The 56592-nt window shown below is 67.8% G+C and carries 54 protein-coding genes and 1 tRNA gene (1 of these 55 cut by a window edge); 36 read left to right on the top strand and 19 right to left on the bottom strand.

Translation table 11 applies throughout. The features are described 5' to 3' along the window. The 19 genes from E4P24_RS00640 to E4P24_RS00550 form a co-directional block, all read left to right on the top strand. Positions 1-177, top strand: partial view of an ABC transporter ATP-binding protein gene (locus E4P24_RS00640; RefSeq protein ID WP_115801985.1) — the final stretch only. Its footprint begins 1158 nt before the window's first position; 177 of the gene's 1335 nt are visible here — the last part of the coding sequence; the start codon falls outside the window, past its left edge; it ends in the stop codon at positions 175-177. Positions 178-179: 2 nt separating this feature from the next. Next, on the top strand, positions 180-635 hold the full coding sequence (locus tag E4P24_RS00635) for a hypothetical protein (RefSeq protein WP_115801984.1): 456 nt from the start codon (positions 180-182) through the stop codon (positions 633-635). A 61-nt stretch (positions 636-696) separates the two neighbouring features. Further along, positions 697-1275, top strand: coding sequence for a hypothetical protein (locus E4P24_RS00630; protein WP_006600843.1), 579 nt, complete (start codon positions 697-699; stop codon positions 1273-1275). Between the two features lie 132 nt (positions 1276-1407). After that, entirely contained in the window at positions 1408-2262 is an 855-nt protein-coding gene (locus E4P24_RS00625; RefSeq protein ID WP_004065811.1) for a CBS domain-containing protein, read from the top strand. Next, positions 2255-4039 (top strand): glycine--tRNA ligase, encoded by a 1785-nt coding sequence (glyS, locus tag E4P24_RS00620; protein ID WP_115801983.1) that lies wholly within the window; start codon positions 2255-2257, stop codon positions 4037-4039. Before E4P24_RS00625 ends, glyS begins: the two co-directional genes overlap by 8 nt. A gap of 6 nt (positions 4040-4045) precedes the next feature. Then, positions 4046-4648 carry a dolichol kinase gene (locus E4P24_RS00615; RefSeq protein ID WP_115801982.1) on the top strand — a complete coding sequence of 201 codons (603 nt, stop codon included), beginning with the start codon at positions 4046-4048 and terminating at the stop codon, positions 4646-4648. Between the two features lie 43 nt (positions 4649-4691). Next, the gene (locus tag E4P24_RS00610; protein ID WP_006600845.1) at positions 4692-5177 is read left to right on the top strand and encodes a cation:proton antiporter regulatory subunit; all 486 of its coding nucleotides are present in this window, start codon (positions 4692-4694) and stop codon (positions 5175-5177) included. Beyond that, complete coding sequence (locus E4P24_RS00605; RefSeq protein ID WP_188147971.1) at positions 5177-6391, top strand: cation:proton antiporter; 1215 nt, start codon at positions 5177-5179, stop codon at positions 6389-6391. The genes E4P24_RS00610 and E4P24_RS00605 overlap by 1 nt, the downstream gene beginning before the upstream one ends. Positions 6392-6890: 499 nt before the next feature. Beyond that, a complete protein-coding gene (locus E4P24_RS00600; protein WP_004065822.1) occupies positions 6891-8108 on the top strand; it encodes an argininosuccinate synthase in 1218 nt (405 codons plus the stop codon). Position 8109: 1 nt separating this feature from the next. Further along, the gene (gene argH / locus E4P24_RS00595) at positions 8110-9576 is read left to right on the top strand and encodes an argininosuccinate lyase (protein WP_188147970.1); all 1467 of its coding nucleotides are present in this window, start codon (positions 8110-8112) and stop codon (positions 9574-9576) included. A gap of 293 nt (positions 9577-9869) precedes the next feature. Next, positions 9870-10049: a lysine biosynthesis protein LysW gene (gene lysW, locus E4P24_RS00590; protein ID WP_004045057.1), complete on the top strand. Its 180-nt coding sequence runs from the start codon at positions 9870-9872 to the stop codon at positions 10047-10049. 1 nt (position 10050) lies between these two features. After that, a complete protein-coding gene (gene lysX, locus E4P24_RS00585; protein WP_115801979.1) occupies positions 10051-10926 on the top strand; it encodes a lysine biosynthesis protein LysX in 876 nt (291 codons plus the stop codon). Next, on the top strand, positions 10923-11966 hold the full coding sequence (argC, locus tag E4P24_RS00580; protein WP_004045051.1) for an N-acetyl-gamma-glutamyl-phosphate reductase: 1044 nt from the start codon (positions 10923-10925) through the stop codon (positions 11964-11966). The genes lysX and argC overlap by 4 nt, the downstream gene beginning before the upstream one ends. 54 nt (positions 11967-12020) lie before the next feature. Next, positions 12021-13004: an acetylglutamate/acetylaminoadipate kinase gene (locus E4P24_RS00575; protein ID WP_006600849.1), complete on the top strand. Its 984-nt coding sequence runs from the start codon at positions 12021-12023 to the stop codon at positions 13002-13004. Continuing rightward, a complete protein-coding gene (locus E4P24_RS00570) occupies positions 13001-14137 on the top strand; it encodes an aspartate aminotransferase family protein (RefSeq protein ID WP_004065834.1) in 1137 nt (378 codons plus the stop codon). The genes E4P24_RS00575 and E4P24_RS00570 overlap by 4 nt, the downstream gene beginning before the upstream one ends. Then, complete coding sequence (locus E4P24_RS00565) at positions 14134-15279, top strand: [LysW]-lysine hydrolase (protein ID WP_004065836.1); 1146 nt, start codon at positions 14134-14136, stop codon at positions 15277-15279. The genes E4P24_RS00570 and E4P24_RS00565 overlap by 4 nt, the downstream gene beginning before the upstream one ends. 85 nt (positions 15280-15364) lie before the next feature. Next, complete coding sequence (argF, locus tag E4P24_RS00560; RefSeq protein WP_004065839.1) at positions 15365-16261, top strand: ornithine carbamoyltransferase; 897 nt, start codon at positions 15365-15367, stop codon at positions 16259-16261. A 142-nt stretch (positions 16262-16403) separates the two neighbouring features. After that, positions 16404-18608 carry an ATP-dependent DNA helicase gene (locus E4P24_RS00555; protein WP_188147969.1) on the top strand — a complete coding sequence of 735 codons (2205 nt, stop codon included), beginning with the start codon at positions 16404-16406 and terminating at the stop codon, positions 18606-18608. Between the two features lie 81 nt (positions 18609-18689). After that, positions 18690-20066 carry a cytochrome P450 gene (locus E4P24_RS00550; RefSeq protein ID WP_115801977.1) on the top strand — a complete coding sequence of 459 codons (1377 nt, stop codon included), beginning with the start codon at positions 18690-18692 and terminating at the stop codon, positions 20064-20066. A 53-nt stretch (positions 20067-20119) separates the two neighbouring features. On the opposite strand, the gene E4P24_RS00545 is transcribed toward E4P24_RS00550, so the two are convergent. Both E4P24_RS00545 and E4P24_RS00540 read right to left on the bottom strand, forming a co-directional pair. Continuing rightward, positions 20120-20617 (bottom strand): 2'-5' RNA ligase family protein, encoded by a 498-nt coding sequence (locus E4P24_RS00545; protein WP_188147968.1) that lies wholly within the window; start codon positions 20615-20617, stop codon positions 20120-20122. A 53-nt stretch (positions 20618-20670) separates the two neighbouring features. Then, positions 20671-20865 carry a hypothetical protein gene (locus tag E4P24_RS00540; protein WP_004045037.1) on the bottom strand — a complete coding sequence of 65 codons (195 nt, stop codon included), beginning with the start codon at positions 20863-20865 and terminating at the stop codon, positions 20671-20673. A 100-nt stretch (positions 20866-20965) separates the two neighbouring features. On the opposite strand from E4P24_RS00540, the gene E4P24_RS00535 reads away from it, so the two are divergent. Both E4P24_RS00535 and E4P24_RS00530 read left to right on the top strand, forming a co-directional pair. Next, complete coding sequence (locus E4P24_RS00535) at positions 20966-22171, top strand: SPFH domain-containing protein (protein WP_004065844.1); 1206 nt, start codon at positions 20966-20968, stop codon at positions 22169-22171. 450 nt (positions 22172-22621) lie between these two features. Then, complete coding sequence (locus E4P24_RS00530) at positions 22622-23116, top strand: acyl-CoA thioesterase (protein ID WP_004045032.1); 495 nt, start codon at positions 22622-22624, stop codon at positions 23114-23116. Positions 23117-23143: 27 nt separating this feature from the next. Here E4P24_RS00530 and E4P24_RS00525 read toward each other — a convergent pair whose 3' ends face one another. From E4P24_RS00525 to uvrB, 5 genes are all read right to left on the bottom strand, one after another. Further along, complete coding sequence (locus E4P24_RS00525; protein ID WP_004065845.1) at positions 23144-23584, bottom strand: universal stress protein; 441 nt, start codon at positions 23582-23584, stop codon at positions 23144-23146. Between the two features lie 69 nt (positions 23585-23653). After that, positions 23654-24736, bottom strand: a complete 1083-nt coding sequence (locus E4P24_RS00520) for a sulfite exporter TauE/SafE family protein (RefSeq protein WP_004065846.1) — start codon at positions 24734-24736, stop codon at positions 23654-23656. A gap of 14 nt (positions 24737-24750) precedes the next feature. Then, a complete protein-coding gene (locus E4P24_RS00515; protein ID WP_008605979.1) occupies positions 24751-24945 on the bottom strand; it encodes a hypothetical protein in 195 nt (64 codons plus the stop codon). Positions 24946-25144: 199 nt separating this feature from the next. Next, complete coding sequence (locus E4P24_RS00510) at positions 25145-25564, bottom strand: NUDIX hydrolase (RefSeq protein ID WP_006600856.1); 420 nt, start codon at positions 25562-25564, stop codon at positions 25145-25147. Between the two features lie 6 nt (positions 25565-25570). Then, positions 25571-27667 carry an excinuclease ABC subunit UvrB gene (gene uvrB / locus E4P24_RS00505; RefSeq protein WP_188147967.1) on the bottom strand — a complete coding sequence of 699 codons (2097 nt, stop codon included), beginning with the start codon at positions 27665-27667 and terminating at the stop codon, positions 25571-25573. Positions 27668-27755: 88 nt separating this feature from the next. On the opposite strand from uvrB, the gene E4P24_RS00500 reads away from it, so the two are divergent. Then, positions 27756-28025, top strand: a complete 270-nt coding sequence (locus E4P24_RS00500; protein ID WP_115801974.1) for a hypothetical protein — start codon at positions 27756-27758, stop codon at positions 28023-28025. Between the two features lie 145 nt (positions 28026-28170). Here E4P24_RS00500 and E4P24_RS00495 read toward each other — a convergent pair whose 3' ends face one another. After that, positions 28171-28770 (bottom strand): hypothetical protein, encoded by a 600-nt coding sequence (locus tag E4P24_RS00495; protein ID WP_049896172.1) that lies wholly within the window; start codon positions 28768-28770, stop codon positions 28171-28173. Positions 28771-28952: 182 nt separating this feature from the next. Between E4P24_RS00495 and E4P24_RS00490 the strand changes: the two genes are divergently transcribed. Beyond that, the gene (locus E4P24_RS00490; RefSeq protein WP_188147966.1) at positions 28953-30395 is read left to right on the top strand and encodes a short-chain fatty acid transporter; all 1443 of its coding nucleotides are present in this window, start codon (positions 28953-28955) and stop codon (positions 30393-30395) included. Positions 30396-30453: 58 nt separating this feature from the next. Here the strand turns inward: E4P24_RS00490 and E4P24_RS00485 are convergent, their stop codons facing one another. Then, positions 30454-31314: a sulfurtransferase gene (locus E4P24_RS00485; protein WP_004065861.1), complete on the bottom strand. Its 861-nt coding sequence runs from the start codon at positions 31312-31314 to the stop codon at positions 30454-30456. A 251-nt stretch (positions 31315-31565) separates the two neighbouring features. Here E4P24_RS00485 and E4P24_RS00480 point away from each other — a divergent pair, with 251 nt between their 5' ends. Continuing rightward, positions 31566-32342, top strand: a complete 777-nt coding sequence (locus E4P24_RS00480; protein WP_188147965.1) for a sulfurtransferase — start codon at positions 31566-31568, stop codon at positions 32340-32342. A gap of 9 nt (positions 32343-32351) precedes the next feature. Here E4P24_RS00480 and E4P24_RS00475 read toward each other — a convergent pair whose 3' ends face one another. Continuing rightward, complete coding sequence (locus E4P24_RS00475; protein WP_115801970.1) at positions 32352-33404, bottom strand: AI-2E family transporter; 1053 nt, start codon at positions 33402-33404, stop codon at positions 32352-32354. 130 nt (positions 33405-33534) lie between these two features. Between E4P24_RS00475 and E4P24_RS00470 the strand changes: the two genes are divergently transcribed. The 3 genes from E4P24_RS00470 (at position 33535) to E4P24_RS00460 (ending at position 37606) form a co-directional block, all read left to right on the top strand. Next, on the top strand, positions 33535-34671 hold the full coding sequence (locus E4P24_RS00470) for a thiamine ABC transporter substrate binding subunit (protein ID WP_115891802.1): 1137 nt from the start codon (positions 33535-33537) through the stop codon (positions 34669-34671). Positions 34672-34680: 9 nt separating this feature from the next. Continuing rightward, entirely contained in the window at positions 34681-36402 is a 1722-nt protein-coding gene (locus tag E4P24_RS00465; protein ID WP_163488359.1) for an iron ABC transporter permease, read from the top strand. A gap of 118 nt (positions 36403-36520) precedes the next feature. Continuing rightward, positions 36521-37606 (top strand): ABC transporter ATP-binding protein, encoded by a 1086-nt coding sequence (locus tag E4P24_RS00460; RefSeq protein ID WP_188147964.1) that lies wholly within the window; start codon positions 36521-36523, stop codon positions 37604-37606. Between the two features lie 27 nt (positions 37607-37633). Here E4P24_RS00460 and E4P24_RS00455 read toward each other — a convergent pair whose 3' ends face one another. Beyond that, a complete protein-coding gene (locus tag E4P24_RS00455) occupies positions 37634-38314 on the bottom strand; it encodes a class I SAM-dependent methyltransferase (protein ID WP_008605397.1) in 681 nt (226 codons plus the stop codon). A 125-nt stretch (positions 38315-38439) separates the two neighbouring features. Here E4P24_RS00455 and E4P24_RS00450 point away from each other — a divergent pair, with 125 nt between their 5' ends. Both E4P24_RS00450 and E4P24_RS00445 read left to right on the top strand, forming a co-directional pair. Next, complete coding sequence (locus tag E4P24_RS00450; RefSeq protein ID WP_004044988.1) at positions 38440-38898, top strand: DUF2391 family protein; 459 nt, start codon at positions 38440-38442, stop codon at positions 38896-38898. A 93-nt stretch (positions 38899-38991) separates the two neighbouring features. Continuing rightward, positions 38992-39570, top strand: coding sequence for a hypothetical protein (locus E4P24_RS00445; RefSeq protein ID WP_115801967.1), 579 nt, complete (start codon positions 38992-38994; stop codon positions 39568-39570). Between the two features lie 31 nt (positions 39571-39601). On the opposite strand, the gene E4P24_RS00440 is transcribed toward E4P24_RS00445, so the two are convergent. After that, entirely contained in the window at positions 39602-40459 is an 858-nt protein-coding gene (locus tag E4P24_RS00440; protein ID WP_188147963.1) for a hypothetical protein, read from the bottom strand. A 253-nt stretch (positions 40460-40712) separates the two neighbouring features. Beyond that, entirely contained in the window at positions 40713-40958 is a 246-nt protein-coding gene (locus E4P24_RS00435; protein WP_004065879.1) for a ferredoxin, read from the bottom strand. A 109-nt stretch (positions 40959-41067) separates the two neighbouring features. Here E4P24_RS00435 and E4P24_RS00430 point away from each other — a divergent pair, with 109 nt between their 5' ends. Both E4P24_RS00430 and cgi121 read left to right on the top strand, forming a co-directional pair. Then, on the top strand, positions 41068-43551 hold the full coding sequence (locus tag E4P24_RS00430) for an ATP-dependent DNA helicase (RefSeq protein WP_115801965.1): 2484 nt from the start codon (positions 41068-41070) through the stop codon (positions 43549-43551). Continuing rightward, complete coding sequence (gene cgi121, locus E4P24_RS00425) at positions 43548-44042, top strand: KEOPS complex subunit Cgi121 (protein WP_115860717.1); 495 nt, start codon at positions 43548-43550, stop codon at positions 44040-44042. Before E4P24_RS00430 ends, cgi121 begins: the two co-directional genes overlap by 4 nt. Before the next feature lie 161 nt (positions 44043-44203). On the opposite strand, the gene E4P24_RS00420 is transcribed toward cgi121, so the two are convergent. Then, positions 44204-44276: transfer RNA gene (locus tag E4P24_RS00420), tRNA-Gln, on the bottom strand. Between the two features lie 132 nt (positions 44277-44408). On the opposite strand from E4P24_RS00420, the gene E4P24_RS00415 reads away from it, so the two are divergent. Both E4P24_RS00415 and E4P24_RS00410 read left to right on the top strand, forming a co-directional pair. After that, complete coding sequence (locus tag E4P24_RS00415; protein ID WP_188147962.1) at positions 44409-44981, top strand: IMP cyclohydrolase; 573 nt, start codon at positions 44409-44411, stop codon at positions 44979-44981. 48 nt (positions 44982-45029) lie between these two features. Then, a complete protein-coding gene (locus E4P24_RS00410; protein ID WP_004065886.1) occupies positions 45030-45689 on the top strand; it encodes a metallophosphoesterase in 660 nt (219 codons plus the stop codon). A 28-nt stretch (positions 45690-45717) separates the two neighbouring features. On the opposite strand, the gene E4P24_RS00405 is transcribed toward E4P24_RS00410, so the two are convergent. Together E4P24_RS00405 and E4P24_RS00400 are read right to left on the bottom strand one after the other, a co-directional pair. Further along, on the bottom strand, positions 45718-47064 hold the full coding sequence (locus tag E4P24_RS00405; RefSeq protein WP_115860721.1) for a tryptophanase: 1347 nt from the start codon (positions 47062-47064) through the stop codon (positions 45718-45720). Positions 47065-47289: 225 nt separating this feature from the next. Continuing rightward, on the bottom strand, positions 47290-48468 hold the full coding sequence (locus E4P24_RS00400; protein WP_188147961.1) for an aspartate kinase: 1179 nt from the start codon (positions 48466-48468) through the stop codon (positions 47290-47292). 187 nt (positions 48469-48655) lie between these two features. Between E4P24_RS00400 and E4P24_RS00395 the strand changes: the two genes are divergently transcribed. Together E4P24_RS00395 and E4P24_RS00390 are read left to right on the top strand one after the other, a co-directional pair. Continuing rightward, positions 48656-49084 (top strand): hypothetical protein, encoded by a 429-nt coding sequence (locus E4P24_RS00395; RefSeq protein WP_004044961.1) that lies wholly within the window; start codon positions 48656-48658, stop codon positions 49082-49084. A 108-nt stretch (positions 49085-49192) separates the two neighbouring features. After that, complete coding sequence (locus E4P24_RS00390; protein ID WP_013035623.1) at positions 49193-50002, top strand: ZIP family metal transporter; 810 nt, start codon at positions 49193-49195, stop codon at positions 50000-50002. Between the two features lie 122 nt (positions 50003-50124). On the opposite strand, the gene E4P24_RS00385 is transcribed toward E4P24_RS00390, so the two are convergent. Next, positions 50125-51252 carry an NADH:flavin oxidoreductase gene (locus E4P24_RS00385; protein WP_188147960.1) on the bottom strand — a complete coding sequence of 376 codons (1128 nt, stop codon included), beginning with the start codon at positions 51250-51252 and terminating at the stop codon, positions 50125-50127. Positions 51253-51393: 141 nt separating this feature from the next. Beyond that, complete coding sequence (locus E4P24_RS00380) at positions 51394-52995, bottom strand: DNA-directed DNA polymerase II small subunit (protein ID WP_115860725.1); 1602 nt, start codon at positions 52993-52995, stop codon at positions 51394-51396. 144 nt (positions 52996-53139) lie between these two features. On the opposite strand from E4P24_RS00380, the gene E4P24_RS00375 reads away from it, so the two are divergent. After that, positions 53140-53937, top strand: coding sequence for a S26 family signal peptidase (locus tag E4P24_RS00375; RefSeq protein ID WP_115860813.1), 798 nt, complete (start codon positions 53140-53142; stop codon positions 53935-53937). Between the two features lie 47 nt (positions 53938-53984). Here the strand turns inward: E4P24_RS00375 and E4P24_RS00370 are convergent, their stop codons facing one another. After that, a complete protein-coding gene (locus E4P24_RS00370; protein ID WP_004044954.1) occupies positions 53985-55679 on the bottom strand; it encodes a Cdc6/Cdc18 family protein in 1695 nt (564 codons plus the stop codon). Between the last annotated feature and the right edge of the window lie 913 nt (positions 55680-56592).

The following is a 56592-nucleotide window of genomic DNA, read 5'->3' as shown; positions in this document are numbered from 1 at the left end:
GAAAACGACGACGAGGACGCCGCACGGACCTACCTCCGCGAGGAGTTCGGCAGCGTCTGTGACCACGAGCGACCCGAACAGCTCGCGGTCGGCAACCGGGGGCGACTGAGCCTCTGTCACCGCCACGAGGCCGAGTACGAGGAGCCGGCGACCGTCTTCGAGACGCTCGTCCAATAGCCATGGAGTTCGACCCACGCCGATTCGGCGTCAAGGCCATCGACGCCGTGGTCTACGCCGTCTCCCTCACCGGCGTGGTGTTCGTCGTGACCGCCGTCGTGAGCACGCTCGCCGGCAACGGACTGCCCGGCGCGAAGTGGCTCATGTTCTTTCTCGGGTTCGCCATGTTCGGCTACGCGTCGCTCAAAGTCCGCCCGAAGGCGGCGTGGAAACACGGGGACGGAAACGACGGTAACGGCGGCAGCGGCGGCAGCGACGGCGGCCTGTTCTCGGGGAGCGACGAACCGGTCGGCGTCGAAAAGCTCGTCGGGGACGCGCTCGACGCGATACTCCCGCCGCGACTGCGACCGGCGAACAGCGACGAGCGGCCGTCGAGCGGGGTGAAGCTCCTCCTCGCGTCGGTCTGTATCCTCGCGACTTCGTACGCGATGGAAGTCGTCTTCGAACTCAACTACTGACCGGCACGGGACCACCCGTGACCTTCGATGCCTTTTACCATATACGTCGTCCAGAACGGGTATGGCCGAGCTCGGAGACGACGAGACGCCCGAGGCCGAACGGATCGCGAGCGATGCGGACCGTCGCCGCGAGGCGTGGGGCGCGACGCTCGACGACATGACAGCGATGGCCGACGAGTTCGAGGACGAGGGGTGGGAGACGGTCCGAATCCCGGCGGGTGACAGCGGCCCGTTCGGCCCCTCCAGCGGCAAAGGCGGCGAGGGGGCGTTCGGCCTCGCGTACGTCATCCCCGGCGACAAGGCCGAGACCGTCGCCGACCTGTTCGAAGCGACCTCGTTCCCCGAGTACGAGGTGTACCGCGCGGAGAACGACGGCCGCGTCTACATCGTGACGGCGCTGTTCTCGCCGGAGACCGAGACCGCGATTTTCATCGCGGGCGCGTGGGACCTCCGCGAGGCGCTCGAGTGTGCGACCGTCGCCGTCGAGGAGGGGCGGATGTACTCCTACCTCCAGAAGCTCGACGGCACCGTCGTCGGCGTCGTCGAACACGACGACCCCGAGAAGTTCTTCCCCAACCTCGACGCGATTCGGCGGTACGCGCCGAACAGCGACGACGAGGGCGAAGGCGACGAGAACTGAGCCGAGGACCGTTCCGCTTCTGCGCCGCGTGCGCATCGTCTGTCCTCCGACCCTCGCGAGCGGCGGCGGACGCCTGTCAGCGAGGCGAAAGCGTTCGCAGAGTACATTAGGCGGGGGGAAGAAAGCGGGTGTATGAAAGTAGCCGACGCGATGACCCGCGGTGAGGAGGTCGTGACGGTGTCCCTGCCGGGCACGCGCGACGACGTGCTGGAATACCTCCAAGAGCGTGGGTTCTCTTCTGTTCCTGTGGTGAAAGAGACCGACGAGGGGACGAAGTACCGAGGCCTCATCTCTCGGGAGGACCTCATCGAACACCCCGACGAGGACCAGCTGGCGGTGCTCGTCCGCGAGGTGCCGACCGCGAGCGCCGACGACGACCTCGAAGCGGTGGCCGCGACGATGGTCTCGGAGGACGCGCGCCGAATCCCCGTCGTCGACGGCGACGCAATCGAGGGCATCCTCACCGTCACCGACGTGGTCCGGGCCATCGCCCGCGGCGACATCGACGGCGAGACCGAGGTCGGTGACGTCGCCGCCCGCGACGTGAACACCACGTACGTCGACGTGCCGCTCCACATCGTCGAGCGCGAGATATTCTACGCGAACGTGCCCTACGCGGTCGTCCTCGACGACGAGGCCTCGCTGGCCGGCATCGTGACCGAAGTCGACATCATCGAGGTCGCCCGCGTCGTCGAAGGCGAGGCCGGCACCGGCGACTCGGTCGCCAATCAGGACGACGAGTGGATGTGGGAGGGCATCAAGGCGGTCGGCAATCGCTACATCCCGACCCGGAACGTCGAGATACCGGCCGAACCGGTGTCGAAGTTCATGACCGACGACCTCGTGAGCGTCGCCACGCGCGCCACCGCCAAGGACGCCGCCCAGACGATGATTCGCGAGGACATCGAGCAGATTCCGCTCGTCTCCGGCGACGAACTCATCGGCGTCGTCCGCGACATCAACCTGCTGGAGGCGCTGTATGAGTGAGGGCGACGAGTCCGCCGCGCTCACCGAACTCGCCAAGCGCCGGGGCTTCTTCTTCGGCTCTTCGGAGGCCTACGGCGGCGTCGGCGGCTTCTACACCTACGGCCCGCAGGGCGCGGCCCTGAAGTCCAACGTCGAGGAGGCGTGGCGCGAGCGCTTCGCCGTCCAGGAGGGTAACCTCGAAATCGAAGCGCCGACCATCATGCCCGAGCCCGTCTTCGAGGCGTCGGGCCACCTCGACGGCTTCGACGACATGCTCGTCGAGTGCGCCGAATGCGGCGAGTCCCACCGCGCGGACCACCTCATCGAGGACAACTCCGAACTGGAGGACGCCGAGACGCTATCCCCTGAGGCGGCGGCGGAGAAAATCGCCGACCTCGGCCTCGTCTGTCCGACCTGCGGCGCGGACCTCGTCGGCCAGTCGGTCGAGGACTTCAACCTCATGTTCGAGACGAACATCGGCCCCGGCTCGTCGACGCCGGGCTACCTCCGCCCCGAGACGGCGCAGGGCATCTTCGTGGAGTTCCCGCGCATCAAGGAGTACGCGCGCAACAGCCTCCCGTTCGGCGTGACGCAGGTCGGCCGCGCCTACCGCAACGAGATTTCGCCGCGGAAGAGCATCGTCCGCACCCGCGAGTTCACGCAGGCCGAACTGGAACACTTCATCGACCCCGAGCGCGACGAGGCCGACCTTTCGGCGGTCGAGGACGTGGAGGTGCTTCTGTACCCCGCGACCGAACAGGAGGCCGACGACGGCGACTACGTCGAGACGACCATCGGCGAGGCCGTCGAAGACGGCATCATCGGCAACGCGTGGCTCGGCTACTTCCTCGGCATCGCCCAGGAGTGGTACGAGACGGTCGGCGTCGACATGGACCGCTTCCGCTTCCGCCAGCACCTCGCGGGCGAGCGCGCCCACTACTCCTCGGACTGCTGGGACGCCGAAAGCGAGGTCGACGGCGACTGGATAGAAATCGCGGGCTTCTCGTACCGGAGCGACTACGACCTCTCGAAGCACGGCGAGTACGGCGACGACGACTTCACCGTCTTCCAGCAGTACGACGAGCCGAAGACGGTCGAGCGCGCCGTCGTCGACCCCGACATGGCGACGCTCGGCCCCGAGTTCGGCGCGCAGGCCGCCGACGTGGCCGAGGCGCTGGAGACGCTCGCCGAGCGCGACCCCGACGCCTTCGACGCCGACGAGGTGACCCTCGACGTCGACGGCGAGGAAATCACCGTCGACACCGACGTGGCCAACTTCTCGGTCGAGACGCAGACCGAGGCGGGCGAGCACATCACGCCCCACGTGGTCGAGCCGTCGTTCGGTATCGACCGCACGGTGTACACGCTTCTCGCGCACGCGTACGAGACCGACGAGGTCGACGGCGAGGCGCGGAGCTACCTCTCGCTTTCGCCGTCGGTCGCGCCGACGAACGTCGGCGTCTTCCCGCTCGTGAGCAACGTCGACGAGCTGGTCGACCTCGCGGACGACGTGGCCGAAGAGCTCCGCGCGGCCGGCTTCGCGGTCGTCTACGACGACTCCGGCAGCATCGGTCGGCGCTACCGCCGACAGGACGAGGTGGGCACGCCGTTCTGCATCACCATCGACCGCGACGGGCTGGAAGGCGACGGCGCGGACACCGTCACTATCCGCGAGCGCGACAGCGGCAAGCAGGTCCGGCTGCCCGTCGACGACCTCGTCGGAACGCTCGTCGGCCTGCGCGCCGGCACCGCCTCGTTCGACGACGTGCTCGACGACAACGAGGTCGTCGAGGCGTAACCCGCCGTGGGGCGACCGAGCACCGCCGAGGTGAAACGGCGACTGGTCCACGCGAGCGGTTCGGGGATGCCGCTTTTGTACCTCCTCGGGCTGGTCGAGTGGCGTACCCTCGGGTATCTGTTCGTCTTCCTCGCGGCGGTCGTCAGCGTCCTCGAACTGCTCCGGCTGTTCGGCGGTCTCGAATGGGCGGTCTACGACGAACTCACCCGCGAGTACGAACAGGACAACGTCGCCGGCTACGCGCTGTACGTTTACAGCCAGACGGCCGTCGCGCTGGTGTTCGGCCCCCACATCGCGGTTCCGGGGATGCTCATGCTCACCATCGGTGACCCGATAAGCGGCCTGATGGGCTCCGCACCGGTGGGAGAGTTGAAGTCGGCGCGGACGCTCGCGGCGATGTTCGCGGTCTGTTTCGCCCTCGCCGCGCCGTTCGTGATTCCCGTCTCGGGGGTCGTCGCGGGCGGCCTCGCCGCGGCCGCCGGCGCTGCCGGGGCGACGCTGGCCGACGGCGCGAAGCCGGTCGTCGCCGGCTACGTCATCGACGACAACCTCTCGATTCCGCCGGTCGCCTGCACCGCCATCGCGGCGACGCTCTGGCTGCTCACCTGAGCGGAAGGCGGCTTTATTTTGCCCGCTCGCCAATCGTCGAGCCATGACAGTCTACGAGAGCGACCTTCCGGGCGTCGGGAAGAAACACGAGGTGGACCTCGGCGACGGCTCCCGGCTCGTCATCGTGACGCACAACAGCGGCAAGCGGGAGGTGTTCCGGCGCGCGAGCGCCGACAGCGACTCCGAGAAGCTGTTCGAGCTCACCGACAAACTCGCCCGACAGGTGGGGACGCTCCTCGAAGGCGCGTACTTCCAGCCGGTCCAGACGGAGACCATCGAGACGCTGCTGGGCGACAACACGCTCATCGAGTGGGTCGAAGTCGGCGCGAACTCCGACATCGCGGGCAAGACGCTCGGCGAGTCCGACCTCCGGCAGGCGACCGGCGCGTCCGTCATCGCCATCGAGCGGGGCGACGAGGTCGTCACCTCGCCCGGCGGCGACGCCATGGTCGAAGCCGGCGACACGCTCGTCGTCATCGGTCCCAAGACGGCCTGCCGCGACTTCGTCGCGCTCGTCAAAGGGGCCTGATGGCGGCGGCGCTGCTCGAATTCGGCTACCTGTTCGCCGTCCTCGCGGTCGTCGGAGCGGTCGCGCTCCGCCTCGGTCTGTCGGTGATTCCCCTCTACGTCGTCGGCGGCGTCGTCGCCGGGCCGTACGTCGCCGGGCGGTTCGGCCTCCCGTACGTCCCGAACGGCGAGGTCGTGACGGTTCTGGCGGAACTCGGTATCGTCCTCCTGCTGTTTTTCCTCGGCCTTGAGTTCAGCCTCGACCGACTCCGGTCGTCGGGGGCGAAAATCGGCCGCGCGGGCGTCATCGACCTCGCGGTGAACCTCCCCATCGGCGTCGCCATCGGCCTCGTCCTCGGCTGGTCGCCGGTCGAGGCGCTCCTGCTCGGCGGCATCGTCTACATCTCGTCGTCGGCCATCGTGACGAAGACGCTCATCGACCTCGGGTGGATTGCCGACCCCGAGTCGGAGCCGATTTTGGGCACGCTCGTCTTCGAGGACCTCGCCATCGCGGTCTACCTCGCGGTCGTCACCTCGCTCGTGCTCGGCGGCGACGGCGGCGTCGCGGCCATCGGGCGGTCGCTCGCCACCGCCTTCGGCTTCCTCGGCCTGCTGTTCGTGGCCGTCCAGTACGGGACGGCGCTGTTCGCCCGCGTCCTCGACGTAGAGAACCAGGAGGCGTTCGTCCTGCGGGCGCTCGCGGTCGTCGTCCCAATTTCGGGCGCGGCGCTCGCGCTCGGGGTGAGCGAGGCCGTCGCGGCGTTCTTCGTCGGCATGGGCTTTTCGACGAGCGGCCACCGGGAACGACTCGAACACCTGCTCGTCTCCGTGCGCGACGTGTTCGCCGCGGTGTTCTTCTTCTGGATTGGGCTCGGCACCGACCCGACGCTGTTGGCGGCGGCGGCCGTCCCGCTCGCCATCGCGGTCGTCCTCTCGACGCCGTCGAAGGTTCTCTCGGGCTATCTCGGCGGTCGGGCGTACGACCTCTCGGCGCACCGGTCGCTCCGGGTCGGCGTCGGACTGGTCCCCCGCGGCGAGTTCTCGCTCGTCATCGCGGCGCTGGCCGCCGCGGGCACGACGCCGGTGATGCGCGACATCATCCCGGCGTTCGCCGTCGGCTACGTGTTCGTCATGAGCGCCCTCGGCACGGTGTTGATGCAGCGGTCCGACCTCGTGGAGCGTCTGGTCTTCCGCGGCGGCGAGACTGACGGCGAGGCCTCGGCGGAGAGCGCCTGAGTCGCCCCGGCGCGGGTTCTGCCCATCGGCGGCGGCCGACTCGAACGACTCGACTGACCCGACCGGCCACAGAACACTTACCCGAGGAGCCGTCACGTTGCGGGTGCTATGACCCTTATCGAGTGGCTCATCATCGCAGTCGTCGTGGTCGCGGTTATCGCGCTCGTCCTCGCGCTCGTCGACAACGAACTGCTGGTCGAACTCGCCGGGGAGTTGCTCGACTGAGGAAACGTTTGCGTCGCCGGAAGCGTTTAATAGGGAAGCCGTCGTAGCGTCTCACAACCATGGCGACTCGCAGCACTTGCGCCACTTTTGCCCCGCTGCGAGCCGCGGCTGTCCGACCCCGACGACGGGCCCTTTAGGGCCACAATCATCATCTCCTTCGGGACACGTCGAAATCGCTAATATCCTGTTTTCGTGCCCATAGGCATCTCTACCTTTTAATTTCATAAACTGAATGCAAAGAATTTATCTGTGTGTCCCCGCCACAGACGAGTACATGAAGAAAGTCGCACTCGCGTTCTCGGGCGGACTCGACACGACAGTCTGCGTCCCGATTCTCGAAGAGGAGTACGGATACGACGAAGTCGTCGGCGTCACGGTCGACGTCGGCCAGCCCGAAGAGGAGTTCGAGGAGGCTTACGAGACGGCCGAGGCCCTCGGACTGGAACACTACGTCGTCGACGCGAAACAGGAGTTCGCACAGCTCTGTCTCGACTCGGTGTGCGCCAACGCGGACTATCAGGGCTATCCGCTCGGCACCGCGCTCGCGCGCCCGGTCATCGCCAAGGCCATCCTCGAACTCGCAGAGGAGCAGGACTGCGACGGCATCGCCCACGGCTGTACGGGCAAGGGTAACGACCAACTCCGCTTCGAGGCGGTCTGGCGCGCCTCCGACCTCGAAGTCATCGCGCCCGTCCGCGAGATGGGCATGACCCGCGAGTGGGAAATCGAGTACGCCGCCGAGAAGGACCTCCCGGTGCAGGGCGGCAACGAGGGCGTCTGGTCCATCGACACGAACCTCTGGAGCCGTTCCATCGAGGGCGGCAACCTCGAAGACCCCGGCTACGTCCCGCCGGAGGACATCTACGAGTGGACCGACCAGCCCTCGGACGAGACGGAACTCATCGAAATCACGTTCGAAGACGGCTACCCGGTCGCCGTCGACGACGAGGAGCTCGAACCCCTCGAACTCATCTCGCTTCTCAACGAGAAGGCCGGCAAGCACGGCGTCGGCCGCACGGACATGATGGAAGACCGCATGCTCGGCCTCAAGGTGCGCGAGAACTACGAGCACCCGGCCGCGACGACGCTCCTGAACGCCCACGAGGCGCTCGAAGGGCTCGTCCTCACGAAGGAGGAACGCGACTTCAAGGCCACCGTGGACAACGAGTGGTCCCAGAAGGCCTACGAGGGCCTCGTCGACGCCCCGCTCGTGGGCGCGCTGAACGCCTTCCTCGAAAAGACCCAAGAGCGCGTCACGGGCACCGTGACCATCAAGTTCGAGGGCGGACAGGCCCGCCCGGTCGGCCGCGAGTCCGAGTACGCCGCCTACTCCGAGTCCGCCGCCTCCTTCAACACGGAGACGGTCGACGGCATCGAGCAGGCCGACGCGACGGGCGTCGCCAAGTACCACGGCTTCCAGGCGCGTCTCGCCAACCAGAACACGAAGAAAGCAAAGCCCGAACTCGCCGCAGACGGCGGTAGCGACGAGTAAGATGGCAGGCGAGGACGGCGACTCCGAGGGCGTCATCCGCCGGGACCGCTTCAGCGGCGGCCCCGCCCGCGGGTTCATGTCGAGCCTCGCGGCCGACGAACGCATCTTCGAGGCCGACCTCGCCGTCGACCGGGCGCACGTCGTGATGCTCGCGTCGCAGGACATCATCGAGTCCGAGGTCGCGAGCGAGATTCTCGCCGCGCTGGACGAGGTCGAGGCCGCGGGCCACGACTCGCTTTCGGGCGGCGAAGACGTCCACGAGGCCATCGAGGCCGCGGTCATCGACATCGTCGGCCCCGACGGCGGGAAGATGCACACCGCCCGCTCGCGCAACGACGAGGTGGCGACCTGCATCCGCTACCGCCTGCGCGAGGACGTGCTTTCGGCCCTCGACGCGGCGCTCGCCCTGCGCGAGTCGCTGGTCGAAACGGCCGCCGAACACACCGAGACGGTGATGCCCGGCTACACGCACCTCCAACCCGCGCAACCGACGACGGTCGCGCACTTCCTGCTCTCGTACGAACGGGCGGTCGCCCGCGACTGCGCCCGCCTCATGTGTGCGTACGAGCGCATCAACCAGTCGCCGCTCGGGTCGGCCGCCTTCGCGGGGACGCCCTTCGACGTGAACCGCGAACTCGCCGCCGACCTGCTCGGCTTCGACCGCGTGATGGAGAACTCGATGGACGCCTCCGCGACCCGCGACTTCCTCGCGGAGACGCTGTCGGCGCTCACGACCCACGCGGTCACGCTCTCCGGCCTCGCCGAGGACCTCGTGATATTCTCGAACAAGGGGCTCGTCGAGCTGTCGGACGACTACTCGTCGACCTCCTCCATCATGCCGCAGAAGAAGAACCCCGACACGATGGAGCTCGTCCGCGCCGTCGCGGGCGACGCGGTCGGAGAACTCACCGGCCTCCTGACGACGCTGAAGGGCCTGCCGCGCGCGTACAACCGCGACCTCCAGCGCGCCCACAAACACGCGTTCCGCACCGTCGACGACGTGGGCGAGGCGGCCGCGGTCGCCGCCGGCGCGGTGGCGTCGGCGACGTGGCCCGAAGACGAACTCGCAGCGGCCGCGGGCGACGGCTTTTCGACCGCGACCGGCGTGGCGGACCTGCTGGCGATGGCCGGCCTCCCGTTTCGCACGGCCCACGAGGTCGTCGCGGAGGCGGCCGCCCGCTCCGAGGGAACGCCCGACGTGGCAACACTTGACGCCGTCGCTACGGACGTATTAGGTGAGTCACTCTTTACGCACGTGACAGCCGAGGCCGTCGAAGCCGCGCTCGACCCGACCGAGAGCGTGGCGAGTCGCGATTCGGTCGGCGGGCCCGCGCCCGCCGCCGTGGAGGCGACGCTCTCGACGGCCCGCGACGAGCTCTCGGACGACGCCGCGGCCGTCGCCGACGCCCGCGACTCGCTCGCGGCGGCCGCCGAGGGTCTCGACGAGGAGGTTTCGAGCTATGTCTGAGTCCGAACGCGAGACGCCCGCGGGCCCGCTCCGACGACCCCGAGCGGTCGCGCCGCGACGACCGGCGGGGCTCCGACGACCACGACCGACGCGGGGGACGGGCCGACCGGTCCGACGACCGGTCCCGTCTCCGGCGTCGAGTGAGCGTGGCACCCAAGCTCGACGCGTCGTTCGGTCGACCCGTATCGTCGGCCGATTCGACAGATAACACCCGTTAGAGACTTCTTTGCATTAATTTTTCTCGCGTAATTTTCGACGGCTTTAATACCGTCCGTCGACCAGCCACGGATGTAATGAGCGACACCATCACCGCGGAAGACCCGCTGAGCGGAGAGGAAATCGAGCTGCCGGCCGACGTCGAAGTCGGTGAAATCATCGACAGCCCCGCCACGGGCGCAGAGCTGGAAGTCGTCTCCCTCGACCCCGTGACACTCGAAGAAGCGCCCGAACTCGAAGAGGACTGGGGAGAGTAAATTGCACGTTGGACTGCTCTATTCCCGGATTCGCCGCGACGAGAAGCTGCTTCTCAACGAGCTTCGCGACCGCGGCCACGAGGTGACGAAGATAGACGTTCGGAAAGAGCAGTTCGACCTCACGGAGCCGCCGGAATCGTTCGACGGACTCGACGTGGTGGTCGACCGCTGTCTGGCGACGAGCAGGAGCATCTACATCACGCGCTTCCTGAAGTCGTACGGAATCCCGGTCGTCAACTCCCACGAGACCGCCGACATCTGCGCCGACAAGGCGAAAAACAGCCTCGCGCTCGCGGACGCGGGCGTGCCCACGCCGAACACGAAAGTGGCGTTCACGGTCGACTCGGCGATGGACATCGTCGAGGAGTTCGGCTACCCCTGCGTCCTCAAGCCGGTCGTCGGCTCGTGGGGTCGCCTGATGGCGAAAATCGACTCCGAGGCGGCCGCCGAGGCCATCCTCGAACACAAGTCGACGCTCGGAAACTACGAGCACAAGGTGTTCTACATCCAGGAGTTCGTCGAGAAGCCGGGCCGCGACATCCGCGTGCTCGCCACCGACGGCGAACCCGTGGCCGCGATGGTCCGCTCGTCGGACCACTGGCTCACGAACGCCGCGAAGGGCGCGAGCGTCGAGGAGTTCGAACTCGACGACCGCGCGGAGGAACTCGTGAAGCAGGCGTCCGACGCGGTCGGCGGCGGCCTGCTCGGCGTCGACCTCATGGAGACGGGTGACGGCTACACCGTCCACGAGGTCAACCACACCGTCGAGTTCAAGGCGCTCAACGACGCCGTCGAGACGGACGTTCCCGCGACGGTCGTCGACTGGCTCGAAGCCAAGGTCGACGGCGAGCAGTCGCTGGCGGAGGTCTCGGCGTGAGCGACCAACTCACCGCGGGCGTCGTCGGCGGCTCCGGCTTCACCGGCGGCGAACTGCTCCGCCTGCTCGACGGCCACCCGAACTTCGAGGTCGAACAGGCGACGAGCCGCTCCTACGAGCGCAAGACCGTCGGTCACGTCCACCCGAACCTTCGTCACCTCGACCTCCGTTTCACCTCGCCGGAGGACCTCGAATCAGTCGACGTGCTGTTCACGGCGACGCCCCACGGCGTCTCGATGGAGCACATCGACGCCTTTCAGGACGCGGCGGACACCGTCGTCGACCTCTCTGCGGACTTCCGTCTCTCCGAGGCGGCGCAGTACGACGAGTGGTACGACGGCCACGTCTGCCCCGAGTATCTGGAGAAATCGGAGTACGCGCTCCCCGAACTGAACCGCGAGAACCTCCCCGGCGCGGACCTCATCGCCGCGGGCGGCTGTAACGCGACCGCGACGATTCTCGGCCTCAAGCCGCTTTTCGACGCCGGCATCCTCGCCGGCGACGAGCAGGTCGTCGTGGACGTGAAAGTCGGCTCGTCGGAGGGCGGCGCGGGCGCGAGCAAGGCGTCGTCGCACGCCGAGCGCTCGGGCATCGTCCGCCCCTACGCGCCGACCGGCCACCGCCACGAGGCCGAAATCGAGGAGTACCTCGGCCTCTCGGTCTCGTTTACCGTCCACGCGGTCGACATGGTCCGCGGCGCGGCGGCGACCTGTCACGTCTTCCCCGACGGCCCCGTCTCGAAGGGCGACATGTGGAAAGCGTTCCGCGGCTCCTACGGCGACGAACCGTTCGTGCGCACCGTCGCCGGCGGCGGCGGCGTCTACCGCTACCCGGAACCGAAGTCGGTCGCCGGGACGAACTACGGCGAGGTCGGCTTCGAAGTCGACCCCGGAAACCGACGACTCGTCGTCTTCTCGGCCATCGACAACATGATGAAAGGCTCCGCGGGGCAGGCGGTCCACGCCGCCAACATCGCGCTCGGGCTGGACGAGACCGCCGGACTCGACTTCACCGGCTTCCACCCCGTCGGCTCGCCCTGACCGCACCGCCCCCGAACGCTCGCCCCGACCCACGATTTACGCACCATTTCGACTATGACAGGATACACACGCGAGGAACTGCTCGCGGCACACGAACAGCTCGTCGACAACGAAGACAACCTCATCGCCGACGGCGGTATCGGAATCGGAGATTCCGGTACCTCGTCAGCGCTCCGCGCTGACGGCGGCAAGGAGCCGCCGGTCGTCGTCAAAATCGGCGGCGCGAAGGCCGTCGACCCGAAGGGAGCCGTCTCCGACGTGGCCCACCTCGTCGCCAACGGCACCGACGTGGTCGTCGTCCACGGCGGCTCGACCGCCGTCGACGAGACGCTCGAAGAACTCGGCGAGGAGCCGACGTACGTCGAGTCGCCCTCGGGCGTCTCCGGCCGCTTCACCGACGAGCGCACCATGGAGGTCTTCTCGATGGTGATGCCCGGCAAGCTCAACACCGACCTGACCGCGCTGTTCCGCGAGGCGGGCGTCGACGCGCTCGGCCTCTCGGGCGTCGACGGCGGCCTCCTGACCGGGCCGCGCAAATCGGCCGTCCGCGTCGTCGAAGACGGCAAGAAGAAAATCAAGCGCGGCGACCACTCCGGGAAGATTACCTCGGTGAACGCGACGCTCCTCGAAACCCTCCTCGACGGCGGCTACACGCCCATCGTGACCGTTCCGATGCTCGCCGACGACGGCGTGCCGGTCAACGCCGACGCCGACCGCGCCGCCGCCGCGGTCGCGGGCGCGCTCGGCGCGAAACTCGTCGTCCTCACCGACGTGAAAGGCGTCTACGCCGACCCCGACGACGAGTCCACGCTCATCGAGACGGCCGACACGCCCGAGGCGTTCTCGGCGCTCGAATCGGCCGCTGAAGGGTTCATGACCAAGAAGGTCATGGCCGCGAAGGAGGCGCTCGACGGCGGGGCCGCCGAGGTCGTCGTCTCCGACGCGAACCTGAACGACCCCATCGTGACGGCGCTCAACGGCGGCGGCACGCACGTGACGCCCGGCGCGCTGGTCGAAGCCGAGGAGGCCGAACAATGAGCGGCTTCGTCTTCAACGAGAAACCCATCGCCATCGAGTCCGGCGAGGGGCCGTATCTCTACTCGGACGACGGCACCGAGTACCTCGACTTCGGCGCGAGCTACGCCGTCGCGGCGCTCGGCCACTCCCACCCCGCTGTCACCTCCGCGATTCAGGAGCAGGCCGCGAAGCTGACCTACGTGCAGGCGTCGTACCCCGTCGAGGTCCGCACGGAACTGTACGAGAAGCTGGCGACGCTCGCGCCCGGCGACATCTCGAACGTCTGGCTCTGTAACTCCGGCACCGAGGCCAACGAGGCGGCGATGAAGTTCGCCCGCTCCGCGACCGGCCGCCAGAAAATCGTCGCCACGAAGCGCGCCTTCCACGGTCGCACCCTCGGGAGCCTCGCGCTCACGTGGAAACAGAAGTACAAGAAGCCCTACGAACCGGTCGCCGGCGGCGTCGAGTTCGTCAGCTACGGCGACGAAGCGGAACTCGCCGAGGCCGTCGACGACGAGACGGCCGCGGTCTTCCTCGAACCGATTCAGGGCGAAGGCGGCATCAACCCCGCGACGGCCGAGTATCTCCAGACCGCCCGCGACCTGACCGAGGACGCCGGTGCGGCGCTCGTCTTCGACGAGATTCAGACCGGCATCGGCCGCACCGGGTCGCTGTGGGCCTGCGAGAACGCCGGCGTCGTCCCCGACATCCTCACGAGCGCGAAGGGCATCGCCAACGGCCTGCCGCTCGGCGCGACGCTCTGCGCCGACTGGATTGCCGACGGCGCGGCGTCCCACGGCTCGACGTTCTCCGGCGGTCCCGTGGTCTGCGCGGCGGCGAACGCCACCCTCGACACCATCGTCGAGGGGGACCTGCCCGGCCACGCGGCCGCGGTGGGCGACTACCTCACGACGGAACTCGAAGCCGCCGTCGAGGAACACGACCTACCGGTCCGCGAGGTCCGCGGCGACGGCCTCATGGTCGGCGTCGAGGTCAAACGCGGCGCGAACCGCACGCTGAAGCACCTCGCGTTGTCCGAGCAGTTGCTCGCGCTCCCCGCGGGCCGGACGGTCGTCCGGTTCCTGCCGCCGCTCGTCATCGAGGAAGAACACGCCGACCGCGCGGTCGACGCCATGACGAACGTGTTATCATGAACGCCGAAATCGACCGCGAGGGACACGACGAGTCGGAGACCGAAGCGGAGTCGGCGGCCGAGACGGCGGCCGACGCCGAGGTCGACGCGGACGCCGACACCGACGCCCTCGACGAGGGCGAGTGGGCCGACGCGCGCCACCTCCTCTACGACATGGTCTCGACGCCCTCGGTGTCGGGCGACGAGGAGGCGGCCGCCGAGGTCCTGAAGGCGTTCTTCGAGGCGCACGACCGCGAGGTGTGGATAGACGAAATCGGCAACGTCCGCGCCCCGGCCGACGACGCGGTGCTTCTCACCTCCCACATCGACACCGTCCCCGGCGACGTGCCGGTGAAGATAGAAGACGGCGTGCTCTGGGGTCGCGGCAGCGTCGACGCGACCGGCCCGCTCTGTTCGATGGCCGCGGCGGCCGTCGAGACGGGCGTCTCGTTCGTCGGCGTCGTCGGCGAGGAGACCTCCTCGCGCGGCGCGTGGCACCTCGTGGAGGACCGCGAGGAGCCCGACGCGGTCGTCAACGGCGAGCCCTCGGGCTGGGACGGCGTCACGCTCGGCTACCGCGGGTTCCTCTCCGGGACGTACATCTCGACGAGCGAACTGGGTCACTCCTCGCGCCCCGAGGAGAACGCCATCCAGTCCGCGGTCGCGTGGTGGTCCCGCGTGGCCGACTTCTTCGACGAGGACCGCGACGGCGTCTTCGACACGGTGACGACCAAGCCCGTGACGTTCGACGGCGGCCCGACGGAAGACGGCCTCGCGGTCGAGGCGACGGTGGACGTGCAGTTCCGCGTCCCGCCGCGGCTCTCCATCGACGACGTGCGCGAGGTCGCGGAAAGCGAACTCACCCGCGGCGGCGTCCACTGGAACAAGCCCATCCCGCCGGTCATGATGAGCCCCCGCACCGACGTGGCGCGGGCGTTCCGCGTCGCCATCCGCAACGTCGGCGGCGTGAAGCCCCGGCTCCTCCGCAAGACCGGGACCAGCGACATGAACATCTTCGCCGGCACGTGGGACTGCCCCATGGCGACCTACGGCCCCGGCGACTCGGACCTCGACCACGCCCCGAACGAACATCTCGACCTCGCCGAGTTCGACAGCGCCATCGACGTGCTCGTCGACGTCTGCGAGCGCCTCGCGGACGACTGAGACGAGACGAGCGACGGAGGCGAACGGCGACGACGACCAGACACCCGAGACGACGAACCGACACGGAGACACGACACACGACACAATGCTCGAAACCACCCACTTCACCGACATCGACGACATCAGCGCATCGGAGTTAGACCGCGTTCTCACCCGCGCCGCCGACATCAAGTCCGGCGACGACGAGACGCAGCTCACCCGAGCGACGCTGGCGATGCTCTTCGAGAAACCGAGTACCCGGACGCGTGTCTCCTTCGAGACGGGGATGACCGAACTGGGCGGCCACGCGCTGTTCCTCGGCCCCGAGGACATCCAGCTCGGCCACGGCGAGCCGCTTTCGGACACCGCGCGCGTGCTGGGTCGCTACGGCGACGCCATCATGGTCCGCCTGTTCGAACACGAGGACCTCCTCGAAATCGCGGAGCACTCCGACGCGCCGGTCATCAACGGCCTGACCGACGACGCCCACCCCTGCCAGACGCTCGCCGACCTGCTCACCATCCGCGAACACGTCGGCGACTTCGACGAGGTGTCCGCGGCGTGGGTCGGAGACGGCAACAACGTCGGCCAGTCGTTCGTCCTCGGCTGTGCGATGGCCGGCATCGACCTCACCGTGGCGACCCCGCCGGAGTACGGCGTCGACGACGACGTGCTCGAGAAGGCCGCCGAACTCGGCTCGACGCCGACGATTACGACCGACCCCGAGGAGGCCGTTTCGGACGCGGACGTGGTCTACACCGACGTGTGGATTTCGATGGGCCAGGAGGACCAGCGCCACGAGAAACTGCAAGCGTTCGAGGGGTTCCAACTCAACGAGGAGTTGCTCTCGGGGACCGACGCGCAGGTCATGCACTGCCTGCCGGCCCACCGCGGCGAGGAGATTACCGGCGACGTGCTCGAAGGCGAGCGCTCGCTCGTCTGGGACCAGGCGGAGAACCGCCTGCACGCCCAGAAGGGTCTCATCGTCGAACTGCTCGAATAAATTCGGGTCCACGGCGGTCGCGGCTCTTTGCAGCTTCTCAGAAGACGCCGTCGAGCGCGGAGGTACGCTCTACCGTTCCCGTCGCCTCCGGCGGTGTCGAGGCCTCCGAGCCTTTTAATCGGATGGCGGCCGAGATTCTCCCGTGGCCCACGCCAACGGCGCACCCGACGACGGCGACGCGGACGGAGCGTGGCGGTTCTTCCCGTACGACGAGCCGTACCCCAATCAGGAGGCGGCGATGTCCGGCATCGCCGACGCGCTCGGCGACGAGCGGAACGTCCTCCTCGAAGGGGCGACCGGGACCGGGAAGACAATCTCCGCGCTCGTGCCCGCGCTCTCGTACGCCCGCGAGCACGACAAGACGGTCGTCATCACGACGAACGTCCACCAGCAGATGCGCCAGTTCGTCGAGGACGCCCGCGCCATCACCAGAGAGGAGGCCATCCGCGCGGTGGTGTTCCGCGGGAAATCCTCGATGTGCCACATCGACGTGGGTTTTCAGGAGTGTCAGACCCTCCGCGATACGACCCGGAGCATCGTCGAAAAGGAGTCCGACAAGGCCGAACTCTCCGAGCAGGCGCAGTCGCTCCTCGACGGGATGCGAGAGGGTGAGTCCGGCGCGGCCGACGCGCGAAGCGCCGTCACGGACGAACTCGACGCCATCGACGACGAACTGGAGGAGTTGAAAGAAGGCAACTACTGCGAGCACTACTACAACAACCTCACGCGGAACACGGACGAGTTCTTCCAGTGGCTGTTCGACGACGTGCGGACGCCCGACGAGATTTTCGAGTACGCGGGCAAGCAGAACCTCTGCGGCTACGAACTGCTCAAGGAGGGCATGGAGGGCATCGACCTCGTCGTCTGCAACTACCACCACCTGCTCGACCCGATGATACGCGAGCAGTTCTTCCGATGGTTGGACCGCGACCCCGACGACGTGATTACGGTGTTCGACGAGGCGCACAACATCGAGGGCGCGGCCCGCGACCACGCGAGTCGCGCGCTCACCGAGAACACGCTCGAAAGCGCGATGACCGAGTTGGAAGACGAAGACGACTCGCGGGCCGAGAGCGCCCGCAACGTCATCGGAACGTTCCTCGACGCGCTGCGCGACAGCTACGAATCGGCGTTCGGCTTCGGCGAGCGCGAGCAGGTCGGTGAGAACTGGTACGACCTCTCTATCGCCAGTCAGGGTCGTCGCGACGACCTGACGATGGAGTTCCTACAATCCTACGAGGGCCGCGGCATCGACGTGGAGGTCGAACTCGCGCTCCAGTTGGGCAAGCAGTTAGACGAGCAGTACGAAGACGCGTACAAGAACGGCGAGGCGACGACGCGCAAGGAGTGCCAGACGCTCCAGGCGGCGAACTTCATCGCTGACTGGACGGAGTTGGGCGACGAACTCGGCCGCCACCCGATGCTGTCGGTCCGCCGCGACGGCGGCACCGACGAGATTTACGGCCGCGCGGAACTGTACACCTGTATCCCGCGGGAGGTCACGAAGGAGCTGTTCGAGGAGGTTCACGCGAGCATCCTGATGTCGGCGACGCTCCGCCCGTTCGACGTGACGGAAAGCACGCTCGGCCTCGACGACCCGGTGACGATGGCCTACGGCCTCGAATACCCCGAGGAGAACCGCCGGACGTTTTCGGTCTCGCTGCCCGCGCTGTTCTCCTCCGAGCGCGACGACCCCGGCACACAGGAGACGGTCGAGGAGGTGCTCGCGGACGCCGCCGGCTTCACGCCGGGGAACACGCTCGCGTTCTTCCCGTCGTACGCCGAGGCCGAGCGCTACCACGAGCGCCTGCGGGCGAACCCGAACGTCGACGCGGAGCTGTTTTTAGACGAACCGGGCGTCCGCGCCGAGGAGATGCGCCGGGAGTTCGTCGCCGAGGACGGCGCGGTGCTTCTCACCTCGCTGTGGGGGACGCTCGCGGAGGGGGTGAGCTTCGACGGCGACGACGCCCGAACGGTCGTGGTCGTCGGCGTACCCTACCCGCATCTCTCCGAGCGATTGGAGGCGGTACAGGACGCCTACGACCGCGTCTACCGTCGGAAAAAGGACGCCGGCTGGCGCTACGCCGTCGAGATTCCGACGATTCGAAAGACCCGACAGGCGCTCGGCCGGGTCATCCGCGCGCCCGACGACTTCGGCGTCCGCGTGCTGGCCGACAAGCGGTACACCCGCGAGAGCACCTCGATGGGGAAGTACGGCGTCCGCGGGTCGTTCCCGGTCGAGGAACGCTCCGAGATGGTCGATATCGCGCCGAACAAACTCAAGTTCGCGATGCTGAACTTCTACACCGACCACGACGCCTACGACGGCGACCCGCCGCGGCCCTGAGCCTGAGCGGGTCGCGCTCGGCGCGGAAAAGCCGGTCGCGACCGCCGTGCGATTCTTACCTGTTCGAACCAACACAGGGTGATGAGTGCGACCCCTCCCGGCCCGAAGGGCCTCCCGTTGTTCGGCGCGAGCAGACAGTACGCCCGCGACCCGTTTACGTTCCTGACGGCCGTCGCGGACGCCTACGGCGACGTGGTCCACTTCGACCTCGGCCCGCTGGACACGTACATGCTCACGAACCCGGCGGACGTAGAGACGGTGCTCGTGAGCGAGGCGTCGAAGTTCAGAAAGCCGCAGTTCCAAGACCGCGCCATCGGCGACCTGCTGGGCGACGGCCTGCTGATGAGCGAGGGCGCGACGTGGAAGAGACAGCGCCAGCTCGCCCAGCCGGCGTTCGACGTGCGGCGCATCTCGACGATGGCCGGCATGATGACCGACCGGACGGAGTCGATGCTGTCGTCGTGGGGCGACGGCGACGTAGTGGACGTGCAACTGGAGATGGCGCGGCTGACCGTCGAGATAATCGTCGACGCCATGTTCGGCACCGACCTCGACGACGAGCGCATCCGGCGGGTACAGGAGAACCTCGAACCGCTCGGCGCGCGGTTCGAACCCGACCCGCTTCGGTTCCTGACGCCCGACTGGGCACCGACGCGGGAGAACCGCGAGTACAAGCGGGCGCTGTCCGAACTCGAATCGCTCGTCTGGGACATCGTCGAGGAGCGCCGCGGGACCGAGTACGGCGAGACGCCGGCGTCGTCGGTGCCGGCCGACGCGACGGGCGAGGAGCGGCCGATGGACCTGCTTTCGATTCTGCTCCGCGCCTACGACGAGGGCGAACAGACCGAGAAGAACCTCCGCGACGAGCTAATGACGATGCTCCTCGCGGGCCACGACACGACGGCGCTGACGCTGACGTACGCGTGGTATCTGCTCTCGCAACACCCCGAGGCGGAGGCGAAGCTCCACCGCGAACTGGACGAGGTGCTCGGCGGGCGGACGCCGACGTTCGAGGACGTGCGAAAACTGGAGTACACAGAGCGCGTGCTGAACGAGGCGATGCGGCTGTATCCACCGGTGTACGTCATGTTCCGCGAGCCGAAGGTGGACGTTCGCCTCGGCGGCTACCGCGTCCCCGCGGGGTCGGCCATCATGCTCCCGCAGTGGGTCGTCCACCGCTCGGAGCGCTGGTGGGACGACCCGTTGGAGTTCGACCCGGACCGCTGGGCACCCGAGCGGGCCGGCGACCGCCCGCGCTTCGCGTACTTCCCGTTCGGCGGCGGGCCGCGCCACTGCATCGGCAAGCACCTCTCGCTGCTCGAAGGGCGGCTCATCCTCGGCACCGTCGCCCAGCGGTACGAACTCGATTACGTCCGCGACGAGCCGTTTTCGCTCCGCGGGTCGCTGACGATGCACCCGGAGGAGCCGATGGGGATGCGGCTCCGGACGCGCGACTGACGGCGCGACCAGCGGACACGGGCGCACCGCCGACGCCGGTCGAACCCTCGCCGTCAGGCCGGGAGCAAAATCGAGGCCGTGGTCTCGCGGAACGACGAGTCGTAGATATCGAGCTGCGAGACGGTCCACTCGATGGAGTCGAGCGGTTGGCTCGCGACCGCGCGGGCGTCCGCGACGCTGCCGCCGCGAGCGAGCGTGACGTGCGGGACGTAGTCGTCGCCCTCGATTCCCTCGATAGCGCCGAACTCGTCGGTGAGCGTCCGGTGGAGGTCGAGAAGGCCGGGGCTGTCGACCGCGAGGTAGACGACCGGCGCGGCTCCGCGGGGCGGCTCCTCGAAGAATCGGATGTCAGTGACGCGGGCTTCGAACGCCGGTTGGCCGGCGAGCGCGCGCCGCAACTGTTCGCGGAGGCGGTCGAGGTCGGCGTCTTCGAACCGCTTGCAGACGAGCGTGTGCCGGTCGCGAACCCGGTCGAACGGGGCGAGGTACGGAAACAGGTCGGACGCGAGGCGGGCGACCCGCCCCGGAACCGGGACGTTCAGACTGTACACGCCCGTGTCTCACGCGAGAGACACAAAGGCGTATCGTCGTCGCCGCGGGAACGTCAGATTCGGTCGAGCAGCCAGAGGACGATGAGCGCCGCGACGACGAGTCCCAAAAGCGGCTGGAGCGGGCCGAGCAGCGCACCGAACAGCCCGAGCACCTCACCGATGATTTCGAGGACGAGCCAGACGAGGACGAGCAGGAGGATGATTTTCAGCAGGTCCTCCACGTCGATTCGGCCGCGGTTCGTTCGCATACCGGGGCGTGAGGCGTTCGCGGACAAATAGTTGGTGGCCGGGTGAGTGGGTAGGTGAGTAGCCGGCTAGCTTTATTCCGTCTCGGTGTCACTCTCCACCATGGACAGCCTGTTCTACCAGCTCGGGAAGCTCTCGGCGTCCTCCTCGTCGTCTTCGTCGTCGGGCGCGGAGCGGGTCGACAGCGACCCCGGCCGACTCCCGCGGTGGCTCGCCCCCCTCGCGGTCGCGGTGGTCGTCTTCGGCCTCGCGGTGGTCGTCTTCCCCGTCACGCCGCTGACGCTCGCGGGCTACGTCGTCCTCGCGCTCGCCGTCGCCGCGGTGTACGACGCGGTCGAAATCGTGCAGGCGTACGAAAAGCGGACGCTCACCGTGTTCGGGGACTACAAGGGCATCCTCGAACCGGGGCTGAACGTCGTCCCGCCGTTCGTCTCGAAGACCTACCGCTTCGACATGCGGACCCAGACGCTCGACGTGCCCTCCCAAGAAGCCATCACGGAGGACAACTCGCCGGTCACGGCCGACGCGGTGGTCTACATCCGCGTGATGGACCCCGAACGCGCCTTCCTGCAAGTCGACAACTACCGCCGGGCCGTCTCGCTGCTCGCCCAGACGACGCTCCGAGCCGCCCTCGGCGACATGGAACTCGACGACACGCTGGCGCGCCGCGACCACATCAACGCGCGCATCCGCCGGGAACTCGACGAGCCGACCGACGAGTGGGGCGTCCGCGTGGAGTCCGTCGAGGTCCGCGAGGTGAAGCCCTCGAAGGACGTCGAGAACGCGATGGAACAGCAGACCTCCGCCGAGCGCCGCCGCCGCGCCATGATTCTCGAAGCGCAGGGTGAACGTCGCTCCGCCGTCGAGAAGGCGGAGGGCGACAAGCAGTCGAACATCATCCGCGCGCAGGGCGAAAAGCAGTCGCAAATCCTCGAAGCGCAGGGCGACGCCATCTCGACGGTGCTTCGGGCCCGCGCGGCGGAGTCGATGGGCGAGCGCGCCATCATCGACAAGGGCATGGAGACGCTGGCGAACATCGGCACCTCGCCGTCGACGACGTACGTCCTGCCGCAGGAGCTCACGTCGCTGCTCGGTCGCTACGGCAAGGGGCTGTCCGGCTCGGACGTACAGCAGGCGGCGGGACTCGAAAGCAAGGCGTTCGACGAGGAGACCCGCGAACTCCTCGGCCTCGACGACATCGGCGAGATACTCGGGGAGTTGGACGGCGTCGAGACGGCCGATATCTCCGCGGACGCGGTCGACATCGAAATCGAAGACGGCGGCGTCGAGGCTGAGCGCGTCGAGTGAGCGAAAATCGAAGGCGCGAATCAGTCGGAGACCCGTCCGACGCACCGGGGCCCGGTGCAGCGTCGTGTCCGGTCTGCGGGGGCGACCGGCGCGAGTCCCGTCGTCCGACCGTCGCGGTTCGGTGAGGCGCGAGGCGGACGTGAGACGGGAGCGGCTCGGTGCGTCGACTCTCGGGTCGCGGTTGTTTCCCGCCCGTCCGGTCGAACGAGAGTCGGAACCCTCCGGGAACGTCCTCCCGAACGCGGACGAGAGACGGGCGTCGGCGTCCCACCACCGGTCTGCGGTTCGCGCAGACACCATTCGATACGCAATAAACACTATTAATTGTCTAGGTTGTTGAAACGTGCGGGGCGTTCACCGACCAATCGACAACCCGAGCGATTAATCGCCTTTATTTCTATTTTTCAAGAGGTAGAATAATTTAACCACGTCCGACTCTGACGGTGTGGCATGCAACAGCAATCGTCGGTCGAGACGCGGTCGTTGTCGGCGTCTCGCGCCGAGATGAGCGAGATTCTGATGCCCAACGACACGAACAACCTCGGACGCGCCCTCGGCGGGCGGATTTTAGAGTGGATGGACGTCTGCGGGGCCATCGCCGGGCGGCGCTTCGCCGAGCGGCAGGTGGTCACGGCGTCGATGGACCACGTGGACTTCCTCGCGCCCATCGACGTGGGCGACGTGGTGACCGTCGAGGCGTACGTCTTCGACACCGGTCGCACCAGCATGGACATCAAGGTGGACGTGACCGCCGAGCGCCCGAGCGAGGGCGACCGCCGCGAGACGCTCACCTCCTTTTTCACCTTCGTCGCGCTCGACGACGACGAGAAGCCGGTTCCGGTCCCGGACCTCGTCTGCGACTCCCAAGAGGAGCGCGAACTGCGCGACGCGGCGCTCCAGAAGCGCCGCGAGCACCGCGCCGCGCTGGCAGAAGAGTTCGAGTAACGCGGCCCGCGAGCGAGCCGCGGGTGTTTATTCTTCGTCCGCCGCGCGGACGGTCAACACCGGCGCGTCCGACTGCCGGACGACGCGCTCGGTGACGGAGCCGACGAGGTAGTGGTCGAGACCGGTGCGGCCGTGGGTCGCCATCACGACGAGGTCGATGTCGCCGTCGGCGGCGTAGTCGACGATAGTCGAGTGCGGCACGCCCTCCACGACGATGCGTTCGGTCTCGACGCCCTCGGGGAGCGCCTCGATTGCGGCGTCGGCCGCCGACTCCGCGCGGTCGAGTTCGGATTTTTCCCACACGTCCGGCGCGATGCCGGCCGAGGGCGACTCGAAGCGATTGCGCGAATCGGCCACCGACAGCACGTGGACCGTCGCGCCGTAGGTCTCCGCGAGGGTCGCCGCGTGTTCGATGGTCGCGTCGGTCGCGTCGCTGCCGTCGGTCGGAAGCAGGATGTGGTCGTACATGGGTGGGAGTTCAGAATCGAGGACTGTGAAAGTGGTGCCAGTGGGGGTGGTTCGGGTGGTCGTGAGTCGTTAGATACCCAGCGCCATCAGGAACAGCGCCAGCGAGATGACGGCGAAGAGGACGCCGACGAAGTTCTTGATGACGCTGGTCTCCAGCGCGTTCGACACGTAGGGCGCGATTTGGCCGCCGAGGACCGTCGCGGGGACGGTGAAGACGACCATGTTCCACGGCGTCGTCGCGAGGCTCAGCGAGTGGCCGCCGACGAGGCCGCCGCCGAAGACGTGGACGAGCGACGCCAAGATGGCGGTCAGCGCGACCACGATGTGGTTCGTGCCGATGGCGACGCGGACGGGGACTTTCGTGCCGAGCATCGAGATGATGCCGAGTTCACCGATACCGAAGCCGGCGAGGCCCTGGAACATCCCGCCGACGCTGTAATTGGCGAAGCGACGCAGGTAGCCGCCGCGGGTGTAGGTGTAGTCGTCACCGTCGCGGTCGACGCGGGTGACGGTGCCGTCGTCGGCCGTGTTGACGCCCGCGGGGCCGAGCTTACCGGGGTCGTTGGGGAGGCTCGCGGAGACGCCGCCGTCGGTGGCCGCGGCGTGGTCGGAGTCCGACGAGCCGTGGTCCTCGTGGCCGAGGTCGGCGTTGAAAAGCAGGTACGACGCGGCGAGCAGCGCGATGCCGAGCAGCGCGTGGAACACCACGTCGGGGATGACGAACGACAGGAGCGCGCCGCCGACGACGAACGGAATCGACCCGCCGACGAGCGTCAGCGCCAGCCGCCGGTCGACGAGACCGTACTGGATGAAGGCGACGGCCGAACTGGAGAGGCCGAACGCCTCGCTGATGAGGCCCACCTTGACCAGCGTCGACGAGTCGAGCGGGTGCGCGAAGATGGGGAAGATGAAGATGAGGAACGGGACGAAGAGCGCCGACCCGCTGATGCCGACCGTGTTCACGATGGTCGCGCCGGTGAGGAACACCGGGAACAGCCACCAGTACTGGAGCCAGTACTCCATGCCTGCACCCGACGGCGTCGGTGCCATGGTGAACACCGAGACGAGGAACAGCAGGGGAGCGATGAACACGAGGATGTGTTGGTACTTCAGGAACGACTTCTGAACGTGACTGAGAGACTGAGAGCTCATGGTTCTCGTTGTTGTCAGTTCGCAGTAGCGTCCGCGTGCACTCGCGTGGAGTGACGCGTCGAAAACAGCCCGTTTGCCGAGTCATCAGCGGCACCGACCCGCGCGCGTTCACCGTCTCCCGAGGATGCGACCGCGTCGCACACCGGGAGGACCGGCGTGCGGTGGTCGCCCGAACTGTCGAGCACGGAGTGCTCGAATCCGCGGACCATTCAGGTAATACCTCCGTTGGGGTAGGCGTGGTGAACGGAGTGGGTTGCAGGCTCGTCCGCCGAGGTGCGGATCACGGTGGAACGGGCATAGCGAAGTCGGAGTAATAAGTCTTGATGTCGACCCACTGATTTGGGTACGGACCACACACCGACGCGCGTCGAAAAACCAGTAACATGTGTTTCTATCCAAAATCTGCGCTCACTCGTTGAGTTCGAACGCCCGTCTGACCAGCGCCCGTTCGGTCTCGTAGGTGAGCCGTTGGAGGGCTTCGACCGGGGTAACCCACTGGCGCGCGTCCACCTCGGCGTCGGGCTCGAACTGGTGCTCGTCGACGACGCGCATGTGCCAGACGAACACGCCCTTCGGCCCGCTCTGTGTCTCCGCGTCGTCGGGGACGCGGTACTCGTAGCGGCCGGCGAACCGGCCGCAATCGACCTCGCATCTCGTCTCCTCGCGGACCTCTCTGACGGCGGTCTCGACCAGCGTCTCGCCGGGTTCGAGTTTCCCCTTCGGGAGCGACCAGTCGTCGTAGCGCGGCCGGTGGACGAGACAGAGCCGGCCGTCGTCGCGGCGGAGAAGCCCGCCGGCCGCGAACGTCAGGGTTGGGGGGTGAGACACGGCCGGTCAGAACTCGTCCGGCGGCGTCAGGCCGTCGTCGCTGTCGCCGTCGTGTTCGTCCGGGTACTCGGGTGCGACGCCGTCTTCGAGCGCGTCCACGTCGAACTCGCGGCGGAGCGTCTGGATGCGGTCGCGGATGTCGGCGGCGAGTTCGAACTCGAGGTTGTCGGCGGCCTCCTGCATCCGGTCTTCGAGGAAGGCTATCTGTTCGACGGCTTCGTCGGCGTCGGCGGGGGCGTCCCCGGAGACGCCGCGGGTGTCGGTCTTGCTCCCCGGCAGGTTCGTCTCCCCGACCTCCTTTTCGATGGTCGTCGGCGTGTAGCCGTGTTCTTCGTTGAACTCCTGTTGGATGCGGCGGCGGCGCTGCGTCTCGGAGATGGCGGCCTCCATCGCGTCGGTCATCTCGTCGGCGTAGAGCACGACCTCGCCGTTGACGTTGCGGGCGGCGCGGCCCATCGTCTGGACGAGCGTGGTCTCGGAGCGCAGGAACCCCTGCTGGTCGGCGTCGAGGATAGCGACCAAGGAGACTTCGGGGATGTCGAGGCCCTCGCGGAGGAGGTTGATGCCGACGAGTACGTCGATGTCGCCGAGGCGGAGCGACCGGATGAGTTCGTGGCGTTCGAGCGTGTCGGTCTCGTCGTGCATGTAGGCCACGTCGACGCCGGCCTCTTCGAGGTACTCGGTGAGGTCCTCGGCCATCCGCTTCGTGAGCGTCGTGACCAGCACGCGCTCGTCGCGGTCGATGCGCTCGTCGATGCGGGCCATCAGGTCGTCGACCTGCCCGGTCGCCTCCGTCACCTCGACTTTCGGGTCCACGAGGTGGGTCGGCCGGACGATTTGCTCGACGATTTGGTCGGAGTGCTCGCGCTCGTAGTCGCCGGGCGTCGCGGAGACGAAAAGCGTCTGCCCGACGGTCTCTTCGAACTCCTCGAAGGTGAGCGGGCGGTTGTCGTAGGCCGTCGGCAGGCGGAAGCCGTTTTCGACAAGCGAGTCCTTTCGGGACTTGTCGCCGGCGTACTGGCCCTTAATCTGCGGGAGCGTGACGTGCGACTCGTCGATGACGGTGAGGAAGTCGTCGGGGAAGTAGTCCAGAAGCGTGTAGGGCGCGTCGCCGGGTTCGCGGTCCGAGAGGTGGACCGAGTAGTTCTCGATGCCGGAGCAGTGACCCGTCTCGCGGAGCATCTCGATGTCGAAGGTGGTGCGCTCTTCGATGCGCTGGGCGGCCACGAGGTCGCCCTGTCGCTGGAAGTGCTTCACCCGCTGTTCCATCAGCTCCTCGATTTCCGAGATTGCGCCTTCGAGCTGTTCTTCGGGGATGGAGTAGTGCTCCGCCGGGTGGACGAGCACCGCCGGCTCCGACGACTTCACCTCGCCCTCCAGCGGGTCGAGCTTCAGCATGCGGTCGATTTCGTCGCCCCAGAACTCGATGCGGACGGCGTAGCGGCCGTACATCGGGAACACCTCAACGGTGTCGCCGCGGACGCGGAACGTTCCCTGCCGGAAGTCCACGTCGTTGCGCTCGTAGTTGAGGTCGACGAGGGCGCGGAGCAGTTCGTCGCGGTCCATCCCCTGGCCGACCTCCAGCCGGAGGGACATGTCGGTGTAGTTTTTCGGGTCACCGAGGCCGTAGATGGCCGACACCGAGGCGACGACGATGACGTCGTCGCGGGTGAGAAGCGACCGGGTCGCGGAGTGGCGGAGCCGGTCGATTTCCTCGTTTATCGACATGTCCTTGTCGATGTAGGTGTCGGTCTGTTCGATGTACGCCTCGGGCTGGTAGTAGTCGTAGTAGGAGACGAAGTACTCGACCGCGTTGTCGGGAAAGAGGCCCTTGAACTCCTCGTACAACTGGGCGGCGAGCGTCTTGTTGTGCGCGAGGACGAGCGTCGGCTTCTGAATCTCCTCGACCACCCACGAGACGGTGTTGGTCTTGCCGGAGCCGGTGACACCGAGCAGGGTCTGTACGTCGGCACCCTCGCGGAAGCCGCGGGCCAGCGCCTCGATTGCCTCGGGTTGGTCGCCCGCGGGGTCGAAGGGGGCGTCGACGCGGAATTCGCGGTCTGCGTCGGGTCTGTCGGCGGACAGGGGACCGGACTCGCTCATTGTCCGTCCTTGGGTCGCGGCGTACTTGAGCGAGGCGGTGCTTGTCGCCGGAGGAACGGTTTTGGGGCGGGCTATCGAACGTTCCCGTATGACGAGAGCCGAACTCGAACGCGCGAGCAACCTGCTCAAGGACGCCGCCGAGGCGACCGAGGGCGACGTACAGGAGCGACTCTACGAACAGTCCGACCAGCTGGCGACGCTGGCGACGCGCGAGCAGGGGCCGGACCACGGGCGACTCGCCCGGCACATGACGGTCCTTCACGACCTCGCCGAGGCCCTCGACGGCGACGCGGCCGAGACGGTCCGCGAGGCCCGAAGCGAGGTCCTCGAATACCGCAAGGGCGTCCCCGGCGTCTGACGACCGGCGGACATACCCCCTCGTTTCTACTGGAACTCACTCACATACGCCGCGCGTCGGTGCTGTCGGCGCGCGGTGAACGAAAACGGATTTTCACGCCGAGCGGGTCGCCAACGGCGGCCCCGGCGCGGAGACAGGTGATTGCTTAACAGACGTTCTTCGGCTTGACGCCCATGCCTTCGAGCGTCTCGACGTACTCGTCGTAGGCGGCTTCGACCACCGCGTCGGCGGCCTCGCGGGCGACGGCGTCGTCGTCGACGAGGTCGGAGACGGCGGCTTCGAGCGTGTCGAGTTGGTCGTTGAGGTCGGATTTGAGCGTGCGGAAGTCGTTGGCGGCCATCGGGTCCGCGTCACCGACGAAGAAGCCGACCATCTGCTCGACGGTCTTCAGCGACACGAGCGCGCGGGCGAGCGCGCCGCCGAGGCGGCCGTCGGTCGTCTCGAACTCGGCGAGCACGTCGTAGACGTTCGGCTTCGAGCCGTCGGGTTCCGCGCCGACGGCCTCGGCGTGGTCGCGGGCGGTGTCCGCGAGGTCCGAAAACAGCGCGGCGGCCTCGTCGTTCGGTTCGTCGTCGGCCCACCAGTCGAACAGGTCGGCGGCGGCGGCGGCCTCGGCGGCGGCGGCCGCGCGGACCGCGTCGCCGTCCATCTCGCCGCCGGTGACGGCGTACAGCGCCTTCGAGGAACCGAGTCGGGAAAGCGGCGTCTCGTGGTCGTCGCGGAGGGTATCGAGGAGTTCGGTCATACGGTTCCGTATGTCCGTCTCGGGTTTGTACCCATCGGCGGCGGCGAGTCCGGCGCGAGTCCGCGACGGACGGGGGACGACCGGGGAGGGCCGACGAGCCGCCGATTCGTGACATTCAACCGAGCCGAATCCGCCCGAATATTAAACATTATATATTGTATTATCATGAAGTAATCCGGACTATGACAAACGCTATCAGGCAGGCGGCGGAGCGGAGTTCGAAACTGGTCGAACAGTACCTCCCCGACGCGTTCCTGTTCGCCATCATCCTCACGGGCGTGGCGTTCGCGCTGGCGCTGGTCTCGGTCGCGCCGGGCGAGGGGACCGGCATCGTCGGACACGCCGGAGACCTCCTCGTCGACGGCTGGTACGGCGGCTTCTGGAACCTGCTTTCGTTCGGGATGCAGATGACGCTCATCCTGATGACGGGCTACGCGCTCGCGCAGACGAAGCCGGTAGACCGGCTCCTGACGCGACTCGCGGGCGTCCCGAGCACCGAGCGCGGCGCGGCCGCGATGGTTCCGGTCGTCGCCGCCGCGGCGTCGTTCGTCCACTGGGGTCTCGGCCTCGTCGTCGGGGCGCTTTTCGCCCGGAAGATAGCGACCGAGATGCGCGGCATCGACTTCCCCATCGTCGTCGCCGGCGCGTACTCCGGCTTCGTCGTCTGGCACGGCGGCCTCGCGGGGTCGATTCCGCTGTTGTTGAACACCGAGGGGAACTTCCTCATCGAAGCGGGCATCCTCGACGCGACGTTCGGCACCGGCGGGACCATCTTCACGGTCGCCAACCTCGTGTTGGTCGTCGCGGTCGGCTTCCTCTTCCTGCCGGCGCTGTTCGCGCTCATGTACCCGACCGACGAGACGAAGAAGACGCCCATCGACCCCGCGGAGTTCGAGGCGGCGACCGACGGCGGCGAGCAGGCGACGGGCGGATGGGCCTCCACGACCGTCCCCGATGACGCCTCGCTCGCGACGCGCATCGAGCACTCGCTCGGCATCGGCGTGGCAATCGGCCTCGTCGGCCTGCTCGCGGTCGCCCTGTACTTCGTCGAGGGCATCCAGAACGGGACGATGCCGTGGAACAACCTCAACCTGAACATCGTCAACTTCGGCTTCCTCTTTCTCGGCCTGCTGTTCCACGGGACGCCCAAGGCGTACATCGAGGCCATCGTCGAGGCCGTCGAGAACGTCTGGGGCATCATCCTCCAGTTCCCCTTCTACGCCGGCATCATGGGCATCATGGCCTACGCGCCGGAGGGCTCGGTCAGCCTCGCCACGCAAATCGCACAGGGCATGGTCGCCGTCGCGCCCGACGGGACGCTCCCGGCGTTCGCCTTCTTCACCGCCGGCCTCGTGAACTTCTTCGTCCCCTCCGGCGGGGGCGAGTGGGCGGTCATCGGCGAGACGCTCGTCACGGCCGCGAAGGCGTCCGGCGAGTCCATCCCGCGGGTCGCCGTCGCCGCCTCGTGGGGCGACGCGTGGACCAACATGATTCAGCCCTTCTGGGCCATCCCGCTTCTCTCCATCAGCGGCCTGTCGGTCCGCGACATCATGGGCTACTGCGTGATGGTGCTTCTCGGCGCGGGCGTCATCGTCGCTGTCGGCATCAGCGTCCTCCCGATGTAAGCCGCAAAAAGAACCGTACGGTCGGTTTCGAATCGAACTGAGAGCGAACCGAGGCGGCTCAGTTACCCTTCTCGACGGGCGCGCCGACGAGGTTGCCCCACTCGGTCCACGAGCCGTCGTAGTTGGTGACGTTCTCGTAGCCGAGGAGTTCGTGAAGGGCGAACCACGCGATGGACGAGCGCTCGCCGATGCGGCAGTAGGCGATGGTGGACTCGTCGCCTTCGATGCCCTGGTCCGCGTAGAGGTCGCGGAGTTCGTCGGCGGACTTGAAGGTGCCGTCGTCGTTGACGGTCGCGGCCCACGAGATGTTGCTCGCGCCGGGGATGTGGCCGCCGCGCTGGGCGGTCTCCTGCAGTCCCGGGGGCGCGAGAATCTCGCCGGAGAACTCTTCGGGCGAGCGAACGTCGACGAGGGGAAGGCCCTTGTCGACCGCCTTCTCGACGTCGTCGCGGTACGCGCGGATGTCCTCGAAGGGACCCTTGGCGGTGTAGTCTTGCTCCGGGAAGGACGGGACTTCGTCGGTCGTCGGATAGTCGTTGTCGACCCAGTAGTCGCGGCCGCCGTTCATGAGGTGAACGTCCTCGTGGCCGTAGTACTTGAACTGCCAGTAAGTGTAGGCGGCGAACCAGTTGGAGTTGTCGCCGTAGAGGACGACCGTGGAGTCCTCGGAGATACCGTGCGAACCGAGGAGGTCCTCGAAGTCCTCCTTGGTCAGCACGTCGCGGGTCGTCTGGTCCTGCAGTTGGGACTCCCAGTTGAACCCGATGGCACCGGGGGCGTGACTCTCGTCGTACGCCTCGGTGTCCACGTCCACTTCGACGAGTCGGTACGCCGCGTCGTCGCTCTGGAACTCGTCGAGGTGGCTCTCCACCCAGTCCGCGGAGACGAGTACGTCCTTCGCGTAATCGGAGTTTGACATCGCGTTTCCCCGTACAACAGGAAGGCCCATAACTCTCACAGCGACGGCATGTACGGCCTGACCTCGGGTGATGCGGCAATATTATCCTGAGTATGCCCCGAGAGACGACGAAAGGGATTCAGAGAACGGCCGTCTCGGACGGTATCAGGCCGGTATCCAACGGAACCAGCAACAACATCCGCTACCCCGGACACGGGGCGAGGGGTGCGAAGAAGGTCGGACCTAAACCCGCGGCCCGGAAACGTGGGGGCATGGTAGACGTGGTCTCTCCGACGTGGCTCGCGGACCGACTCGACGACGTGCGCGTGGTGGACGTGCGCGACGGCTGGGAGTTCGACGGCATCGGACACCTCCCCGGTGCGGTGTCGATACCGTTCGACAGTTTCCGAAGCGCCGACGGCGACGTGGGGATGCTTCCCGGCCGCGACGCGTGGACCGACCTCCTGTCGGGCGCGGGCGTCGCGGCCGACGACGACGTGGTCGCCTACGACGACACCCACGGCGTCTTCGCGGCCCGATTTCTCGTGACCGCGCTCCTCTACGGCCACGACCCCGAGCGACTCCACCTCCTCGACGGCGACTTCAGCGCGTGGAACCGCGAGCGCGAGACGACGACGGAGGCGGGCGAGGTCGCGGGAACGGTCTACGAGATAACCGAGCCGGCCGAGACGCCGCTCGTGGATTTCGAGGCCGTCGAGGCCGCGCTCGACGACCCCGAGACCGTCATCGTGGACACCCGCGACCCCGCGGAGTACGACGAGGGCCACCTCCCCGGCGCGGTCAACCTCGACTGGCGCGAACTCGTCGACGACGAGACGCGCGGGCTGAAACCGCGGGACGAACTCGACGCGATTCTGGACGCCGCGGGCGTCACCCCGGACCGGCGGGTCGTCCTCTACTGCAACACCGCCCGGCGCATCAGCCACACCTACGTCGTGCTCTCGCACCTCGGCTACGACGACGTGGCGTTCTACGAGGGCAGCCTCACCGAGTGGGAGGAGCGCGACGGCGCGGTCGTCGAGGGCTGACGAGCGAGGTTACGGCTGACTCGGGTCGACCGAGTCGTCCGCGGACTCGTCGCGCTCGTCGCCGTCACCGCCCACGTCGTCGACGCGTAACTCCGCGCCGAGCAGGTCCACCGACTCCGCGAGGAGCGCGACGACGAGCGGGCCGGCGATGATGCCGACCGGGCCGAGGCTGAGCAGGCCGCCGACGAAGCCGACGAAGTAGAGGCTCCCCGGCAGGTCGGCGGTCTCTTTTGCGAGTCGGGGACGAATCAGGATGTCCGGGAGCCACGCGACCGCGAACCCGCCGACAGCGACGACGAGCGCGGCGGCGACGAAGTCGCCGACGGCGGCGTGGTAGGCGGCCATCGCCGCGAGCAGGACGCTCGGGCCGACGATGGGGATGAACTGGAGGACGGCCGCGACTGTCGCGAGCGTGACGACGTAGTCGTAGCCGAGCGCCCAGAAGACGACGAGACCGATGGCGAACGTGCCGACGGCGGTCGCCGCCTGCAAGACGTAGATGGCGAACAGCGTCTCGCGAGCCCGCTCGTTGAGCGCCGTCGCCGCGTCCCGGTAGTCGGCCGGGACCAGCGCGAGGAGCGTCCGCCCGACCGCGTCGCCACTGAGGAGCAGCGCGAACACGAGGAAGCCGAACAGCGTGAGTTTGATGAGGACCACGGGCGCGGCGGTGGCGGCGGTGCGGCCGACCGACCGGAGCAACCCGAGACCGACCGCGACCACGTCGTCCAGCGTCACCGTCTCGACCATCCCGAGGAACTCGATAGTCACCACGTCGGGGAGGAGCGCCGCGAGTTCGAGGATGTCGCTCAGGCGGAGAAAGAGGATGACGACGAGCGGCGCGAGCACGACGCCGACGCCGACCGCCGCGACGACGGTGGCGGCGAGGCTGGCGACCCACCGGGAGGCCCCGCGCGCTTCGAGGCGTCGCCTGAGCGGGACGAGCAGGTAGGCGACGGTGATGGCGAAAAACACCGTCGCCAGCACGTCTACGAGCAGGACCGCCGCGAGGAGCGCAAAGAGGGCGAACACGCCGCCGAGGACGTACGGGCGAGAAGCAGTCATCGCCCGTGATACTCTCGCTGACGGTAAAGCCGTTCTCCCGGGACAACCCTCGAAACCGACTGATTCGGCCGTTTACCCGGCCCCGCGAACATCACGCCCGTTAAGTACCACAGAGTACAACAACCGAGTAATGAGACGACGTAGCTTCCTCAGGGCCGCCGGGGCGGGAGGCGTCTCCGCGCTCCTCGCCGGCTGTACCGGGACCGGCGGCGAGCAGACGACGACCGAGGCCTCGGGCGACGCGACCGAGACGACAGCGACGACCGAGGGGACGACCGCGGGCGGCGAGTCGCGGACGCTCACCGTCGGCACCTACGGCTCGTTCGTCGACGCGCCGAGTTCGAGCCCCGGCCCGTGGCTGAAAGAGACGTTCGAGTCGGAGTTCGACGCGACGCTGGAGTGGCAGACGCCCGACTCGGGCGTGAACTACTACATCGAGCGCGGCCTCCGGGGCGTCGAGTCCGGCGCGGACCTCTACGTCGGCCTCGACGCGCAGATGCTCGTCCGCATCGACCGGGAGCTCGACGAGGCGCTGTTTTCGCCCGCCGAGGGGCTGTCCCGCATCGACGACGTAAAGGAGGGGCTGAACTTCGACCCGCAGGGCCGAGCGGTCCCCTACGACACGGGCTACATCTCGCTCGTCTACGACGAGACCTACGGCGACGGCGACTTCGTCGCCCCCGAGACGTTCGACGGCCTGCTGGACTCCGAGTACGCGGGCGCGCTCCTCGCGCAGAACCCCACGTCGTCGGCGACGGGGCAGGCGTTCCTGCTCCACACCATCGACGCCAAGGGCGAAGACGGCTACCTCGACTACTGGGCGAGCCTGAAGGAAAACGACGTGCGCGTCCTCGGCAACTGGGAGGACTCCTACAACGCCTACTCGAACGGGGAGGCCCCGATGGTCGTCTCGTACTCGACCGACCAGGTGTTCGCCGCCGAGTCCGGCGAGGACATGGCGAGACACCAGATTCGCTTCCTGAACGACCAGGCGTACGCCAACCCCGAGGGGATGGCCCCCTTCGCGGACGCGTCGAACCCCGACCTCGCGGTCGAGTTCATGGACTTCATGCTCCGGCCCGAGGTGCAGGCCGAAATCGCCGTCCGCAACGTCCAGTTCCCGGCGACGACCACCTCCGAACTCCCCGAGGACTTCGCGCAGTACGCCCAAGAGCCGCCGGAAGCCGTCACGTTCTCGTACGACCGGCTTCAGAACAACCTGAGTGACTGGACCGACGCGTGGGCCCGCGAGTTCGCCAGTAAGTGAGGTGAGCCGGTGAGCCGCGCCTCGGCCTCGGTTCGCCGGGTCGCCCGCGCCCTCGAACAGCGGCTGCTCACCCTCGTCGCGGCGCTCACCGCCGTCGTCCTTCTGGTCCTGTTTTACTACCCCGTCGCCACCGTCTTCGCGGACGCCGTCCTCGCCGACGGCCGGCTCACCGTCGAGCCCATCGCGGCGGTGCTGACGAGCGAGTTCTACCTCGTCGACATCATCTGGTTCACGGCGAAACAGGCGTTCTACTCGACGCTCGCCAGCCTCGCGCTCGGCCTCCCCGCCGCGTGGCTGTTCGCCCGCTTCGAGTTCCGCGGCCGCGAGACGCTCCGCTCGCTCACCATCCTCCCGTTCGTCATGCCCTCCATCATGGTCGCCATCGGCTTCGTGGCGACGTTCGGCCGCAACGGGACGCTGAACCGCGCGCTCTCTCTCGTCGGCCTCCCGCCGGTCGAACTGCTGTTCACGCTCGAAGCCATCGTCGTTGCCCACGCGTTCTACAACGCCCCGCTCGTCGCCCGCGTCGTCACCGCGGCGTGGGAGAGCGTGGACGCCCGAACCGTCGAGACCGCCCGCTCGCTCGGCGCGAACCCGCGGCGGGCCTTCCGCGACGTGGTCCTCCCGCAACTCCTGCCGTCTATCGGCGTCGGCGCGACCCTGACGTTCATCTTCACCTTCGCGTCGTTCCCCATCGTCCTCGCGCTCGGCGGCTTCCAACTGGCGACCATCGAGGTGTTCGTCTACTCGCGGGTGCGGGACCTCGCGTACGCCGAGGCCGCCAGCCTCGCGGTCGTCGAGACGGCCGTTTCGATTACGCTGACCGCAGTCTACCTCCGGTACGAGGCCAGCCAGCGCTCGGCCGGCGGCGCGGCGAACCCGCTTCCCCGTCGGTCCGTCCTTCCCGCCGACTGGACGCCGAAATCGACGCTCCGGACGGTCGGCATCGCCGGTTACGCCCTCGTCGTCGGGCTGGTGTTCGTCGTCCCCGTCGCCAGCATGGTGCTGGCGAGCGTCACCGGCGGCGACGGCGGCCTCACCCTCGCCAACTACGCCTTCCTCGCCGAGCGGCAGGCGACCGGCGCGAGCTTTCAGGTCAAGCCCCTGCCGGCCATCCTGAACTCGCTGGGCTTCGCCGCGGGGACGCTCGTCGTGGCCGTCCCGATGGGCGTGACGATGGCCGTCCTCACGACCCGCCGGTACCGCGGGCGCGGCCTCATCGACGTGCTCTCGATGGCTCCGTTCGCCGTCTCGGGCATCGTCGTCGGCCTCGGCCTGCTCCGCGGGCTGGTGTTCGGCGTCGACGTGTTGGGCACGCGAATCCGCGTCACCGGCGCGCTCGCCATCGTCGCGGCCCACGCCGTCGGCGCGTACCCCTTCGTCACCCGGAACGTCGCGCCGCTTTTCGCCCGGCTCGACGGCCGGCTCGTGGAGTCCGCGCGCTCGCTCGGCGCGACCAGAACCCGCGCGCTCGTGGATATCGAACTGCCGCTCGTCTGGACCGGCGTCGTCGCGGGCGCGGCGTTCGCCGTCGCCATCAGCATCGGCGAGTTCGACTCGACCATCATCCTCGCGGAGGGCGCGGGAAGCTACACGATGCCCGTCGCCGTCGAGCGATTCCTCGGCCGACGGCTCGGCCCCGCGACGGCGATGGGCTGTCTCCTGCTTCTCGTCACGTCCGCCAGCTTCCTCGTCGTCGACCGCTTCGGCGGCCGGTGGGGCGAGCTATGAGGGAGCGCGGAGGGCGAAGCGAGAGCGGGCCGCAGCGAGCCAAACTCGGAGAGTCGCGGGAAGTGAGAATTATGCCCGTCCGCCGGCGAGGGGAGCACGTGACTTCGGAGGCGAACCCGTGAGACTCGAACTCGACGCGGTGTCCAAACGCTACGGGTCGGCGACGGCGCTCGATTCCGTCTCGCTGTCGGTCGACGACGGCGAGTTCTTCACGCTCGTCGGCCCCTCCGGCTGCGGGAAGACGACCACGCTCCGCTGTATCGCCGGCTTCGAGTCCCCGACCGAGGGGACCGTCCGCTTCGACGGCGAGTCGATGGCCGGCGTCGCGCCCGAGTCGCGGGGCGTCGGCGTCGTGTTCCAGAACTACGCGCTGTTCCCGCACCTCAGCGTCGGCGAGAACGTCGCCTACGGCCTCCGCTTTACCGACCCGCCGGGCGGCGGCTCCCGCGACGACCGCGTCGCGGAACTGCTTGACCTCGTCGACCTCGCGGGGTTCGAAGACCGCGACCCCGACTCGCTATCTGGCGGCCAACAACAGCGCGTCGCGCTGGCTCGCGCGCTCGCGCCCGGCCCGGACCTGCTGCTCCTCGACGAGCCGATGTCGGCGCTGGACGCCCGACTCAGGGACCGTCTCCGCCGGCAGGTAAAGCGCATCCAGTCGGACCTCGGCGTGACGACCGTCTACGTCACCCACGACCAGTCGGAGGCGCTGGCGGTCTCGGACCGGGTGGCCGTCCTCAACGGCGGCCGCGTCGAGCAGGTCGGCCGCCCCCGCGAACTCTACCGCCGACCGCGGACGCGGTTCGTCGCGGAGTTCCTCGGCGAGAACAACGTCCTCGACGGCGTCGTCGAGTCTCGACCGGAAACGGGGGGGATTCGCGTCGGCGTCGGCGACGCGGTGTTCACGTTGGCCGAGGGGCGGCGGGTGCTCGGGGAGGCGGGGTCGAGAGCGGGAGCCGGCGACGAACTCACCTTCTGCGTCCGCCCCGAACAACTCCGGGCCGGCGCGGGGACGAACAAAATTCGGGGGACCGTCGTCGACACCGAGTTTCAGGGGGCGACGACGCGGGTCAGACTCGACTGGGGCGGGACGGAACTCGTCGTGGCGGTCGAAGACGGCGGCGAACAGTCGGACGCGGGGTTCGAGGTCGGGACGACGCTGGAAGTCGGATTCGCCCCGGCGTCGGCTCACGTCGTCGAATAGGTCGAGACGGTCGGTTTTTCCGCCGTCTCAGGGCGCGACGCCGACGGTCAGGAGCGTGCCGAACGTCCGGTAGCGCTCGACCATCGCCTCGCGGGTCTCCCAGTCGTCGGTCGGGAACTCGGTCGCCGCCGGGATGTCGATGTCGAGGTCGGCGATGGAGTCCTGTTCCGCGACGTGGAGGCCGGCGTCGCGGAACGCCTCGCGGTACTCCGCGTGGGACCAGCGGGTCATGTCGATGGAGATGAGCTCCTGCCACTCGTGGGAGTGGACGTTCTCCTCGTAATAATTGACCGCGCAGTAGAACGTGCCGCCCGGCTTGAGGATACGAGCGATTTCTTCGAGGGTGTGGTGCGGGTCGGCGGCGTAGTAGAACGCCTCCATCGACCAGACGTGGTCGACGCTGTCGTCGTCGAACGGGAGGTCGTCGAAGTCGCCGACGAGAAACGAGAGGTCGTCGGTGTCGGTGTACGCGCGGGCGTTCTGGACCATCTCGGGCGAGCCGTCGAGGCCGAACCCGCGGCCGATACCCTTCGTGTCGCGGAGCGCGCGGAGGGCGTAGCCGCTTCCGGTCCCGAGGTCGACGACGGTGTCGCCTTCCTCGACGGGCATCCGTGCGAGCGCGTGCTTCGCGGTGTGCCAGTGTCGGTCCTCCATGCCCTTGTCGCGGCCGTCGGCCGCCCAGGCGTCGAACTCGTCGCGGACGCTCATATCGGAGCCTCGCGCGCCGGGGTGAAAATGCGTTCGGACCGGACCGCACAGACGGGCGAGTCCGACGACGACCCGGTCGCGCCCCCCGTCGCGCCTTTTAATTGCCGCCGTCACGACGACGGGGTATGGTCGGAGTCCGCCGTCGGTTCGCGCTCGCCGACACCGCCCAGCAGGTCGTCGGCGGCTTCCTCCTCGCGGGGCCGTTCGTCGTCACCGAGGAGGTGTGGGTGCTCGCGCGGAGCATGTCGTTCGCGCAGGCGCTTCTCACGCTCATCATCGTGCTCGCGGTCGGCTACGGCGCGCTCTACAAGGCCGACGACCGCGACCCCGACAGAGAGCGCGAGGTCGGCGGGATTCCCGTCCGATTCATCTCGCTCATCTCCGTCTCGTATCTCTCCGTGTTCATCCTCGCGCTCGCGTTCGACGCGCCGGGGACGTTCCTCTCGGACGTGTCGGGAGAGGTTCTCGTCTCCGTGCTCGGATACGAACTCGACCTCGCGGTGCTCCGCATCACGCTCAAGGCGACGAGCGTCGGCGCGGTGTTCAGCGTCATCGGCGCGGCCACGGCCGACTCGCTGTTCTGACCTCGCCCGGAGGCGTGAACATACGTTACGATTCCGGGACGACGCCGCCCGAGCGGCATGAAGGATTAAGTCGGCAGGGTAACTGCTTGGGGTATGGATTACGAGCTCGCCATCGAAGACGCGCCCGAAACGATTCCGGGCGGCACAGGTATCTTGCTCCTTCATCCGAGCATCGGCGAGACCGACCGTATCGACACCGACTTCTTCAAGGTCGACACCGACCGCTTCCTCGTCATCTCGACGCGGACGACCGCGCGCGAGGTCGAACAGAAGCTGGAACACTACGAGGTCGACGAGTCCAGCGCCACCATCCTCGACACGCTGTCTATCGAGCGCGGCTACTCCCGGCGCAGTTCGGACAACATCCACTACGTCGCGGCCCCCGACGACCTCGACGCCATCGTCGAGAAGACCCGGCAGTTCCTCGAACGCCACGACGGGAAGCTCCGGCTCAGCGTCGATTCGGTCACGGAGATGGCCTACTACGCCGACGAGGACCGCGCCTTCGAGGCGACGAAACAGATTCTCGAACTGCTCGACGAGTTCGACGCGGTGGGGCTGTTCCACCTCTCGAAGGAGGTCCACGACCAGGAGACGCTCGACCGCTTCCGCGAACTGTTCGACGGCGTCGTCGACCTCAACGAGGACGGCACCGTCACGACCGAGTTCTGAAGCGGCACGCGACGCGCTCGGACGCGACCGACTACGCCGAGTCGGCGGCGTCGTCCGCGGTCGGGTCGGCGTCGTCGCTCGATTCCGCGTCGGCGCCATCGTCGTCAGCCGCAAGCTGCGCGAACGTTTTTTCGGCCCACTTGACCGCGTAGCTCGGGCCGTGGTCGCGGTACGCCGCGGTGTCCAGCGCCGAAAACGGCGCGGGGAGGTCGCGGCCGTGTTTGACGGCCGAACACGCGAACTCGGTCGCCTCGGCGAACGAGAGTCTGCCGAGCGCGACGAGCCGCGGGAGATTTTCGAGGCGGTCGTCGAGGCGGCCGCCGGCGTCGACCCACGCCTCGTGGAGGCGGTCGTGGTCGCCCTCCCACGACGCGAACGCCTCGCGGGTGTGGAGGCCGACCCAGCCCTCGTAGAGGGCGGCGGCGACCTGATACGTCTCGCTCGGGCCGAGCGGCGTCGCCGCCGCGAGGTCGGCGTACTGCTCACCGAAGAAGGGGAGGAAATGTTCGGGAATCTCGTCGTTCCCGGCCTGCACGAACGCCTCGGCGATGAGGAAATCCAGAAAGTCGTCCGGCGTCCCCTTCGCGCGGTACTTCACCAGCACGACCGGCGGCGCGGTCTGTCGGGACCACGACACGGTGCCGTCGCCGGGCATCCCGATGGTGAAATCCGACGACGCGTAGCGCCGAAGCTGTTGGGGCGCGTCGTCCGGTAGCCACTCGGCGGGGTACGCCGCCGGGGAGAGCGAGTCGACCACCAACCCGAGGTTTTCGGCGGCCTCGGGGGGAATGGTGTCGAAGTCACCGGCCACGTCCAACACGAGCGCGCCGGGGGCGTAGTCGTCGCGGACCGATTCGAGGTCCGACGGCAGGCTGCGCGTCTCGAACATCCGTTCAGGCGATGCTCATCCCGACGAACACGACGGCCAGCAGGGCCGACACGCCGACGGTACCGAGCACGATTTTCGTCGCTTGGCTCATAGTGGCACGATTAGGGGCCCGCCGCTTAACTGTTACACTCTATCGTCGGTCGAATCTCCAGTCGAAACGGAGGGGTTCGGGGACGCGGCCCACGGTCGGCGGTCACACGGGCCGGTCAGGTCGAAGAAGCGAGAGAAGCCGGTGGCGTCGTCGGCGTCGCGGTCAGGGGACGAGCTGTTCGCCGTCGTCGTCGAGGATGCGGATGGCCTCGACGGGGCAGACGCGGGCGGCGAACTTCGCGTCGAACTCGGCGTCCTCGGGAATCTCGCGGACGAAGACGCCGTCGTCGGTCTCCTCGGCGTCGACGAGGTCGGCCTTACCGTCGTCGACGTTCTTCTCGAAGCCCTCCCACTCGTCGACACACTGGAACATGCCGATGCAGGTGTCGCGGTCGTACTCGACTTTCATGCGCCACCGTACCGCCGGGCCGTACAAAGCCCTGCCGACGCGGGACCGGTGCGCCCGCGACCGAACCGACCCGATGGCTTAAACCGGGGGACGGTCCAAGGGGGATGCAATGCGAACTGCGGATCTGACGGGCCTGCCGACGGGGGTTCCCGAGGCCCTCCGCGACGAGGGCATCGAGGAGTTGTACCCGCCGCAGGCCGAGGCCGTCGAAGCCGGCCTGACGGACGGCGAGAGCCTCGTGGCCGCCGTCCCGACCGCGAGCGGGAAGACGCTCATCGCCGAACTGGCGATGCTGTCGAGCGTCGCGCGCGGCGGGAAGGCGCTGTACATCGTCCCGCTCCGGGCGCTCGCCTCCGAGAAGAAAGCCGAGTTCGAGCGCTGGGAGGAGTACGGCATCGACGTGGGCGTCTCGACCGGCAACTACGAGTCCGACGGCGAGTGGCTCTCCTCGCGCGACATCATCGTCGCCACGAGCGAGAAGGTCGACTCGCTCGTCCGGAACAACGCGGCGTGGATGGACCAACTCACCTGCGTCGTCGCCGACGAAGTCCACCTCGTCGACGACCGCCACCGCGGGCCGACGCTGGAGGTCACGCTGGCGAAGCTCCGCCGACTCAACACGAACCTGCAAGTCGTCGCACTCTCGGCGACCGTCGGCAACGCGGGCGTCGTCTCCGACTGGCTCGACGCGGAGCTCGTCAAGTCCGACTGGCGACCCATCGACCTCAAGATGGGCGTCCACTACGGCAACGCCGTCTCCTTCGCCGACGGGAGCCAACGCGAGGTGCCGGTCGGCCGCGGGGAACGACAGACGCCCGCGCTCGTCGCCGACGCGCTGGAGGGCGACGGCGAGGGCGACCAAGGCTCCTCGCTCGTCTTCGTGAACTCGCGGCGCAACGCGGAGTCCGCGGCCCGCCGCATGGCCGACGTGACGGAGCGGTACGTCACCGGCGACGAGCGCAGCGACCTCGCGGAGCTCGCCGCCGAGATACGCGACGTGTCCGACACCGAGACCTCCGACGACCTCGCCAACGCGGTCGCCAAAGGCGCGGCGTTCCACCACGCGGGACTCGCCGCGGAACACCGAACGCTCGTGGAAGACGCCTTCCGCGACAGACTCATCAAATGCATCTGCGCGACGCCGACGCTCGCCGCCGGCGTCAACACCCCGAGCCGCCGCGTCGTCGTCCGCGACTGGCAGCGCTACGACGGCGACTACGGCGGCATGAAACCGCTGGACGTGCTCGAAGTCCACCAGATGATGGGTCGCGCCGGCCGCCCCGGCCTCGACCCCTACGGCGAGGCGGTGCTGTTGGCGAAGGACGCGGACGCCCGGGACGAACTGTTCGAGCGGTACATCTGGGCCGACGCGGAGGACGTGCGGTCGAAGCTCGCGGCCGAACCCGCGCTTCGGACGCACCTGCTCGCCACGGTCGCCTCCGGCTTCGCCCACACCCGCGAGGGGCTGCTCGAATTCCTCGACCAGACGCTGTATGCGACCCAGACCGACGACCCCGAGCGACTCGGACAGGTGACGGACCGCGTGCTCGACTACCTCGAAGTGAACGGGTTCGTCGAGTTCGACGGCGAGACCATACGGGCGACGCCCGTCGGCCACACCGTCTCGCGACTCTACCTCGACCCGATGAGCGCCGCCGAAATCATCGACGGCCTCGAATGGGCCGCGGACCACCGAACCGAAAAGCTCCGGGCGCTCGCGGGCGAGACGCCGGAGAAGCCGACGCGAGACCGAAGCGAATCCGACGAATCCGGCGGCTTCCAGCGGGCAAGCGAGATGGTCGCTGACGACGGCGACGGTGGAGGCGGCGAAGACGGGGTGGGCGCGAACGGCGACGGCGACAGCGACGACGCCGACGGGGTCGAGACGGACCGGACGTATCCGACGCCGCTCGGTCTCTATCACCTCGTCTGCCGGACGCCCGATATGTATCAGCTCTACCTGAAGTCCGGCGACCGCGAGACCTACACGGAACTGTGCTACGAGCGCGAACCGGAGTTCCTCGGGCGCGTTCCCTCGGAGTACGAGGACGTGGCGTTCGAAGACTGGCTGTCGGCGCTGAAGACCGCGAAGCTCCTCGAAGACTGGGTCGGCGAGGTGGACGAAGACCGCATCACCGAGCGCTACGGCGTCGGCCCCGGCGACATCCGCGGGAAGGTCGAGACCGCCGAGTGGCTCCTCGGCGCGGCCGAGCGACTCGCCACCGAACTCGACCTCGATTCGGTGTACGCGGTCCGCGAGGCGAAAAAGCGCGTCGAGTACGGCGTCCGCGAGGAACTGCTCGACCTCGCCGGCGTCCGCGGCGTCGGCCGGAAGCGCGCCCGCCGGCTGTTCGAAGCCGGCGTCGAAACTCGGGCCGACCTCCGCGAGGCCGACAAATCGCGCGTCCTCGCCGCCCTCCGGGGTCGCAGGAAGACCGCGGAGAACATCCTCGAAGCCGCGGGGAGAAAGGACCCGTCGATGGACGAGGTGGACGAAGACGACGCGCCGGACGACGCCGTCCCCGACGACGCCGGCTTCGAGACGGCCAAAGAGCGCGCCGACCAGCAGGCCAGTCTGGGTGATTTCGAATGAGGCTCGTCGAAGCCGAGGCGACCGTCTCGGACCTCGATTCGTTCATCGCGGCCGTCGGCGACGTGGCCGACGAGACGGGCGCGACGGTGCAGGCGTTCGACGCCCGGTACGTCGTGGACCGCGCGCACCTCGAACGAGCGGTCGAGCTCGCCGACAGGGCCATCGCCCGCGGCAACGAAATCGCCCGCGACCGCGCCGTCGAAATCCTCCTCTACGCCAGCGGCCGCCGGCAGATTAACCGCGCGTTCGAAATCGGCGTCTCGGAAGGGACGCTCCCCGTCGTGGTTCTCGTCGACGGCGGCGACGAGGCCGCCGCCGAGGCCGCGCTGTTCGACCGCCTCGACCTCGAACCCGCAGAGACCCTCGGTGATTACGACGAGAGCCTCGTCCGCGACGTGTTCGACGTGGGCGAGACGGAGTTGCACGTCGTCGACGGCGACCTCCCCGCGCTGGTCAGAGAGCGAGTGGCGCTCCTCGCGGTCGACCGCTAAGCGGGTTTCGCGGCCCGTATCGGCCGTATCCGGTGGTCCCGCGAATCCGTACTCAAAAACTCCACTCGAAACAAACCCCTTGGGTTTTCGAATCCCACCCCTTCGTTTCAACTGGAGAGCAGGGGACAGCGTAGCCTCGAAGCGCGTGAGAATCGGAGAAATAGTCCCACCAGGATTCGAACCTGGGTCGTTGCCCCCAGAAGGCAACAGGATTGGCCACTACCCCATGGGACTTCGCATCAGTTCGTACTTCGCGGGTATTTGTAAACGTTGCGTGTCGATTCCGCCGTGGGATTTCGTCGCACGGCGACGGACAGACGTGCATAAACCGCCAACTATTTCCCCCTATTCTATCCACTGTCGTGTATGTACGTCGGACGTTTCGTCGTCGTTGGTCCCGGAATCGGTGCGTATCGCGTCTCCTCTCGGTCCTTCCCGAACCGACGGGTCGTCGACCGGGACGACGCCTTGACCGTCGGGCCGACGCCCGACGCCCCCGAGACCGACAACCCCTACATCGCCTACAACTGCGTCCGCGAGGGCGGCGACTACGTCGTCGTCGGCAACGGCTCGCAGGTCGACCCCGTCGCGGAGAAACTCGACCTCGGCTACCCGCCGCGCGACGCGCTCGCGGAGATTCTGCTCGCGCTCGACTACGAGAAAGACGACTACGACACGCCCCGCATCGCTGGCGTCGTCGGCGACGACGAGGCCTACATCGGCATCGTCCGCAAGGACGCCCTCGTCGTCGAAGCCGTCACCGAACCGACGCTCGTGGCGACCTACGAGGAAGACGACCCGCGCGCGTTCGACCTCGACGCCGAGACCGCCGCCGACGCGGCCCGCGAACTGTACGACCACGAGTTCGAACACGCCGTCTGCGCCGCCGCCGCGACCGTCGGCGACGCCGTCGAAACCTCCTTCTACAACGGCGAATAGCGCCGCCGCGGCCCGAGACTTTTCAGCCGCGACGCCGTACACCGAGCCATGCGTCTGGGCGTCATCTCGGACGTGCACGGGAACCTCCCGGCACTCGAAGCGGTGCTCGAATCGATGCCCTCGGTCGACCGACTGGTCTGCGCCGGCGACGTGGTCGGCTACAACCCGTGGCCCGAGGAGTGCGTGTCCGAACTCGCAGAACGGGACGTGCCGACCGTCTCGGGGAACCACGACCGCGCGGTCACGTCGGGGACCGGCTTCCGCTTCAACAGCATGGCGGCCGCGGGCGTCGACTACGCCCGCGACGCGCTGTCGCCGGCGTCGATGGACTGGCTCTCGGCGCTTCCGAAGACCCGGACGCTCGCCGACGGCCGAGTCAAACTCGCCCACGGCCACCCGAACCACCCCGACCGCTACACCTATCCCGACGACTTCTCGCCGTCGCTCCTCGACGACGAGGACCTGCTGGTGTTGGGCCACACCCACGTGCAGGGCCACCGAATCTACGACGACGGAATCGTGCTGAACCCCGGTAGCGTCGGCCAGCCCCGCGACGGCGACCCGCGGGCGGCCTACGCGGTCGTCGACCTCGACGCGATGGAAATCGAGGCGGAACGCGTCAACTACGACATCGACCGCGTCGCGGAGCGCGTGCGCGAGGCCGGCCTGCCGGAGCGACTGGCGAGTCGGCTGTACGAGGGAAAATAGGGGAACGCGAGTAGCCGTCCTGAAGCCGTCAGTTCGACACCGGTTCGAGCCGCGCCGAGAAATGCCGAAGCTCCTTCATCGGCGGCTCCGCGACGATTTCGAGGCCGCCGTATTCGCCGGCCGAGGCCATCACCTTCGCGGCCGTCTCGGCGACGTGTTCGAGGTGTTCGCGGCTGTATGTGCGCCGCGGGAGCGCGAGGCGCACGAGGTCCGGCCGGTCGGTGCCGGGGAACGCGAAGCCGCCGAGTTCGACGCCGCGAACGCCGCCTTCGAGGTAGAGCGCACAGACGAGTTCCTGTCCGGGGAACTCCTCTTTCGGGATGTGCGGGAACACCTCGCCGGCGTCGAGGTAGACCGCGTGCCCGCCGGTCGGCTGGTAGACGGGGACGCCGGCCTCGACCAGCAGGTCGCCCAGTTCGGCCACCTGCTCGACGCGGTCGGTCACGTACGGCGGCGTGACGGCCTCGCGGAGGCCGACGGCCATCGCCTCGATGTCGCGGCCCGAGAGGCCGCCGTAGGTGGGAAAGCCCTCGAAGAGGATGGCGCGCTGTTTCGCGTGTTCGAACACCGTCTCGTCGCGCATCGCGGCGAAGCCGCCGATGTTGACGAGGGCGTCCTTCTTCCCGGACATCGTGATGGCGTCTGCGTGTTCGAACTGCGCGCGGGCGATTTCGGCGACCGAGTGGTTCTCGTAGCCCGCCTCGTGGGTCTTGATGAAGTGGGCGTTCTCCGCGAACCGACAGGCGTCGATGACGAACATGGCGTCGATGTCGCGGGCGAACTCGGCGGTGGCGCGGATGTTCGCCATCGAGACCGGCTGGCCGGCGACGGAGTTGTTCGTGATGGTGAGGGCGACGACGGGAATCGCGTCGGCCCCGACCTCCTCGACGAGCGCGTAGCCCGCGTCGATGTCGAAGTTTCCCTTGAACGTCTCCGTCGAGTTGGGGTCGCGAGCGGCGGGCGACGGGCAGTCGACCGGCTCCGCGCCCTGATTGACGACGTGGGCGCGGGTCGTGTCGAAATGGGAGTTGTTCGGCACCACGTCGCCGTCCTCCAAGAGGACGCCGTAGAGGACGTTCTCAGCGCCGCGGCCCTGATGGGTCGGCACGACGTGCTCGAATCCCATCACGTCGCGGACCGACTCCGCGAGTCGGGCGAACGACTCGCTGCCGGCGTAGGCCTCGTCGCCGCGAATCATCGCGGCCCACTGCTCTGCGGACATCGTTCCCGTCCCCGAGTCGGTCAGGAGGTCGATGTACACGTCGCGAGCGTCGAGGTTGAACGCGTTGTAGCCGGCGCGTTCGAGGGCGGCCTCGCGCTCCTCGCGCGAGGGGAGTTCGATGGGCTCGACCATCTTCGCCTTGTACGATTTCATGCCCGCAATAGGCCCGCGAATGTGAAGTAATCGGCAGGCGGAAAATCGAGGGGCGACGCCCGGTTTTCGGCGCTCGTGGACTGGTGTGTGCATCGGTGTCGCCGGCTGTTCCGTTCTCGCCACGAGCCGACTTCAGCGACCGCCGACGACCACCGGTCGAGGGATGTCACTTTCGAGGACGCGAGCGCGCGAGAAACAGCTTCGAGAGCAGCGACGAGAACCGGCTCAGAACTCGTCTTGGATGATGCCGAGCGTCTCCTCGCGGTCGTCCCACGCCACGAAGATGGCGACGGAGGTCGCGGAGGTGATGGCGTCGTGGATGTTGATGCCGGCCTCGGACAGCGGCTCGACGATGTCGAGGATGACGCCGGGGCGGTTCGGGAGTTCGCCGCCGGTGACGCGGACGACGGCGATGTCGTCTTCGACGGTGACCGACGACAGCGCGTCGTCGGCGACGACGCGGTCGTGGAGGACGGCCTCGGCCCGGTCGGAGTCGTCTTCGAGGACGTAGAGCGTGATGGAGTCCATCCCGGAGGCGACCGAGTCGACGTTGATGTCCTCCTCTCGGAGGGCGGTCGAGAGGTCCGCGAGGATGCCCGGTCGGTTGCGAATCGCCCGCCCGGCGACGGTGAGACACGCGAGGGGCTCTTCCTGCATGTCGATGAGGTTGTGGAACTCGCCTTCGATGAGCGTCCCGCCGGTGAGCAGGTCGCCGTGCTGGTAGTGGACGACGCGAACGTCCAGCGCCGCGTCCTTGTACGAGAGCGCCGACGGCGCGACGACCTCGGCCCCGCGGAACGAGAGGTTCCGAAGCTCGTCGACGGTGATGCGGCCGACGTTGCGCGCGCCTTCGACAACGCGCGGGTCGCCGGTCATGACGCCCTCCACGTCGGTCACGATGACGACCTCGTCGGCGTCCATGTAGTTGCCGAGCATCACGGCGGAGGTGTCGGAGCCGCCGCGGCCGAGCGTCGTGATTTCGCCGTCGTGGTTCTGCGCGAGGAAGCCGGTGATGACCGGGACGACGCCGTCGAGTTCGGCGGCGAGCTTCGCGGCCCGCTCTCGGGTCGCCTCGACGTCGACCTCGCCGAGGTCGTTCGTGATGACCGGCCACTCGTCGGTGCCGGGTTCGACGAACAGGGCGTTGACGCCGCGGGCGGCCAGCGCCGCCTTGAGCATGCGCACGCTGGTCCGCTCGCCCATCGAGACGATTTCGGCGCGGTCGCGGTCGTCGGCCTCGAACTTGATTTCGTCGAGGAGGTCGTCGGTCGTCGAGCCCATCGCGGAGGCGACGACGGCGATTTCGTGGCCGTGTTCGACGGCCGCGGCGATGGAGTCGGCGGCGCGGTTGATTCGGTCGCCGCTCCCGAGCGAGGTGCCGCCGAACTTCGCGACTACGCGCATCGTTCCTCCGGTGCGTCGCGTCGCTTCGGGGCTTCGTTGGTAAACATGCGAGGGGCTAACGCGGGGGGACGTATAACTATGTCCTCCGATTCAACCGTTGCCGTCACCCGCGAATCCGGCGCTGAGACGGCCCGTACCGACGCCTCGCGGGCGGAGATTTATCACCGAAGCCGCGGAACGTTCGGGCATGGATGTCAGAGACGCCGTTGACACCGACGCCGAGGCGCTCGCCGCCGTCGCCGACGCGCCGATACGGGCGATGCGTCGGCTGATACGCGACCGGACGGTCCGCCTCGCCACCGCCGAGACGAGTTCGGACCCCCACGCCGACGCGCCGGCCGACGACGAACCGGTGCTCGGCTTCGTCGGCTTCGACGTCCGCGACGGCGTCCTCCACGTCACCCGCCTCGGCGGCACCGAGGCGGCGGTGCGGCGACTGCTCGAAGAGCCGCTGCGCTTCGCCAGCGCCGAAGACCTGCCGGTCGAGGTGCTCGTCCTCGAATCCGAGGCCCCGCTGTGCGAGGCGGTCGAGCACGTCGGCTTCGACCGCGTCGGCCACGGCCCGCGGTTCGAAGGGTCCCCGACGCTCCGGTACGTCCTCGACGAGACGGGATAGTCGAGCCTCGCGGCCGGCGAGAACCGACGGAGGGAATACATACCTCCCGCTCGTCAGGTGGTCCATGACCGAACGACGCGAGAGACGGCCGCCGGAAGTGAGACGGCCGTGACGGCGGTCGAAGAGCTGTTCGTCTCGCTCGCCGGCTCGAACCCGGTGATGCAGGGCCTCCTCGGCGGCATCGTCATCGCCGGGATGAACATGCTCGGCGCGCTCCTCATTCTCGTCTGGCGCGACCCCTCGAAGCGCTCGCTCGACACGCTCCTCGGCTTCGCCGCCGGCGTCATGCTCGCCGCGAGTTTCACGAGCCTCATCCTCCCCGGCATCGAGGCGGCGGGCGGGAGTCCGATTCCCGTCCTCGTCGGCTTCGTCATCGGCGTCGTCGTCCTCGACCAAGCCGACCTGTGGATTCCGCACGTCCACATTCTCGTGACCGGCAAGACCCGAGCGGACGCCCCGGAGACGGACAAAAAGATGGCCTCTGTCGTCCTGTTTATCGTCGCCATCACCATCCACAACATGCCCGAGGGCCTCGCCGTCGGGGTCGGGTTCGGCTCCGGCGACCTCGGGACCGCCGTCCCGCTGATGCTCGCCATCGGCATCCAGAACATCCCCGAGGGGCTGGCCGTCTCCATCGCCGCCGTCAACGCCGGGCTTCGGAACACGACCTACGCGACGTTCGCGGGCATCCGCGCCGGCCTCGTGGAGATTCCGCTCGCCGTCTTCGGCGCGTGGGCCATCCAGTACGCCGCGGCGCTGCTCCCCTACGCGATGGGCTTCGCCGCCGGCGCGATGCTGTTCGTCATCTCCGACGAAATCGTCCCCGAGACGCACTCGAACGGCCACGAGCGCGTGGCGACGTTCGGGACGATGGTCGGCGTCGTCGTGATGCTCTACCTCGACGTGACGCTCGGGTAGTCGAATCGAGTTAGCGCGTCCGAATACGGCGACCGTCGAGGAACTGTGTAACGGGAGTTCGAGTGGAAGCGAAGGGGTTCGGTGGGCAGTTCGCAGGCGGAGAAGCCGCCGTCGAGCGCGCGTCAGTCGTCCGCGAGCGGCGGCTCGGACGGGACCTCGTGGTCCGAGAGCCCGGCGGTCGGCGCGAGGAACTTCGCCGGGTCGAACGCGTCGAGGTCGTCGCCGGCGGCCACGCGCGCCGGCCAGTCCGGGTTGGCGAGCGCGCTCGTGCCCAGCGTGAACAGGTCCGCGCCGGCGTCGACGGCGGCCCGCGCCGCGTCCGGGTCGCCGAGACCGCCGTTGGCGATGACGACCGTGTCGTCGGTGACGTACTCGGCGGCGGCCTCAGCGAGTGTCGGACCGTCCGCGCCGAAGGTCGGAGTCGTCGCGTCGGTCTCGGTCGTGTGGACGTAGTCGGCTCCGGCCGCCGACAGCTCCTCGAAGAAGACCGCGGCCGCGTCCTCGCCCTCGGGCCACTCGTAGTCGCCGTCGGTCACTTTCTCCTGCGAGACGCGGATGCCGACGACGAACTCCTCGGGAACCGCGTCGGTGACCGCCGAAAGCACCTCGGCGGGGAATTTCACGCGGGACTCGGGACCGCCGCCGTACTCGTCGTCGCGTCGGTTCGCGTCCGCCGCGAGGAACTCGTTGAGCAGGTAGCCGTTCGCGCCGTGGAGTTCCACGCCGTCGAAGCCGGCTTCGACCGCGTTCGTCGCCGCCCGCACGAACCCCTCGCGGGCGGTTTCGAGGTCGGTCTCGTCGGCCGCCTTCGGGACCGCGAACTCGCCGCTGCCGCCGTAGGCCTCGGCCTTCTGGCCGTCGGGCTGGACCGCGGAGGGCGCGAGCGTCCGGTCGCCGTCGAGGTGGGGGTTGCCCTGCGACTGCGCCCCGGCGTGCATCAACTGCGCGAAAATCGGCGTGTCGACCTCGTGGACGGCGTCCGTGACGGTCGTCCACGCCTCGACGTGGTCGTCGGTGACGAGTCCCGGCTGGTTCAGGTAGCCCTGACTGTACGCGTCGTCCGTGTAGACGCCCTCGGTGACGAGAAAGCCGAAGCCGCCGTCGGCGAACTTCCGGTAGTAGTGGGCCATCTCGTTGGTCGCCAGTCCTTCGTCGGTGGCGCTGATGCGCGTCATCGGTGCCAGCCCGACTCGGTTGGAAAGCGACAGGTCGTTCAGGCTCGTCGCGTCGAACAGCGCGTCGTCGGTCATCACCGATTCTGTGGGCGTCGCGGATAAAAAGCGACGGTGGAATGGTCCCGGTCGCCGCACATCCGGCGTGCTATCAGGGAGCATACTGGTAGGAGAGCGGTCGCTGAGTCGAACGGTCGTCAGTAGTGAAACGGTCGCGCCTCAGGAGAACTTCCGGACCGTCATGTTCAGCGTGTCGAGGTCGACGATGGGCGCGTAGCCGGCGTCGGGGTCGATGTTGACCGATTTCTGGAAGTCGGTCTGGGCCTGCCAGCAGCCGGAGTTGACCGCGAGGACGTTGTGGTACTTGCCCCAGCCGAGCTTGTGGACGTGGCCGGTGTGGAAGATGTCGGGCACGTCCTCCATGACGAGGTAGTCGAGTTCCTCGGGCGCGAGGCGGGTGTGGCCCCCGAACTGCGGCGCGACGTGACGCTTTTTCAAAAGCTGGTACATCGCCTTGTGCGGCTCGTCGTAGCTCGCCTTGTCCGCCGGCAGCTCGGCGATAACCTCGTCGAGCGAGACACCGTGGTACATGAGCACGTTGACGCCTTCGAGCGTGACCATCGACGGGTTGCTCGTGATGCGGGCGTCGTGAGCCGACATGATGTCGCGGAGTTCGTCGTCGAAGCCGGGTTGGGGCTCCGCGAGTCGGACCGCGTCGTGGTTGCCCGGAATCATCACGATTTCGAGGTCGCCGGGCACCGATTTGAGGTGCTCGGAGAACGCCTCGTACTGCTCGTAGATGTCGATGACGTCGAGTTCTTCGTCCTGATTCGGGTAGACGCCGACGCCTTCGACCATGTCGCCGGCGATGAGGAGATACTCGATGCGCGCTGCCTCCTCGGTGTGGAGCCAGTCGGCAAAGCGGTTCCACGCGTCGGCCATGAACTCCTGACTGCCGACGTGCACGTCGGAGATGAGCGCCGCCTGCACGTCCCTGTCGGCGGTGTTGGGGCGGTGGCTCCGCGGCACGTCGGGGAAGTGCATCGAGTCGACGAAGAGGATGCCCGCGTCGCCCGACAGCGTCCCCTGGACCGCGATGCACTCGTCCATGAGGAGTTCGTCGACGTAGCCCGCGATGTCCTTGTCCTTCATCACGAGACAGGGGAACGTCCCCGTCGTGTCCTCGAGGTCGATAATCCAGTGGCCGCTCTTGGTGGAGCGCACGTCGTCGACGAGGCCGATGAGTTCGGCGTCCTCGCCGCCGGACATGTTCGAGATGGCCTTCGCGGGGCGGTGGTTGACGCGCCCGCGGAGCAGCTTCGAGAGCTTCTCGTAGCGGTCGCGGAACACCTTCACGAAGTCGTCGTACTCGCCGGTCCCCGTCGACTGGCCGGTCATGTCGTTGGCGATTTCGAGGGACCGAAGCGCCGGGTCGACGTTCCGACCGCCCGGTGTCCCCTGCGCTTCGGCTGGAGCAGACTGGTCGGTGTGGGCCGCGTTGTCGTGCGATGTTGCAGCGGAAACGGAGGGGTCTGATGCGGCGGAGGCGGACACGTCGGCGTCCGCGGCGTTCGCAGCGTCCGCAGCGGCCGGGGGCGTCGGTTCGGTTCCCGACGGGTCCGCGGCGGGGGCGGACGCGAGCACCTCGCGGACGTGGTCGGCGGTGATGCGAAGCGCGTCGTCCGGGGCGGCTTCGACGACGCGGGCGAGGGTTCGGCCGGGGTCGTCGGAGCCGGCGATGAGGGTCACGGCCTCGCGTTCGGCGTTGTAGCCGCGACCGACGAGCGTCCGGACGATGCGCGCCGGCGTCTCCAGTGGCACACCCGGAGTGCGCGACACGCGGCAAAAAGGATGCCGAAACCCAGAACGTTGAAACCCAGTCCGGGTAAACTGGGAGTGATGAGTGACGACGATGGCCGCCCGCCCTCCCCCGACTCGCGGCGCGGTCCAACCTCCGACGAAGGCGTGCTAACTCGGCTTCGGACGGCAGAGGAGGGGCCGCTTCTGTTCGTCCGCGAACTCCTGACGAGCGCGCTCGCCGTGTTGGCCGTCGGGTTGCTCCTGTTCGCGCTGAGCGGCGTGTGGCCGCCGATGGTCGCCGTCGAAAGCGGGAGCATGGAACCGCACATGCACAAAGGCGACCTCGTGTTCATCACGGGACCGGAGCGATACGCCCCCGACTCGGCGGTCGAGGGGACCGCCGTCGTCACGGCCGAGACGGGCGCGGAGGTCGACTACCGGAAGTTCGGCGGCCCCGGGAGCGTCATCGTCTACGACGACCCCGGGTCGGCAGGTCCCCCGATTATCCACCGGGCGATGTTCTGGGTCGACGACGGAGAGAACTGGTACGACCGGGCGAACCCCGAGTACATGTCGGCCGACAACTGCCGAGAACTCGCCAACTGCCCCGCCGAGTACAGCGGCTTCATCACGAAAGGCGACAACAACCCCCGGTACGACCAAGTAAGCGGTATCGCCGACCCGGTCCGCCCCGAGTGGGTCCAAGGCGTCGCGCGAATCCGTATCCCGCTTCTCGGGTGGGTTCGGCTGACGCTCGCCAACTCGATGGCGACGACGACGCCGGTCGCGCCCGCCCCTGTCGAGTTCGTCGACGTGCCGACGATGGAAACGGCGGTTCCCGACGCGTCGACGGCAAACGCGGCGGGAGGCGACGCGCCGGGAAGCGACGCGGCGTCGACGACGGCACCGCTTCGGGTCGAAGCGGGGAACACACCGATGCGGACCGCCGCGCTCGCGGCGTGACGCGAGTGCACTAAAAGCGTCGGACTTCGGGACTTCGTTCTTCAGTTTCAGTTGTCGAACCGCGCCTGCACGAACGGCTGTGCGCTCTCGATGTCGCCGAGTCGGGAGTCCGTCAGCAGGACGGCCTCGGTCTCGTCGATGGGGACGGACAGGCTGATTTCCTTGGTCCGGCCGTAGCGGCCCTTCGAGACGACGACGGCGTTGACGATGCCGAGCATGTCGAGTTCCGAAATGAGGTCGGTGACGCGGCGCTGGGTCAGCACGTCGGCGTCGATCTCCTCGCAGAGGCGCTTGTAGATGTTGAACACCTCGCCGGTGTTGATGTTGCGGACGCCGTTTTTCTCCAGGAGGATGATGGCGAAGAGGACGATTTTCGACTGCGTGGGCAGGGTGCGGACGACCTCGACCACCCGGTCGAGTTCGATTTTGTCCTGCGCCTGCCGGACGTGGGCCTCCTCGACGGTGTCGGCCTGCCCGCGCTCCGCGAGTTCGCCGGCCGTGCGGAGCAAGTCGAGCGCGCGCCGGGCGTCGCCGTGTTCCTGCGCGGCGAACGCGGCGCACAGCGGAATCACGTCGTCGGTGAGCGCGCCGGGCTTGAACGCCACGTCGGCGCGGTGCTGGAGGATGTCGCGGAGTTGGTTCGCGTCGTACGGCGGGAAGACGATTTCCTCCTCGCCGAGGCTCGACTTGACCCGGGGGTCGAGGAAGTCGGTGAACTTCAGGTCGTTCGAGATGCCCATGATGGAGATGCGGGAGTTATCGAGTTCGGAGTTCATCCGCGAGAGGTTGTACAGCGTGTCGTCGCCCGACTTCTCGACCAGTTTGTCGATTTCGTCGAGCATGATGACGACCACCCGCTCTTTGTAGTCGACGGCGTCGAAGAACGTCGTGTAGACGCGGTCGGTCGGCCACCCGGTCATCGGCACCGTCTCCATCTCGTCGGCGTCGTCGTCGAGTTCCGCCGCGCGCTCGTCGATTTCGGCGATGGAGTCGTACGGCGTCTCTTCGAGGGCGTTGGGGTCTTCGGTCGCCCGCGTGCGCATCTCGTCGAGGCGCTCCTGTTCGGCCTCGATGCGCTCGACGTTCTTCTCGATGAACTTGTTCGCCAACTGCGCGAGCACGCGGTACTGCGTGTCCGTCACCTCGCAGTTGATGTACTCGACCTCGCAGGGCACGTCGTACTTCTGGGAGGTGGATTCGAGTTCCTGGCTGACGAACTTCGCGCTCGCGGTCTTCCCGGTCCCCGTCTTCCCGTAGATGAGGATGTTCGACGGCGTCTCCCCGCGCAGGGCGGAGACGAGAATCGTCGCCATCTGGTTTATCTGGTCGGTCCGGTGCGGGAGTTCGTGTGGCGTGTACGACGGGCGGAGGACTTCCTTGTTCTCGAAAATCGGCTCGCCGGCGAGAAGGTCGTCGAACAGCCCCTTCGACCCCTCGTCGTCGTTGAGAACGACTTTGTCGAGGCCGACGTCGGGGTCTTTGTGCTGGTCGAGATCCTCGTCGGACGCGTCGGGCGCGTCGGCGTCGGGACCGATGCTCGCCTGAATGTCGATGTCTTCGGGCGACACGTCGTCCTCGACGGCGGAACTGTCGGCGGAACCGTCACCGCCGGACGCGTCGTTACTGGGTGTGTCGTCGGTGTCGGTGCCAGCATCGGCGTCGGCGTCCGCGCCGCCGTCGTCCGGCGTGCTGTTCCCGGCTTCCCCTCGTGCGCCGCCTCGCGGATTCTCTTCCTCGTCCATCGTGAATACCCCTTTGTTTCAAGTGGAATAGTCGCCCGCGGCGGCGTATAGGGTGCGTGAAGCCGGTGATAGTCGGCATTTACGCATCACGCCGAAGAAGGCGATTCCAGATGATGCAAAGGAACCAAACGAACAGTCGGTACAAAAATCTTACTTCTCCGACCCGTCCGCCGCCGTTCGACCGGAACTCGGCCGGGCGGGACCGTTTCAACACGAGAACCCGCGCGTATCAGTTTCGCTCCCCCGGCGATGTCGTCAGTACCGGCGGTCGCTGGGAGACGAACCAGATGGCGAACGGGCGAATCGAGCCGCGTCGGAAAGTCGGCTCGGCTCGAGTCGAGTCGAAACAGGTCGAGTCGGCCGAGTGGTGGGTAACGAGTTGCGCCGGCAACTGCGCGGCAGCGTGACTGAACGATGGTGGGTAGCCGGATGGGTGTCGGAGACCGAGTACCGACAGTAACTGAGCGGTGGCGGTGACTGACCAACGGGCGTCGTTGGAGTGGAACTCGACGTGCGATGTGTCCCCGACAGAAAACTCGATGGGAGTAACCCCTTCGTTTCGCGTGGAGATATCCGAATAACGATTTGGACGAATTCGGGTAGTAGAGCGAGTATCGACCTTGTGTAACGTCTCGATTTCTCCTGTAATTAACTGTCGTTCTCCAGTTCGACGGGAAACCCCTGCGTCTCGGTTCCCCCACACCCCATCGTTTCAGGTGGAGCAGCGAACACGAGGGGAGGGGGGTTCGGTAGTCTTTGTATAGCGGTGGTTTTATCACAGATATCCGCATACCAAACCCGTAGTAGAGAGAAAACGGATAATATTACTCATCCTCTCTATTCAATTAACATTCGACCGCCGTCTAGCGGTCTCCCCCCCCCCCCCCCCCCCCCCCCCCCGCCCGGCGCCGCC

The organism is Haloferax sp. AS1 (assembly GCF_014530665.1).
In the GTDB taxonomy this organism is placed as follows: domain Archaea; phylum Halobacteriota; class Halobacteria; order Halobacteriales; family Haloferacaceae; genus Haloferax; species Haloferax volcanii.
Note: the sequence above shows the minus strand (reverse complement) of the source record. Positions and strands in the feature narration are given on the sequence as shown.

What these genes read in the sequence shown, in the direction of transcription:
- E4P24_RS00540 (WP_004045037.1), bottom strand. Translation starts at nt 20,865, where the DNA reads ATGCGAACGAACCGCGGCCGAATCGACGTGGAGGACCTGCTGAAAATC.
- E4P24_RS00630 (WP_006600843.1), top strand. Translation starts at nt 697, where the DNA reads ATGGCCGAGCTCGGAGACGACGAGACGCCCGAGGCCGAACGGATCGCG.
- uvrB (WP_188147967.1), bottom strand. Translation starts at nt 27,667, where the DNA reads ATGAGCGAGTCCGGTCCCCTGTCCGCCGACAGACCCGACGCAGACCGC.
- glyS (WP_115801983.1), top strand. Translation starts at nt 2,255, where the DNA reads ATGAGTGAGGGCGACGAGTCCGCCGCGCTCACCGAACTCGCCAAGCGC.
- E4P24_RS00430 (WP_115801965.1), top strand. Translation starts at nt 41,068, where the DNA reads ATGCGAACTGCGGATCTGACGGGCCTGCCGACGGGGGTTCCCGAGGCC.
- E4P24_RS00455 (WP_008605397.1), bottom strand. Translation starts at nt 38,314, where the DNA reads ATGAGCGTCCGCGACGAGTTCGACGCCTGGGCGGCCGACGGCCGCGAC.
- E4P24_RS00405 (WP_115860721.1), bottom strand. Translation starts at nt 47,064, where the DNA reads ATGAAATCGTACAAGGCGAAGATGGTCGAGCCCATCGAACTCCCCTCG.
- lysW (WP_004045057.1), top strand. Translation starts at nt 9,870, where the DNA reads ATGAGCGACACCATCACCGCGGAAGACCCGCTGAGCGGAGAGGAAATC.
- E4P24_RS00575 (WP_006600849.1), top strand. Translation starts at nt 12,021, where the DNA reads ATGACAGGATACACACGCGAGGAACTGCTCGCGGCACACGAACAGCTC.
- E4P24_RS00500 (WP_115801974.1), top strand. Translation starts at nt 27,756, where the DNA reads ATGACGAGAGCCGAACTCGAACGCGCGAGCAACCTGCTCAAGGACGCC.
- E4P24_RS00395 (WP_004044961.1), top strand. Translation starts at nt 48,656, where the DNA reads ATGGATGTCAGAGACGCCGTTGACACCGACGCCGAGGCGCTCGCCGCC.
- argH (WP_188147970.1), top strand. Translation starts at nt 8,110, where the DNA reads ATGGCAGGCGAGGACGGCGACTCCGAGGGCGTCATCCGCCGGGACCGC.
- E4P24_RS00535 (WP_004065844.1), top strand. Translation starts at nt 20,966, where the DNA reads ATGGACAGCCTGTTCTACCAGCTCGGGAAGCTCTCGGCGTCCTCCTCG.
- E4P24_RS00520 (WP_004065846.1), bottom strand. Translation starts at nt 24,736, where the DNA reads ATGAGCTCTCAGTCTCTCAGTCACGTTCAGAAGTCGTTCCTGAAGTAC.
- E4P24_RS00605 (WP_188147971.1), top strand. Translation starts at nt 5,177, where the DNA reads ATGGCGGCGGCGCTGCTCGAATTCGGCTACCTGTTCGCCGTCCTCGCG.
- E4P24_RS00385 (WP_188147960.1), bottom strand. Translation starts at nt 51,252, where the DNA reads ATGACCGACGACGCGCTGTTCGACGCGACGAGCCTGAACGACCTGTCG.
- E4P24_RS00565 (WP_004065836.1), top strand. Translation starts at nt 14,134, where the DNA reads ATGAACGCCGAAATCGACCGCGAGGGACACGACGAGTCGGAGACCGAA.
- E4P24_RS00400 (WP_188147961.1), bottom strand. Translation starts at nt 48,468, where the DNA reads ATGCGCGTAGTCGCGAAGTTCGGCGGCACCTCGCTCGGGAGCGGCGAC.
- E4P24_RS00445 (WP_115801967.1), top strand. Translation starts at nt 38,992, where the DNA reads ATGGATTACGAGCTCGCCATCGAAGACGCGCCCGAAACGATTCCGGGC.
- E4P24_RS00525 (WP_004065845.1), bottom strand. Translation starts at nt 23,584, where the DNA reads ATGTACGACCACATCCTGCTTCCGACCGACGGCAGCGACGCGACCGAC.
- E4P24_RS00635 (WP_115801984.1), top strand. Translation starts at nt 180, where the DNA reads ATGGAGTTCGACCCACGCCGATTCGGCGTCAAGGCCATCGACGCCGTG.
- E4P24_RS00440 (WP_188147963.1), bottom strand. Translation starts at nt 40,459, where the DNA reads ATGTTCGAGACGCGCAGCCTGCCGTCGGACCTCGAATCGGTCCGCGAC.
- E4P24_RS00480 (WP_188147965.1), top strand. Translation starts at nt 31,566, where the DNA reads ATGGTAGACGTGGTCTCTCCGACGTGGCTCGCGGACCGACTCGACGAC.
- E4P24_RS00415 (WP_188147962.1), top strand. Translation starts at nt 44,409, where the DNA reads ATGTACGTCGGACGTTTCGTCGTCGTTGGTCCCGGAATCGGTGCGTAT.
- E4P24_RS00570 (WP_004065834.1), top strand. Translation starts at nt 13,001, where the DNA reads ATGAGCGGCTTCGTCTTCAACGAGAAACCCATCGCCATCGAGTCCGGC.
- E4P24_RS00530 (WP_004045032.1), top strand. Translation starts at nt 22,622, where the DNA reads ATGCAACAGCAATCGTCGGTCGAGACGCGGTCGTTGTCGGCGTCTCGC.
- E4P24_RS00600 (WP_004065822.1), top strand. Translation starts at nt 6,891, where the DNA reads ATGAAGAAAGTCGCACTCGCGTTCTCGGGCGGACTCGACACGACAGTC.
- E4P24_RS00370 (WP_004044954.1), bottom strand. Translation starts at nt 55,679, where the DNA reads ATGGACGAGGAAGAGAATCCGCGAGGCGGCGCACGAGGGGAAGCCGGG.
- E4P24_RS00550 (WP_115801977.1), top strand. Translation starts at nt 18,690, where the DNA reads ATGAGTGCGACCCCTCCCGGCCCGAAGGGCCTCCCGTTGTTCGGCGCG.
- cgi121 (WP_115860717.1), top strand. Translation starts at nt 43,548, where the DNA reads ATGAGGCTCGTCGAAGCCGAGGCGACCGTCTCGGACCTCGATTCGTTC.
- E4P24_RS00410 (WP_004065886.1), top strand. Translation starts at nt 45,030, where the DNA reads ATGCGTCTGGGCGTCATCTCGGACGTGCACGGGAACCTCCCGGCACTC.
- argF (WP_004065839.1), top strand. Translation starts at nt 15,365, where the DNA reads ATGCTCGAAACCACCCACTTCACCGACATCGACGACATCAGCGCATCG.
- E4P24_RS00435 (WP_004065879.1), bottom strand. Translation starts at nt 40,958, where the DNA reads ATGAAAGTCGAGTACGACCGCGACACCTGCATCGGCATGTTCCAGTGT.
- E4P24_RS00485 (WP_004065861.1), bottom strand. Translation starts at nt 31,314, where the DNA reads ATGTCAAACTCCGATTACGCGAAGGACGTACTCGTCTCCGCGGACTGG.
- E4P24_RS00475 (WP_115801970.1), bottom strand. Translation starts at nt 33,404, where the DNA reads ATGACTGCTTCTCGCCCGTACGTCCTCGGCGGCGTGTTCGCCCTCTTT.
- E4P24_RS00495 (WP_049896172.1), bottom strand. Translation starts at nt 28,770, where the DNA reads ATGACCGAACTCCTCGATACCCTCCGCGACGACCACGAGACGCCGCTT.
- E4P24_RS00450 (WP_004044988.1), top strand. Translation starts at nt 38,440, where the DNA reads ATGGTCGGAGTCCGCCGTCGGTTCGCGCTCGCCGACACCGCCCAGCAG.
- E4P24_RS00470 (WP_115891802.1), top strand. Translation starts at nt 33,535, where the DNA reads ATGAGACGACGTAGCTTCCTCAGGGCCGCCGGGGCGGGAGGCGTCTCC.
- E4P24_RS00515 (WP_008605979.1), bottom strand. Translation starts at nt 24,945, where the DNA reads ATGGTCCGCGGATTCGAGCACTCCGTGCTCGACAGTTCGGGCGACCAC.
- E4P24_RS00490 (WP_188147966.1), top strand. Translation starts at nt 28,953, where the DNA reads ATGACAAACGCTATCAGGCAGGCGGCGGAGCGGAGTTCGAAACTGGTC.
- E4P24_RS00625 (WP_004065811.1), top strand. Translation starts at nt 1,408, where the DNA reads ATGAAAGTAGCCGACGCGATGACCCGCGGTGAGGAGGTCGTGACGGTG.
- E4P24_RS00610 (WP_006600845.1), top strand. Translation starts at nt 4,692, where the DNA reads ATGACAGTCTACGAGAGCGACCTTCCGGGCGTCGGGAAGAAACACGAG.